Origin of the sequence: Chitinophaga lutea (genome assembly GCF_003813775.1) — a bacterium.
In the GTDB taxonomy this organism is placed as follows: Bacteria; Bacteroidota; Bacteroidia; order Chitinophagales; family Chitinophagaceae; genus Chitinophaga; species Chitinophaga lutea.
Genome location: NZ_RPDH01000001.1, coordinates 2,018,499 through 2,076,169, shown reverse-complemented (window position 1 = coordinate 2,076,169; position 57,671 = coordinate 2,018,499). Strand labels below are relative to the sequence as shown.

50 protein-coding genes and 1 tRNA gene (1 of these 51 only partly in view) are annotated in these 57,671 nt (G+C 54.1%); 35 read left to right on the top strand and 16 right to left on the bottom strand.

What is annotated here, in order from left to right; all coding sequences use genetic code 11:
- The first annotated feature begins 89 nt into the window (after nt 1-89).
- The 10 genes from EGT74_RS08285 to EGT74_RS08240 all read left to right on the top strand — a co-directional run bounded on the left by EGT74_RS08285 (nt 90) and on the right by EGT74_RS08240 (nt 18,970).
- Entirely contained in the window at nt 90-1,217 is a 1,128-nt protein-coding gene (locus EGT74_RS08285; RefSeq protein WP_123846037.1) for a FecR family protein, read from the top strand.
- 249 nt (nt 1,218-1,466) lie between these two features.
- Nucleotides 1,467-4,871, top strand: a complete 3,405-nt coding sequence (locus EGT74_RS08280; RefSeq protein ID WP_158618056.1) for a TonB-dependent receptor — start codon at nt 1,467-1,469, stop codon at nt 4,869-4,871.
- A 17-nt stretch (nt 4,872-4,888) separates the two neighbouring features.
- Complete coding sequence (locus tag EGT74_RS08275; protein WP_123846035.1) at nt 4,889-6,673, top strand: RagB/SusD family nutrient uptake outer membrane protein; 1,785 nt, start codon at nt 4,889-4,891, stop codon at nt 6,671-6,673.
- Between the two features lie 63 nt (nt 6,674-6,736).
- The gene (locus EGT74_RS08270) at nt 6,737-8,149 is read left to right on the top strand and encodes an arylsulfatase (RefSeq protein ID WP_123846034.1); all 1,413 of its coding nucleotides are present in this window, start codon (nt 6,737-6,739) and stop codon (nt 8,147-8,149) included.
- Between the two features lie 184 nt (nt 8,150-8,333).
- Nucleotides 8,334-8,918 carry an RNA polymerase sigma-70 factor gene (locus tag EGT74_RS08265; RefSeq protein WP_123846033.1) on the top strand — a complete coding sequence of 195 codons (585 nt, stop codon included), beginning with the start codon at nt 8,334-8,336 and terminating at the stop codon, nt 8,916-8,918.
- An 82-nt stretch (nt 8,919-9,000) separates the two neighbouring features.
- Nucleotides 9,001-10,101 (top strand): FecR family protein, encoded by a 1,101-nt coding sequence (locus tag EGT74_RS08260; RefSeq protein WP_123846032.1) that lies wholly within the window; start codon nt 9,001-9,003, stop codon nt 10,099-10,101.
- 299 nt (nt 10,102-10,400) lie between these two features.
- Nucleotides 10,401-13,817 carry a TonB-dependent receptor gene (locus EGT74_RS08255; protein WP_158618055.1) on the top strand — a complete coding sequence of 1,139 codons (3,417 nt, stop codon included), beginning with the start codon at nt 10,401-10,403 and terminating at the stop codon, nt 13,815-13,817.
- A gap of 19 nt (nt 13,818-13,836) precedes the next feature.
- Nucleotides 13,837-15,615, top strand: coding sequence for a RagB/SusD family nutrient uptake outer membrane protein (locus tag EGT74_RS08250; protein WP_123846030.1), 1,779 nt, complete (start codon nt 13,837-13,839; stop codon nt 15,613-15,615).
- Between the two features lie 68 nt (nt 15,616-15,683).
- Nucleotides 15,684-17,309: a DUF4091 domain-containing protein gene (locus EGT74_RS08245; RefSeq protein WP_123846029.1), complete on the top strand. Its 1,626-nt coding sequence runs from the start codon at nt 15,684-15,686 to the stop codon at nt 17,307-17,309.
- A gap of 158 nt (nt 17,310-17,467) precedes the next feature.
- On the top strand, nt 17,468-18,970 hold the full coding sequence (locus EGT74_RS08240; RefSeq protein ID WP_123846028.1) for a sulfatase: 1,503 nt from the start codon (nt 17,468-17,470) through the stop codon (nt 18,968-18,970).
- Between the two features lie 352 nt (nt 18,971-19,322).
- Here EGT74_RS08240 and EGT74_RS08235 read toward each other — a convergent pair whose 3' ends face one another.
- From EGT74_RS08235 to EGT74_RS08225, 3 genes are all read right to left on the bottom strand, one after another.
- Complete coding sequence (locus EGT74_RS08235) at nt 19,323-19,718, bottom strand: PH domain-containing protein (protein ID WP_123846027.1); 396 nt, start codon at nt 19,716-19,718, stop codon at nt 19,323-19,325.
- A gap of 99 nt (nt 19,719-19,817) precedes the next feature.
- Nucleotides 19,818-20,195: a hypothetical protein gene (locus tag EGT74_RS08230; RefSeq protein ID WP_123846026.1), complete on the bottom strand. Its 378-nt coding sequence runs from the start codon at nt 20,193-20,195 to the stop codon at nt 19,818-19,820.
- A gap of 44 nt (nt 20,196-20,239) precedes the next feature.
- A complete protein-coding gene (locus tag EGT74_RS08225) occupies nt 20,240-21,088 on the bottom strand; it encodes a hypothetical protein (RefSeq protein ID WP_123846025.1) in 849 nt (282 codons plus the stop codon).
- Nucleotides 21,089-21,516: 428 nt separating this feature from the next.
- Between EGT74_RS08225 and EGT74_RS08220 the strand changes: the two genes are divergently transcribed.
- From EGT74_RS08220 to EGT74_RS08210, 3 genes are all read left to right on the top strand, one after another.
- Nucleotides 21,517-22,260 carry a hypothetical protein gene (locus tag EGT74_RS08220; RefSeq protein WP_123846024.1) on the top strand — a complete coding sequence of 248 codons (744 nt, stop codon included), beginning with the start codon at nt 21,517-21,519 and terminating at the stop codon, nt 22,258-22,260.
- 27 nt (nt 22,261-22,287) lie between these two features.
- Nucleotides 22,288-22,497, top strand: a complete 210-nt coding sequence (locus tag EGT74_RS08215; RefSeq protein WP_123846023.1) for a hypothetical protein — start codon at nt 22,288-22,290, stop codon at nt 22,495-22,497.
- 563 nt (nt 22,498-23,060) lie between these two features.
- Entirely contained in the window at nt 23,061-23,528 is a 468-nt protein-coding gene (locus tag EGT74_RS08210; protein ID WP_123846022.1) for a macro domain-containing protein, read from the top strand.
- 141 nt (nt 23,529-23,669) lie between these two features.
- On the opposite strand, the gene EGT74_RS08205 is transcribed toward EGT74_RS08210, so the two are convergent.
- Nucleotides 23,670-23,743: transfer RNA gene (locus tag EGT74_RS08205), tRNA-Ile, on the bottom strand.
- Nucleotides 23,744-23,856: 113 nt separating this feature from the next.
- Between EGT74_RS08205 and EGT74_RS08200 the strand changes: the two genes are divergently transcribed.
- On the top strand, nt 23,857-24,477 hold the full coding sequence (locus EGT74_RS08200; RefSeq protein WP_123846021.1) for an HAD family hydrolase: 621 nt from the start codon (nt 23,857-23,859) through the stop codon (nt 24,475-24,477).
- On the opposite strand, the gene EGT74_RS08195 is transcribed toward EGT74_RS08200, so the two are convergent.
- The 3 genes from EGT74_RS08195 to EGT74_RS08185 all read right to left on the bottom strand — a co-directional run bounded on the left by EGT74_RS08195 (nt 24,478) and on the right by EGT74_RS08185 (nt 25,492).
- Nucleotides 24,478-24,726 (bottom strand): DUF4834 family protein, encoded by a 249-nt coding sequence (locus EGT74_RS08195; RefSeq protein WP_123846020.1) that lies wholly within the window; start codon nt 24,724-24,726, stop codon nt 24,478-24,480.
- 144 nt (nt 24,727-24,870) lie between these two features.
- Nucleotides 24,871-25,224, bottom strand: a complete 354-nt coding sequence (locus tag EGT74_RS08190) for a TM2 domain-containing protein (RefSeq protein ID WP_123846019.1) — start codon at nt 25,222-25,224, stop codon at nt 24,871-24,873.
- Entirely contained in the window at nt 25,217-25,492 is a 276-nt protein-coding gene (locus EGT74_RS08185; RefSeq protein WP_123846018.1) for a DUF2752 domain-containing protein, read from the bottom strand. The genes EGT74_RS08190 and EGT74_RS08185 overlap by 8 nt, the downstream gene beginning before the upstream one ends.
- Before the next feature lie 190 nt (nt 25,493-25,682).
- Here EGT74_RS08185 and EGT74_RS08180 point away from each other — a divergent pair, with 190 nt between their 5' ends.
- The 7 genes from EGT74_RS08180 (at nt 25,683) to EGT74_RS08150 (ending at nt 36,468) form a co-directional block, all read left to right on the top strand.
- Nucleotides 25,683-26,147, top strand: a complete 465-nt coding sequence (locus EGT74_RS08180; RefSeq protein ID WP_123846017.1) for a ribosome maturation factor RimP — start codon at nt 25,683-25,685, stop codon at nt 26,145-26,147.
- 16 nt (nt 26,148-26,163) lie between these two features.
- The gene (gene nusA, locus EGT74_RS08175) at nt 26,164-27,411 is read left to right on the top strand and encodes a transcription termination factor NusA (protein WP_123846016.1); all 1,248 of its coding nucleotides are present in this window, start codon (nt 26,164-26,166) and stop codon (nt 27,409-27,411) included.
- A gap of 128 nt (nt 27,412-27,539) precedes the next feature.
- Nucleotides 27,540-30,869 (top strand): translation initiation factor IF-2, encoded by a 3,330-nt coding sequence (gene infB / locus EGT74_RS08170; protein WP_123846015.1) that lies wholly within the window; start codon nt 27,540-27,542, stop codon nt 30,867-30,869.
- Nucleotides 30,870-31,007: 138 nt separating this feature from the next.
- A complete protein-coding gene (locus EGT74_RS08165) occupies nt 31,008-32,399 on the top strand; it encodes a peptidylprolyl isomerase (RefSeq protein WP_123846014.1) in 1,392 nt (463 codons plus the stop codon).
- Nucleotides 32,400-32,758: 359 nt separating this feature from the next.
- Nucleotides 32,759-34,486 (top strand): amidophosphoribosyltransferase, encoded by a 1,728-nt coding sequence (locus EGT74_RS08160; protein WP_246008151.1) that lies wholly within the window; start codon nt 32,759-32,761, stop codon nt 34,484-34,486.
- 110 nt (nt 34,487-34,596) lie between these two features.
- The gene (locus EGT74_RS08155) at nt 34,597-35,097 is read left to right on the top strand and encodes a SixA phosphatase family protein (protein WP_123846012.1); all 501 of its coding nucleotides are present in this window, start codon (nt 34,597-34,599) and stop codon (nt 35,095-35,097) included.
- Between the two features lie 87 nt (nt 35,098-35,184).
- Nucleotides 35,185-36,468: an alpha/beta fold hydrolase gene (locus EGT74_RS08150; protein ID WP_123846011.1), complete on the top strand. Its 1,284-nt coding sequence runs from the start codon at nt 35,185-35,187 to the stop codon at nt 36,466-36,468.
- A gap of 2 nt (nt 36,469-36,470) precedes the next feature.
- Here EGT74_RS08150 and EGT74_RS08145 read toward each other — a convergent pair whose 3' ends face one another.
- The gene (locus EGT74_RS08145; RefSeq protein ID WP_123846010.1) at nt 36,471-36,857 is read right to left on the bottom strand and encodes an acyl-CoA thioesterase; all 387 of its coding nucleotides are present in this window, start codon (nt 36,855-36,857) and stop codon (nt 36,471-36,473) included.
- A complete protein-coding gene (locus EGT74_RS08140) occupies nt 36,854-37,750 on the bottom strand; it encodes an SAM hydrolase/SAM-dependent halogenase family protein (protein ID WP_123846009.1) in 897 nt (298 codons plus the stop codon). The genes EGT74_RS08145 and EGT74_RS08140 overlap by 4 nt, the downstream gene beginning before the upstream one ends.
- 362 nt (nt 37,751-38,112) lie before the next feature.
- Here EGT74_RS08140 and EGT74_RS08135 point away from each other — a divergent pair, with 362 nt between their 5' ends.
- The 6 genes from EGT74_RS08135 to EGT74_RS08110 all read left to right on the top strand — a co-directional run bounded on the left by EGT74_RS08135 (nt 38,113) and on the right by EGT74_RS08110 (nt 44,452).
- Complete coding sequence (locus EGT74_RS08135) at nt 38,113-38,595, top strand: hypothetical protein (RefSeq protein ID WP_123846008.1); 483 nt, start codon at nt 38,113-38,115, stop codon at nt 38,593-38,595.
- A gap of 161 nt (nt 38,596-38,756) precedes the next feature.
- Entirely contained in the window at nt 38,757-40,163 is a 1,407-nt protein-coding gene (gene aspA, locus EGT74_RS08130) for an aspartate ammonia-lyase (RefSeq protein ID WP_181954734.1), read from the top strand.
- 75 nt (nt 40,164-40,238) lie between these two features.
- Nucleotides 40,239-41,285: a type II asparaginase gene (locus tag EGT74_RS08125; protein ID WP_123846007.1), complete on the top strand. Its 1,047-nt coding sequence runs from the start codon at nt 40,239-40,241 to the stop codon at nt 41,283-41,285.
- Between the two features lie 48 nt (nt 41,286-41,333).
- On the top strand, nt 41,334-42,674 hold the full coding sequence (locus EGT74_RS08120; protein WP_123846006.1) for an anaerobic C4-dicarboxylate transporter family protein: 1,341 nt from the start codon (nt 41,334-41,336) through the stop codon (nt 42,672-42,674).
- A gap of 22 nt (nt 42,675-42,696) precedes the next feature.
- On the top strand, nt 42,697-43,863 hold the full coding sequence (locus EGT74_RS08115; protein ID WP_123846005.1) for a porin: 1,167 nt from the start codon (nt 42,697-42,699) through the stop codon (nt 43,861-43,863).
- Between the two features lie 100 nt (nt 43,864-43,963).
- On the top strand, nt 43,964-44,452 hold the full coding sequence (locus tag EGT74_RS08110) for a VOC family protein (protein WP_123846004.1): 489 nt from the start codon (nt 43,964-43,966) through the stop codon (nt 44,450-44,452).
- Between the two features lie 5 nt (nt 44,453-44,457).
- Here EGT74_RS08110 and EGT74_RS08105 read toward each other — a convergent pair whose 3' ends face one another.
- From EGT74_RS08105 to EGT74_RS08095, 3 genes are all read right to left on the bottom strand, one after another.
- Nucleotides 44,458-44,907 (bottom strand): low affinity iron permease family protein, encoded by a 450-nt coding sequence (locus EGT74_RS08105; protein ID WP_123846003.1) that lies wholly within the window; start codon nt 44,905-44,907, stop codon nt 44,458-44,460.
- A gap of 12 nt (nt 44,908-44,919) precedes the next feature.
- Entirely contained in the window at nt 44,920-46,362 is a 1,443-nt protein-coding gene (locus EGT74_RS08100) for a sigma-54-dependent transcriptional regulator (protein ID WP_123846002.1), read from the bottom strand.
- A 65-nt stretch (nt 46,363-46,427) separates the two neighbouring features.
- Nucleotides 46,428-46,859, bottom strand: coding sequence for a response regulator transcription factor (locus EGT74_RS08095; protein WP_246008149.1), 432 nt, complete (start codon nt 46,857-46,859; stop codon nt 46,428-46,430).
- A gap of 263 nt (nt 46,860-47,122) precedes the next feature.
- On the opposite strand from EGT74_RS08095, the gene EGT74_RS08090 reads away from it, so the two are divergent.
- Nucleotides 47,123-47,308, top strand: a complete 186-nt coding sequence (locus tag EGT74_RS08090; protein WP_123846001.1) for a CsbD family protein — start codon at nt 47,123-47,125, stop codon at nt 47,306-47,308.
- 257 nt (nt 47,309-47,565) lie between these two features.
- On the opposite strand, the gene EGT74_RS08085 is transcribed toward EGT74_RS08090, so the two are convergent.
- On the bottom strand, nt 47,566-48,021 hold the full coding sequence (locus EGT74_RS08085; RefSeq protein ID WP_123846000.1) for a ferritin-like domain-containing protein: 456 nt from the start codon (nt 48,019-48,021) through the stop codon (nt 47,566-47,568).
- A gap of 220 nt (nt 48,022-48,241) precedes the next feature.
- Between EGT74_RS08085 and EGT74_RS08080 the strand changes: the two genes are divergently transcribed.
- A complete protein-coding gene (locus EGT74_RS08080; RefSeq protein WP_123845999.1) occupies nt 48,242-48,394 on the top strand; it encodes a lmo0937 family membrane protein in 153 nt (50 codons plus the stop codon).
- Between the two features lie 72 nt (nt 48,395-48,466).
- On the opposite strand, the gene EGT74_RS08075 is transcribed toward EGT74_RS08080, so the two are convergent.
- Both EGT74_RS08075 and EGT74_RS08070 read right to left on the bottom strand, forming a co-directional pair.
- Nucleotides 48,467-49,906 carry a hybrid sensor histidine kinase/response regulator gene (locus EGT74_RS08075; RefSeq protein WP_123845998.1) on the bottom strand — a complete coding sequence of 480 codons (1,440 nt, stop codon included), beginning with the start codon at nt 49,904-49,906 and terminating at the stop codon, nt 48,467-48,469.
- 67 nt (nt 49,907-49,973) lie between these two features.
- Entirely contained in the window at nt 49,974-51,392 is a 1,419-nt protein-coding gene (locus EGT74_RS08070) for a sensor histidine kinase (RefSeq protein WP_123845997.1), read from the bottom strand.
- 320 nt (nt 51,393-51,712) lie between these two features.
- On the opposite strand from EGT74_RS08070, the gene EGT74_RS08065 reads away from it, so the two are divergent.
- The 4 genes from EGT74_RS08065 (at nt 51,713) to EGT74_RS08050 (ending at nt 54,715) form a co-directional block, all read left to right on the top strand.
- Nucleotides 51,713-52,075: a hypothetical protein gene (locus EGT74_RS08065; RefSeq protein ID WP_123845996.1), complete on the top strand. Its 363-nt coding sequence runs from the start codon at nt 51,713-51,715 to the stop codon at nt 52,073-52,075.
- Between the two features lie 33 nt (nt 52,076-52,108).
- Nucleotides 52,109-52,738, top strand: coding sequence for a YciE/YciF ferroxidase family protein (locus EGT74_RS08060; protein WP_123845995.1), 630 nt, complete (start codon nt 52,109-52,111; stop codon nt 52,736-52,738).
- 83 nt (nt 52,739-52,821) lie between these two features.
- Nucleotides 52,822-53,691 (top strand): SDR family oxidoreductase, encoded by an 870-nt coding sequence (locus EGT74_RS08055; RefSeq protein WP_123845994.1) that lies wholly within the window; start codon nt 52,822-52,824, stop codon nt 53,689-53,691.
- Entirely contained in the window at nt 53,666-54,715 is a 1,050-nt protein-coding gene (locus tag EGT74_RS08050; RefSeq protein ID WP_123845993.1) for a DNA topoisomerase IB, read from the top strand. The genes EGT74_RS08055 and EGT74_RS08050 overlap by 26 nt, the downstream gene beginning before the upstream one ends.
- Before the next feature lie 24 nt (nt 54,716-54,739).
- Here EGT74_RS08050 and EGT74_RS08045 read toward each other — a convergent pair whose 3' ends face one another.
- Nucleotides 54,740-55,108 carry a hypothetical protein gene (locus EGT74_RS08045; protein ID WP_123845992.1) on the bottom strand — a complete coding sequence of 123 codons (369 nt, stop codon included), beginning with the start codon at nt 55,106-55,108 and terminating at the stop codon, nt 54,740-54,742.
- A 214-nt stretch (nt 55,109-55,322) separates the two neighbouring features.
- Between EGT74_RS08045 and ku the strand changes: the two genes are divergently transcribed.
- On the top strand, nt 55,323-56,099 hold the full coding sequence (gene ku, locus EGT74_RS08040) for a non-homologous end joining protein Ku (RefSeq protein ID WP_123845991.1): 777 nt from the start codon (nt 55,323-55,325) through the stop codon (nt 56,097-56,099).
- On the top strand, nt 56,096-57,671 hold the 5' portion of the coding sequence (gene ligD, locus EGT74_RS08035; RefSeq protein ID WP_123845990.1) for a non-homologous end-joining DNA ligase. The gene runs 1,403 nt beyond the window's last position; 1,576 of the gene's 2,979 nt are visible here — the first part of the coding sequence; it begins with the start codon at nt 56,096-56,098; the stop codon falls past the right edge of the window. Before ku ends, ligD begins: the two co-directional genes overlap by 4 nt.

Genomic DNA, 57,671 nt, shown 5'->3' with positions numbered 1-57,671 from the left:
CCCTGTGAGGAAGACCGCTGAAAAATATTTTCCTGCCCTTTGGGGGAACCCACCGTCCCGCGTGCCTATTACTATACAAGCATGTATTTATGCGCAAAGAAGAATTTATCGCCCTGTCAGCCAAAATCAGTGATGGTAGTGCCACCGAACAGGAAATCGCCCTGTACAACGCGTACTACGACGAACTGATGAAAAACAACCACCCGGATGCCGCCGCGTACCCGGACGACCGTGTTTTGCTCGACAGGATACATGCGTCCATCGATGAGCGAAAAGGGAAAGTGAGGCCCATGGGCCGCTGGATTAAAGTGGCCGCAGCCGTGGTGTTGGTCGCCTCACTGGGCGGCTGGCTGCTCTCCAACCGGCAGACCGCGAAACAGCCTGCGGTTCAGGCGGTTAAAGTGCAGGACGCCCCTCCCGGCGGTAATAAAGCATATCTCACCCTGGCCGACGGCAGCAAAATTGCCGTAGACGACGCCTCACAGGGGCAACTAGCCACTCAGGGAAAAATCAAAGTCTCCAAGTCCGCCACCGGCGAACTGATATACGAAGCGGATACCACGGCATCACCGGATGCTACTCTTTCTTACAATACGCTGACCACCCCGCGGGGCGGACAATTCCGCCTCCTGCTGCCCGACGGCAGCCGGGTGTGGCTGAATGCAGAATCTTCGCTGCGGTTTCCCACGTCGTTTGCAGGCCATGAAAGGCTCGTGGAGCTGACGGGCGAAGGATACTTCGAAGTGGCGAAAAACGCGAAACAGCCCTTTGTGGTGGCTACTGCCGCGCAACGGGTAACGGTGCTGGGCACCCATTTCAATGTGCAGGCATATGGAGACCAGTCCCATACCAGCACCACGCTGCTGGAAGGGAGTGTGCAGGTAAGCGGCAAAGCCGGCCGGAGCCTGCTGGCGCCCGGAGAACAATGCCGCCTCAATGGACAAACGGGCAGCATGCAAAAGCTGCAGGTCGATACCGAAGAAGCGGTGGCCTGGAAAAACGGGTACTTCATTTTCAATGAAACCTACCTGGTGGACGTGCTCCGCCAGCTGGGCCGCTGGTACAATGTGGAAGCGGATTTCGCGCATTTGCCTGCCATCCGGTACAACGGCACCATCCCGCGGAACGTACCGCTGTCCAAAGCCATTGAGATGCTGGAAATCACGGGTAACCTGCGGTTCGAAACAGATGGAAAAACAATCAGGATCAAAAAATAAAAATGTCGCCTATGTAACAACGACAACCAGCATACAAACAACCAGAATCATAAGAAAAGGTAACCGGCTACGCGGCCACGTAACCGGTTGTGCCAGGTAAGCGTCAATTACCAAAGAGCTTTCAGTAATTCAATCACCAGTACCTAACACAACAAATGTATGAATTTGAACATTCATCACAGGGGGATCTTTTGCCCGGCCACGTACCGGCGCCCCCGTTCCCGCCACGCGTTAAAACTGTTATTAACAATGAAGCTGACCATCCTGTTGCTGACGGTGGTCTTTATGCAGGCAGCCAATGCCGCATTTTCGCAACAGATCACCATCCATGTGGAAAATGCATCGCTCAAGTCGGTACTGTCCACTATCAAAAAACAATCGGGTTACCGCGTGCTGTACAGCACGGAGGTATTGGAGAAATCCTTACCGGTTTCCCTGCAACTGAAGAATGCCACGCTCGAGCAGGTGCTGGCGCAGGCTTTCCGCTTGCAGCCGCTGACCTATAAGGTGGAGAACGGCACTATCCTCATCGGGGTGAAACCACAGACCCCGGTATTCACCGAAATGCCCGTGCTGAAAGAGATCACCGTAAAAGGCACGGTGACCAGCGAAAAAGGGGAGCCCATTCCCGGCGCGGCCATCATCGAAAAAGGTACACAAAACGGCACTGTCACGGATGCAACAGGCCAATACACCATCCGCCTGAAAAGTGACACAGCCACGTTGATTGTCCGGTCGATGGGGTTTGCCACACAGGAAATCAAAGTGACCGGCCCGGTGCTGAACATCTCCCTGAAAGACGATAACGCCGCGCTCAGCGAGGTGGTAGTAGTGGGTTTCGGCATGCAGAAAAAAGCCAACCTCACCGGCGCCGTGAGCTCGGTGAATATGGAAGACGTGCTGGGCAACCGGCCGGTGAGCGGAACGGCGCAGGCGCTCCAGGGCGTGGTGCCGGGTTTGCAGATCACCTATGGGTCCGGCCAGCCGGGCGCGGCCACCTCGGTCAACATCCGGGGCATCAACTCCCTCAACGGCGGGTCACCGCTGGTATTGGTGGATAACGTACCCATGAACATCGACGACGTGAACCCCCGCGATATCGAAAACATCTCCGTGCTGAAAGATGCGGCCGCAGCCTCCATCTATGGGGCACGGGCCGCCTTCGGCGTGATACTCATCACCACCAAAAAAGGCAAAAAGAACCAGCCCACCCGCTTCAACTATGCCAATAACTTCACCTGGAGCAAACCGATTTCTTTGCCGGAGAAGGCTTCCCCGCTGGAGTTTGTACGGGCGTTGAAAGATTTCGGCTCGGCAACCTACTGGTCCGGCCAGAACGTCAACACCTGGCTCGGGCTGATGGAAGAATATCAGCAGAACCCGGGGAAATATCCGGAGGGTGCGGCTGTGGTGAACGGCCTGCGGTACCCGCTGGCGGAGCGCGATCTGTACAGCACCCTCTTTACAGGCGGGTTTGAACAGATGCACAACTTCGCTTTCTACGGCGGTTCGGAAAAAACGACGTACCGCGTGTCTGGCGGCTATACGGGGGAAGACGGTATTATGGTCACCAACAAAGACCGGTATGCCCGCTATAACGTGAACGCCTTGCTGAGCACCGAGTTGGCTAAAAACCTCAACGCCAGCGTGAACGTGTTTTATAAAAACGATGTGCGGTATACGCCTTCCACGTTAGCCGGGCTCTTTTATAACGCCATCACTTATCCTTCGTATGTTGAAACCGGCTATGGCACCACACCCAATGGCGTCAGGCTCCCTTACAACACGCCTAACAACGTAGTGAGAACGGAGCCCGCCAACAAGGACTTCCGCGATAACCTCCGCCTCTTCGGCAAGCTGGAATACAGTCCCCTCAAGGATTTGAAAATTACCGGGGAATATACCTTCACGAAAAACAACGGCAACAGCCAGAACATCCTGGATAAAAACGAGTACATCAACGCGGTGACGTTCGACCGGCAGTTCCTCAATAACAGCACCAGCTATACGCGGGCAAACGGGCAGCTGAACTACCACGCGCTGAACCTGTACCTTAACTATGCCAAGGACTTCGGTGATCACCACTTCAAATTACTGGTGGGCACCAACCAGGAAAGCAGCAAAGCGGATACATTCAATCTCTCCCGCCTCGACCTGCTCAGCTCACAGGTGCCCTCGTTTGTGACGAGCACCGGTACGGCAGGTGGCTACGACGGGTTTTCGGAATTCGCCATTTCCGGTTATTTCGGGCGGCTGAACTATGACTATAAGGGCAAATACCTGCTGGAGGTCAACGGCCGCTTCGACGGTTCTTCGCGTTTCCCGCCCGGCAACCGCTTCGGGTTTTTCCCCTCCGTATCGGCTGGCTGGAACGTTGCCGAAGAGCCCTTTATGCGGAGCATCAATAAGACGCTGTCGCAATTAAAACTCAGGGGATCGTTCGGTGAAATCGGTAACCAGGTGGTGGCTTTTGAAGGCATCAGCAGTTTTTACCCGTACATTCCGGGGCTTTCTCCTTACAACGCCTCATGGGTAAATCCCGCCACCAACATCCGCTACCTGACGCTCACGCCGCCTGCGCTGGTGAGCACCAGCTTTACATGGGAAACCGTGCAGTCGCTTAACGTGGGCGTTGATGTAGGCCTGTTTAAAAACAAACTCTTCCTCACTTTCGACTGGTACAAACGCAATACGCTCGACATGCTGGCGCCCGGTGCGGCCCTGCCTGATGTACTCGGTGCGGAGGCGCCCCTGCAGAACGTGGCCGACCTGCAGACAAAAGGCTGGGAGCTGGAGGTGAGCTATAAGGACAATGCCGGCGACTTTTCTTACGGCGTGGGCTTCAACCTGTCAGACAACCGCACGTTCATCACCAAATTCGACAACCCCGCCGGCCTGCTTTCCCAGCATTACGTGGGCAAGGAAATGGGTGAGATATGGGGCTATGTGACGAAAGGATATTTTACGGTGGATGATTTCGCCGCCGGTTCGCTCAATCCCAATTTGCAGGGAGGCACGCTGAAGTCCGGCGTTGCGCCGTACAAAGGTGTTCCGCAGAACCCGGGTGATATCCGCTACGAAGACCTCAATGGCGACGGCGTGATTTTTTCCGGGAACAATACCCTGACCGACCCCGGCGACCGCCGTATCATCGGCAACAGCAACCGCCGGTACCAGTTCGGGATGTTCGGGAATGCATCTTGGAAGAATTTTGATCTGTCGTTTTTCCTGCAGGGCGTGGGCAAGCGCGACCTCTGGCTGAGCAACCAGTTGTACTGGCCTTACCAGAACCAGTTCGGCACTGTGTACAAACACAACCTCGATTACTGGACGGCCGCTAACCCCAACGGGTTTTATCCGCGCGTATATCCCGATGCCGGCGGCAATACCGGCACCAGCCGCATGCAGCAGACGAAGTACCTGTCCAACGGCGCATACCTCCGCGTGAAAAATATCACCATCGGGTATAACCTGCCGAAAGCACGGCTGCAGCGCATCCGGGTAGACAATGTGCGTTTCTTCGCCAGCGGCGAAAATATGTTCACCTTCACCAGCCTGCCGAAAGGAATGGAGTCCGACGCCACTAACTACGGCGAAGGCGGTATTTACCCGTTCCTGAAAAAATTCAGTCTCGGTGCAAACATTTCTTTCTAAATCCAAACAGCCGCAACATGAAATTTGCCAAACATATCATTACCTACTGCAGCTGCCTGATGCTGCTGCAAAGCTGCAGCCAGAAAGAGTTTCTGGATCTCCAGCCGAAAGACAAGCTGACCGTGGGGACTACCTTCACGAAATACGACAACATAAAAACGTACGCCTGGCAGTTCTATGAAGCATTCCCCGGGTATAACGAAGCCGTGCCGAACCAGGAATTTAACAGCGATCTGTTCCTGAACGCGAACCCTAACGCGGAGTCGCTCTGGATATGGCAGCGCATGACCATTCCCAGCAGCAGCGATGATTACAAAGCGCCTTACGCCAATATCCGCGCCGTGAATATCATGCTCGACAATCTCGATAACGCCACCATCACCCAGGAAGAAAAAGACCACTGGCGCAGTGTGGGGTATTTTTTCAGGGCGTTCAACTTTTATAACCTGGTGAACAAATACGGCGATGTGATCTGGGTGGAGAAGGCGCTTGCGGACGCGGACAAGGAGGTGCTGTACGGCAAAAGAACGCCCCGCAACGAAGTAACTTCCAAGCTCCTCGAACAGCTGCAATGGGCGGAAGCGCATATCAAACCCGCCGGTGACGGCGCCAACACCATCAACGTGCATGTGGTGCGTGCGTTCCTGGCGCGGTTCGGCCTGATGGAAGGCACCTGGCGCAAATATCACAACCTCGGCGATCCGCAGCCGTTCCTGCGCGCGAGCGCCGATGCCGCCGCGAAGCTGGTAGCGGCTTTCCCCACGCTCCACCCCAATTACGACGAAGAGTTCAACAGCGAGTCGCTCGCCAATGTGCCCGGCATTTTGCTGTACAAACAATACGAACTGAACCAGGTGACGCACGTACTGGCCAGTCGTGGTCGTAACTCGGCCGGCAGATGGGATTTGACGAAGAAGGCGGCGGACATGTACCTGCTGAAAGACGGGCAGACCCGCTGGACGAGCCCGCAGTTTGCCGGCGACAAATCCCCCTACACCGAATACCGCAACCGCGACAAACGCCTCTATTTCACGACGCCGCCGCCGTTCAGGGTGACGGTGAACCATCCCAGCCAGACGTTTACCTACACCGGCAACGCGGCCGACAGGGAGTACATCGACGTAATGGCCGGTATTTCCAACGACAAGCTGAAAACCTTGCCAACGCTGAACTGGCAGGGCCTGGTGGTGCGGGAGGAGCCGCATTACGTGGATTATAACCAGGGCCAGCCGTTCAACGTAACGTATACCGGTTACCGTTTTTACAAGTTCAGTAACAAGATCCTCCGCGTGCAGAACACGGATATCAACGACGCACCCATTTTCCGGATGGCCGAAGTGCTGGTGAATTATGCCGAAGCGAAATACGAACTGGGCGAATTCAACCAGGTGATTGCCGACCAGACGATCAATAAACTTCGTGCCAGGGGCGGTGTGGCGCCGCTGAACCTCGCGGCCATCCCGGCAGACCCGACGCGTGATGCGGCGGTTGCACCCCAGCTTTGGGAAATCAGGCGTGAAAGGGCCATCGAACTGATGGGCGAAGGCTTCCGCTTCGACGATCTCCGCCGCTGGAAGAAAATGGAATACGCCGTGCAGCGCAAGCTGGGCAGATGGATCAAAAAAGGAACGGACGTACCGGCCAACAGCATCATTCCCATCGAGAACGGCGCTGCGGAAGGGTACATCGCTTATGAAGGCGTGCCCCCCGGTCCCTTCCCTGAATATTATTACCTGCACCCGCTTCCTTCCAACCAGACGGTGATGAACCCGAACCTCGGGCAGAACCCCGGCTGGAAATAACATGATTCTCAAACCGGCCGGCTGTAATTAGGAATAGCCGGCCTTTTTTATATTTTTATCCGTATGAAAAAACAATGGCTACTCGCCGGGATGTTGTTGATCTCATCTTTCGGCATGGCGCAGCAAAAGCCCAACATTGTACTGATACTGGCAGACGACCTGGGTTATGGCGACCTCGGGGCATACGGCCAGCAGAAGATCAAAACACCCAACATCGACCGCCTGGCCCGTAACGGCATGCGGTTCACGTCTTTTTACGCGGGCACCTCCGTATGCGCGCCTTCGCGCTCGTCGCTGATGACGGGGCAGCATACCGGCCATACTTATGTACGCGGCAATAAAGAAATACAGCCCGAAGGGCAGGAGCCGCTGGCCGACTCCGTGCAAACGCTGGCGCAGCTGCTGAAGGCGGCGGGTTATGCCACCGGCGCTTTCGGTAAGTGGGGCCTCGGCATGGTGGGCACTTCCGGTGCGCCCGATAGGAAAGGATTCGATACGTTTTTCGGCTACAATTGCCAGCGGCAGTCGCACCGGTATTACCCTACGCACCTGTGGAGCAACGAACAGAAAATCATCCTCGAAGGCAACGACCTCACGCACAAAGCGGAGTATGCACCGGAGCTGATACAGGAACAGGCGCTGGCTTTTATCGATAAAAACAAAAACAAACCATTTTTCCTGTTCATTCCCACCGTGCTTCCCCACGCAGAATTGCAGGGCCCTGAAGATGAGTTTTACCGGCAGTATGAAAACAGTTTTGAAGAAAAACCACACCGCGGTAATGGTTATGGCCCGGGCGCAACGGTAGGCGGTTATGCTTCCGTGGAGAAACCGCGCGCCACGTTCGCGGCCATGGTAGCCAGGATGGACGCACAGGTGGGCCAGATCATCGACCGGCTGACGAAGCTCGGCCTCATGGATAACACGCTGATTATTTTTACCAGCGATAACGGCCCGCATAAAGAAGGCGGCGCCGACCCGGCGTTCTTCAACAGCTCCGGTGGCTTCCGCGGTGTGAAGCGCGACCTGTATGAAGGCGGCATCAGAACGCCGTTCATCGTACAATGGAAAGGAAAAGTAAAAGCAGGAACTACGTCGGCATTCGCCGGCGCTTTCTGGGACATTCTGCCCACCCTCACCGACATTACCGGTGCAGAGAAAGCAAGATATACCGATGGGGTTTCTTTCCTGCCCACGCTCACCGGCAAAGGCAAACAGCTGCAGCACGATTACCTGTACTGGGAATTCCATGAAGACGGCGGCCGCCAGGCCGTCAGGATGGGGAATTGGAAGGGTGTGCGCCAGCAGGTGAAAAAGAATGCAGACGGGCCGGTTGAATTGTATAACCTGGCCAAAGACCCGAAAGAACAACAGAACGTGGCCGCCGCGAATCCCGCGATCGTAAAAAAGATGCAGCAATACATGGCCGAAGCGCATGTGGAATCGCCCATATTCCCGTTAACGGGCGCCCGGTAATTATAACACCGGTTCCGGCGGAAATGGCGGAGCCGGTGTTATGCCATCGTTTGCAAGGTAATATAGATGTAGAATTGGTGAAAATATGATCACCGGCCAATGGCTTTTTATTACTAATATTACGAGTCTGTATGTAGGTAGCAACGCATTATTATTCTGAAAAACAGTGGCAGTGGAGGCAAACATGTTATGGAACGATCACGAGCAGGTGCTGTTGCAGCACGTTGCGGCAGGGGATGAGAGCGCCTTTACCGCACTGTACCACCGTTATGAAGCGCATATTCTCCAGGTCGCTTCATTGTACATCAAGGACCACGACGCTTCCCGCGAAATCGTACAGGAAGTATTCCGCAAACTTTGGGAAAACAGGGAAAAGCTGGCCGCCGTACGCGACGCCCGCAATTATCTTTTTATCATCGCCCGCAACTGTATCTTCAACCAGTTCAAAAAAGCCGCTTACGAACAGGCGGCGCAGAAAGATCTGCAATATGCCGCGGAAGCGGCCAACGATACCGACTACCGCGTGCGGAACCGGGAATGTGAGCGGATGCTCCATACCGCCGTTAACAGCCTTCCACCCCAACGGAAGAAGATTTACCAGCTGGCCCGCGAAAAGGGCATGAGCTACGAGGAAATCGCCCGGGAACTGAGCATTTCCCGCTTCACCGTGAAAAACCATATGGTGCAGGCCCTGCAATCCATCCGGTTGTACCTGCTCCAGCATTTACATACCACCGTAGCGCTGGTTTGCCTGCTGGCCGGGCTCTGAAAAAATATTTTCCCGCGCACTAGTCCTCCCCCATTTGTCAAATGTCTTTATCACCGGTAGCACAAATTGTCAATCAACCGACATGACTGAACAGGAGTTTTTACAATTACTTTCCCGGTTTAAGCAAAACCGTCTTTCCAGGAGCGAAGCAACGAAGTTTACCGAGGCGGTTACGTCGGGCCGGTTTGACGAGCTGGTGCAGGACGATGTGCTGCAATCAATGCAAAAACCTGCCCGGCAGCAAAGCGGGTTGCTCCGTGTACTGGGTTCCGCGCGGTACAGGGCGGCGGCCGCTGCCATCCTCATCGGCGGTCTTTCATCATTGTTTGTTTTCAGGGCTGCCCGGAATGGCGGCGACAAAGAAAATGCGCCGGCTGCTACCGCTGCTATCCAGCCCGGGGGTCAGAAGGCCCTGCTCACGCTGGCCGACGGTTCCGTAGTGGAGCTCGACAGTACCGGGGCCATGACCATCCCCGGCCAGGGCAATGCCAATGTGCAGGCCGCAGGCGGGCAGCTCACGTATAATGATGCCGGCAGCGAAAGCAATGCGCCGATCTTCAACACCCTGCGCACGCCGCGCGGCGGCCAGTTCAAGATCGTTCTGGCAGATGGCACCAAGGTATGGATGAATGCCGGTTCGGCCTTAACCTACCCTACTGCGTTCAGCAGCACGGAGCGCCTGGTGGAACTGAGCGGCGAGGCCTATTTTGAAGTGGAAAAAGATGCCGCCAAACCTTTCCGCGTGAAGGTAAAGGAGATGACGGTGGACGTGCTGGGCACTGATTTTAACATCATGGCCTACGAAGAAGAAGCGGCGGTGAACACCACCCTGGTGGACGGTGCGGTAAAAGTCAGCGGCAACGGCGTGTCTGAATTGCTGAAGCCCGGCCAGCAGGCTTCCCTCTCCCGAAGCGGCGGCCTGACCGTGAAAGAAGCCGACGTGGAGGAGGCAGTAGCCTGGAAAAACGGGCTGTTCATTTTCCAGGATGCGGACCTGCAGACCGTTATGCGCCAGCTCGCCCGCTGGTACGATATCGAAATCGAGTACGAAGGCCGCCCGGCAGACATGAAACTTAACGGGGCGGTTTTCAGGAATTATAGTTTATCACAGGTATTGACCGTGTTAAAAGCAACCGGGCTACAGTTTAAAATGGAGGCGAATAAACTGATCATCATCTCTTAACAGGAACAAAATTAGACAGTGAGTGAACAATCCGCTGCGGCACCGATGGCCGCGGACTGGCGGGCTATTTCCTAAACAAAAAACAAATCCTTATGGTAACGTAACTGTAAACAGGATGCCGGAAAATAAAAACCGGAGGTGCTGGTAACACCGCCGGCTGTAGTTGCCTGGGTATCCCCTAACTAGTCATTGCTGCGATTAATTAAACAACACCCAAACATTGCAAAACTATGCATTTGAAATTTAATGGAAGTACTCCGTTAAGACCGGGGTATGTAACAGCCAAAATCTGGACGGTTATGAAAATGACCTCTTTATTGTTATTGATCGGTTTTTTACATGTCAGCGGTAAAGCTTTGCCGCAAACCATCACCCTTTCCATGAAACAGGCACCTGTCAAAAAGGTGTTCAAAGAGATCCGGAAACAGAGCGGGCATCTGTTCCTGTACGACGAAAAACTGATCAGCCCTTTAAAGAACGTTGACGTTCAGCTCAACAGCGTACCGCTGAAGCAGGCGCTGGAACAGGTGCTGAAAGGCAGCGGCCTCGAATTCGAGATCGTTGAAAAGAACATCGTGCTTCGCCGGGAGCCGCTGGCGTTGCCGCGTTTCTTCGCGGTGGATACGACCATCGTACCGGAAGTGAGCGGCAAGGTGCTCGATGAAACCGGCGCCGCCCTGATCGGGGCCACCGTGCTGATTAAAGGAACCACCATCGGTGTGGCGGCCGATGTGAACGGGGCCTTCAAACTGAAGAATGTATCGAAAAACGCCGTGCTGATCGTGCGTTTCACCGGTTACACCACCCGTGAGATCAACCTGGATGGCCGCGCCAGCCTGCAGGTGTCTATGGTGATCGATAACAGCAAGCTGGATGAAGTAGTGGTAGTGGGATACGGTGCACAGAAAAAAGCCAACCTCACCGGGGCGGTAGACCAGGTGAGCGGCCAGGATATGGAAGACCGGCCCGTTACCCGCATTTCGCAGGCCCTGCAGGGCATGGTGGGGAACCTCAATATTACCACCACCAGCGCAGGCGGTGCGCCCAATGCCACACAGAACATCAACGTACGCGGCTACACCGGCCTTGGCACCGCAGGCGCCCCGCTCGTTGTGGTAGACGGAGTGCCCGGCGGCGATCTCAACGCCATCAACCCCAGCGACATCGAAAGCATTTCCATTATCAAAGACGCCGCTTCCGCCGCCATTTACGGCTCCAGCGCGCCTTACGGAGCATTGCTCATCACCACCAAACAGGGTAAGAAAGGCAAGGCCCCCAGTATTTCGTACAATAACAACCTGAGCTGGGCCACACCGATCAATATGCCCAAAATGCTGAACTCCCTCGAGTTCGCCGAATTCTATAACGAAGCGTTCGTCAATGCGGCCCGCGCCAAGGTATACGACGACGCCACCATTCAGCGTATCAAGGATTATCAGGCCGGCACCATGAAGGATGAGACCATAAAGAGCCCTACCGCCAATTCCTGGCAGTCATGGGGTGCGGGCAACGCCAATAACGACTGGTTCGATATTTATTTCAAAGACGTGGCATTCAGCCAGCAGCATAACGTGGGCGTTACAGGCGGCGGCAGCAACTCCACGTATTATATCGGCCTGGGGTACAACGACCGTCAGGGGATGTATAACTTCGGAGACGACAAGTATAAAAGGTTCAACGTGCGCGCCAACATGAGCAGCGACCTCACCAGCTGGATGACCATCAACCTCAGAAGTTCACTCACCCGCGAGGTCTTCAACTCGCCCAATACCTACGGCGGCCGCACCGGCGGTAACTACATGCACCAGATTGCACGTAAGTTTCCCACTGTGCCGCTTTTCAACCCGGACGGCCACTACTCCGAAACGAGCGATGTGCTGCTGCACGGCCTCGGCGGACGCCTCAACCGCGTGAAAGACGGTATTTTCCTCACCGGCGAATTCGTGTTCAAGCTGGCCAAAGGCTGGAACTTTACCACCAACTATACTTTTGACGGCTTCCGCCAGGGTGAGACCAACCACACCAAAACCGTGGTGCATTACCTGCCCGACGGCACCACCGCCAACATCAGCGGTACTTTCCCGAACGGTTTCTCCCGGTCAGACATCAACAGCGAGCACCATGTGATCAACGCGTTCACATCGTACGAAAATAAATTCGGCAACCACGAGTTCAAAGTGCTCGGCGGTTACATCAAGGAACTGACTTCCTATACTTCGTTCAGCGCCAGCAACAGCCAGCTGTATTCAGACAACGTGCCCTCCCTGAGCCTTGCTTACGGCACCAGCCCCGGCATTTCCGACTTTATCAGGAAACTGGCGGTGGAAGGTTTTTTCGGCAGGATCAACTACGCCTTTAAAGACAAATACCTGCTGGAGCTCAATGGCCGTTACGATGGTACTTCGCGCTTCCTGAAAGACGTGCGCTGGAAATTCTATCCCGGTGTGTCTGCCGGTTGGAACCTGCATCGCGAGGAATTCTGGCAGCCTATCGCCAAAGTGGTGACCTCCTTCAAGGTAAGAGGTTCGTATGGTGCGCTGGGCGACCAGTCGTTCATCGACCCGGATGCTTCCAACCCTAATTATTATCCTTTTTATCCCAGCCTCGGCACTACCCGTCCGACCAGCACCAACTGGCTCTTTGGCGGCGCGCAGCAGGCCATGGTGACGATGCCCGGTCTCGTGAACAACGACCTGACCTGGGTAACCACCAGCACCCTCAACCTCGGAGCCGACGCATCGTTTTTCAACAACCGCCTTACCGCTTCGTTCGATTGGTATGTGCGTAAAGCAAACAACTTCGCCGGTCCTTCGCAGGTGCTGCCAACAGTACTGGGTACAGGTGTGCCCACCGCCAACAACGCCGATATCGAAACGCGCGGTCTTGAACTGATGCTGAACTGGGCAGACCGTGTGGGTAACGTGAACTACCGCGTACGCGGTGTATTGAGCGACTACCGTGGGAAGATCCTGAAATATCCCAACCCCACCGGGCTGAATACCACCTGGTATACCGGCCAGGGCATGGGCGACATCTGGGGATATACGACCGTGGGGTATTTCACCGCCAACGATGAGGAACCGAAAGGGCCCCGCCAGACGAAGATATCATCCTCCAACTGGACCGCGGGAGACATCAAATACGCAGACCTTGACGGGAACAATATCATCGACTGGGGGAACAACACCCTGGCCAACCCCGGTGACCGCCGTGTGATCGGCAACAGCACACCCCGCTACTCGTACAGCTTTATCGGCGAGGCGAACTGGAAAGGGTTTGATTTTTATGTGTTCCTGCAGGGCGTTGCCAAACGCGAAGCGTGGGTAGGCTCCAACTACTTCTGGGGCGTGATCGGCGACGAATGGCAGAGCTCTCCTTTCACCGTGCACCGCGACCGTTGGTCTCCCACCAATCCGAACGGCTATTTCCCGAAATTCTATATGAGCGGCGAAAACGGCAAGAATACGCAGGTACAGACGAAGTACCTACAGAATGCGGCATACATGCGCATCAAGAACGTGCAGGTGGGTTATACCCTGCCTTCATCGCTCATCAGCCGCATCAAGGCACAGAAAGTACGCATGTACGTGAGCCTCGAGAACCTGGCCACTTTCACCAGGCTCGTGAAAACGATGGACCCGGAATTGTCTATCGGCGACGCCAAGATCTATCCGCTGCAGCGTACTTATTCCCTTGGCCTGAATGTTACTTTTTAACGCACGAAAAATGTAGACTATGCAACTGAAAAAAATATTCGGGGTGTTGACCGTTGCGCTGGCTGCGCTTACAACCTCCTGTACCAAAGACTTTCTGGAACGGGTGCCCGAAACCAGTATCAGCGAAGCGGAGTTCTGGAAGAGCACCAACGACATGAAGCTGTACGTCAATAACTTCTATAATAACACCACGCTGCTGCCCCACTATGGCCTCGGCGCGTTTGGCACCATCGGCATTTACGGGCTCGATGCGGACCAGGGCAGCGACAATATGATCAACATGGGCGTGAACGGCATGCTGAATGGAGAGCGTACCGTACCGGCCACCAGCGGCGATTGGAGCTGGGGCATCATCCGTAACGCCAACTATTTCCTCGCCAATTACGGCAAGGTGCAGGACAGCTGGGACAATGTGAAACCTTATGTGGGTGAAGCCCTGTTCTTCCGCGCCATGATGTATTCCATGCTGATGAAAAACTTCGGGGCGGTGCCCTGGATCAATCAGCCGCTTTCGCTGACAGATACCACCATTCTGTTCGGGCCGCGCCTGGCCCGCAATGTGATCGCCGATTCTATCCTGAATGATCTGGACAAGGCGATCGAATACCTGCCCACCAAAGCTTCCGCGCAGGCTTCCCGCATCAATAAGGAAGTGGCGCTGGCATTCCAGTCGAGGATAGCGCTTTATGAAGGCACGTGGGAAAAGTATCATGCCGGCACCCCCTTCGGCGTAGCAGGCTCAGATGGCAGCAAGTACCTGCAGAAAGCGGCCGCCGCCGCCCAAACCCTGATCAGCAGCGGTGTTTTCTCGCTGGATAATGTGGGTGTGCAGAACGGGTACTGGCGCCTGTTTAACCAGGCTGATCATTCAGGCAGCAAGGAAGTGATGCTCTGGCGTAAGTTCGATGTGGCATTGGGCCTTCATCATAACTGGCACCGTTATACCAATAGCGGCGCTGGTCGCGGCCTCACCAAAGCGCTGGTGGACGCATACCTCTGCACGGACGGTAACCCGATTTCCGTAAGCCCGCTGTACCGCGGCGACGATTCGATTATCAGGGTAGTGGCCAACCGCGACCCGCGCCTGTCGCAAACCATGTATGTGCCCGACGGACAGCATGTCGTTACCAACAACCAGCCCCAGGGCGCGGCAGACCGCCTCTTCACCATCCCGTCGTTCGACCAGGCCAATGAAGGGAAACCGGCCACCGGCTACCAGGTGTATAAAGGGCACACACCGGATTATTTCCAGCAGTACGCCGCCAGTGTAGGCATTACCGCCGTGATTTATTTCCGCTATGCGGAAGTGCTGCTGAACTATGCCGAAGCCAAAGCGGAGCTGGGCACCATTACCCAGGGCGACCTGGATATGACGGTAAACAAACTGCGCGCCCGCGTAGGCATGCCGAACCTGGTGATGGCCGGTATCGTCGCCGATCCGAAATGGGACTTCCCCGCGCTTAGCCCCATCATCAACGAGGTACGCCGCGAAAGAAGGGTGGAACTGGCCGCCGAAGGTTTCCGCAGGGATGATATTTTCCGCTGGGCCGCCGCGGACGAACTGATCGTGGGCAAGAAGCCGCTGGGCGCCAAAAAAGCGCAGTGGACCACGCTGGTGGCTGCCAATCTGTTGAACTCCTACCCGGTAGACGCCCAGGGCTACATCGAGCTGTTCAAAAACATCGCCACGATGGCAGCCGGCTACAAGTTCCGCACAGACCGGGATTACCTCATGCCGTTGCCCACCAATGAATTGACACTAAATCCGAAGCTGGGGCCGCAAAACCCCGGCTGGTAAAACCCGCCATATAGCAGCTGTGTTCCTTCGGGGGCGCAGCTGCTTTTTTTGGAACGAAACGGAGATCTATGAAACCAATAAAAATGCTGCTGCTGGCCGCCTGCTTTTTTCACCCGGCGCTCGCCCAGCAGAAACTTTTCCTGGCAGACCCGCTGGAGCCGCTTTACCCGGATTCGAACGCAGTCGCCGGCTACTCCGCAGAATATACCCTCGATTTCCCGACAGGCGCTGCGGCAGACGTACACCTGCTGCTGGAAGCCTCGCAGGGAAGCACATTCCGGGTGCAGGCCTCCATGAATGGAAAGATGTTGCCGCAATCGTGCTGGAGCCTGCTCACCGATGTGCCGGTGGAGCAGAATACCGGGCTGGACAGCCGGACGGAACAATACAAAGGCCGCCCCAATCCCTTCGTGATTCGTCGCGCCCCTTTCCGCATCTACGAGGTGATCAGCCCGCTGTCTTCGCCTGTTGTGCAGGCCGCCGCGCCCTATACGGCGTTACGCCTCAGCATACCGCCCGCTTTTTTCAGGAAACCGGGAACATACAATATCCAGGTAACGGCAGGCCATCTGAAAGGGGCATTCACGGCCCGCATACATCCGGCCAGGTTACCCGCGCTGAAAGACAGCCGGTTTTTCTACACCAACTGGTTCAGCCTGCCCCGCATGGAGCAATGGCACCACGTAGAACGCTGGAGCAGCGAGTGGTTCGCGATGCTGGATAAATATGCCGCCGCCATGGCCGCCGGTCGGCAGAATTGTATCCTCGTTCCCGCCGAACTGATTTACCTGAAAAATGGGAAAATCACGCTGGAAGAAGATAAAATGCTGCGTTTCATCAACGTGTTCCGGCGGTATGGCTTTCAGTATTTTGAATCGCCGCATCTCATGTACCGGGGTGAAAAAGACGACTGGGGCAATCCCGAATTACAGGTGCAGCTGACGCAGCGCGGTTACAACACCGCTGCCGCCAAACGCGACATCGATACCATCATGACGCTGGTAGCCAGGTTCACCCGCGCCAACGGCCTCACCCACAGCTGGCTGCAGCATATTTCGGATGAGCCTACCCGCACGCAGGCGCAAAGCTACAGCGACGTGGTGAAGCAGGTAAAAGCCATTTATCCCGAAGTGCGCATCATGGAAGCTACCAACGACCGCGACGGTCTGATCGGCGCAGTGGATATCTGGTGCCCGCTCATCAACGACTTCCAGGAAAACGAAAGTTTTTTCCGCGCACGCGAAAAGGCCGGCGAAAAGGTGCTGGTATACACCTGCCTCATCCCCGGCGGTAACTGGCTGAACCGCCTGCTCGACCAGGAGAAGCTGCGCCAGGTGTACTTCGGCTGGGGCGCCGTGCGGTACGGCACCTTCGGTTACCTGCACTGGGGACTGAACCAGTACAACGCCGATCCCTTTCAAAACAGCGTGATCCATCACCCCGCTCCCGGCGCAGGCGCCAACAACTTTCTGCCGGCCGGCGACACGCATATTTTTTATCCCGGCAAGCACGGACCGCTTTCTTCCCTGCGCTTTGAGGCCCACCGCCTCGGCATAGAAGATTACGAGCTGCTCGCGCGCCTGGAGCAGCGGGACGCGCTGGTGGCCAAGGTATTCAGAAGCTACACCGATTATGATAAGAACGTAAAGGCTTACAGGGCCGCGCGCGCCGCCCTGCTGCAAGCCAGCCGTTAGATGCATTCTTTTACCTGTTGCGGCTATGCCCTACCTGAACCGGGGCGCCACGCAGGGTTTACCGAAATGGCGCCGCATGGCGCCGTTTCTTTTTCCCGTTCGGCCCGGTAACAGGATTGTAAGCCGAACATCCTATTTTAGCAAAAGAATTTACCCGTATGAAAAAGCTGCTCTTATTGATACTGACAGGCATCGCCGTCACCGCGCAGGCCCAACAGAAACCGAACATCGTATTGTTCGTGGTGGACGACATGGGCTGGCAGGATTGTTCGCTGCCGTTCCATAAATCGCTTACAAAACAGAACCGCCAGTTCCGTACGCCCAACATGGAAAGGCTGGCGGCGAAGGGCATGAAGTTTACCAACGCATACGCGAACCAGAACTGCACGCCGTCGCGCGTGAGCCTGATGACGGGCATGAGCCCGCTGAACCACGGTGTTTCGTCCTGGACCTTCCACAAGGATAAAACCGCCGGCGAAGGCGGCGATCAAAACTTCGATTCCCCCGCCTGGAACATGAACGGCCTGAGCGCTTCGCCCGGCATTCCCAATACGGTATATGCGTCGCCGTTACCGCAGCTGCTGCGGAAGCGGGGCTATAAAACCATTCATGCCGGTAAAGCCCACTTCGGCGCATTCGGTACGCCCGGCGAAGACCCGCTCACACTGGGCTTCGATGTGAACATCGGCGGCGGCGGAGCAGGGCAGCCCGGTTCCTACCTCGGCCTTAAAAACTTCGGCAACAACAAAGCGCATTCAAATCCGCGTGCCGTGCCCGGCCTGGAGCAGTATTGGGGGAAAGATATTTTCGTGACCGAAGCCATCACGCAGGAAGCGCTCAAACAACTCGACAGTACCGGCAACCGGCCGTTTTTCCTCCATATGGCGCAGTTCGCGGTACATACGCCGCTGGAGGCGGACAACCGCTTCGTGCAACGCTACTATGATGCCGGGCTGGACAGCACCGAAGCGAAATACGCCGCGCTGGTGGAAGGCATGGATAAGAGCCTTGGCGACATCATGGATTACCTCGAGCGTAAAAAGCTCGACAACAATACCCTCATCATTTTTGTGTCGGACAACGGCGGCCTCACCGACGTAGCCCGCGGCCAGCCCAGGAACCAGCACAACGCCCCCTTGCGCAGCGGTAAAACATCGGGTTACGAAGGCGGCCTGCGCGTGCCCATGATCGTATACTGGCCCGGCGTAACCAAACCCGCCACGGTATCCGGCGAGAACCTGATCATCGAAGACATCTTCACCACCGCGCTCACTGCGGCCGGCGGTAGCAGCAAGGGCCTCGTGCAAAAGGTAGACGGTATTTCCATCGCCCCGCTGCTCAAAGGCGGCAAACAATCGCCTGACCGCACATTCGCCTGGCACTTCCCCCACCAGCGCGCCGCAGGGTCGCCGGACGTGCAGCCCTTCAGCGCCATCCGCAAAGGTCCGTGGAAACTCATCTACCTGCATAAATCACAGGCGTTCGAGCTGTACAATACCGACCGGGATATTTCAGAAGTCCACAACCTCGCCGCCGCCGAGCCCGCGCGGGTAAAGGCGATGGCCGCAGAGCTGGGGAAATTGCTGAAGGCCGGCAAATCCAATATGCTGGTAGACAAACAGCGCGGAAAGAGCATTCCTTATCCGGACGAAGTGTTGTAAGTGTAAATATTGTTGCCTGTGATGGCTCCGGAAAGAGGCACTGAAGGTTGATTGATGTGGATGTTTTACTTGCCGTCAGGGATTCGGCCGGATGTGCGTTTGGATGGAAGTATGTTGTCGATTGTTGAGGAGGATGGGTTTGGAAGGATGCTTTTAGCTTTGGATGGCATTACCCGCATGTGCATTTTAAATGTTGACGGGAGGGCTCAGCCGGTTGTGGCAGATGGCAAAATGTTGGATGAATGATTTAGTTGCCAACGGAAGGGATTCACCACATTCGCGCTTTAAATATTGATGAAATGGTTTGGCCGACTGGGGATTACCGACGGATGGAGTTACCTGCATGTTCGTCTTAAATATTGATGGAAGGGTTCAGCCGTTTGATCTCCAGCAGAAAATCTTCCTGGTCCTCCGGTGAGATCATCACCTGCTGCCGGTCGAAAAATATCAGGAGTTTATCTATCGACAGTGCAGGGGAGGCCAGTGCGCTTTTGGTGCGCATGATTTTGCGGACGGTATGCAGCGGGATGGTTTTTTTATACAGCCAGCCGCAGGTGATCTGCAAAGTACCTGCGGACAGCACGTAATAGGTATTGAGATACAGCTGTCCGATGAAAATGAGCACCAGCAAAACGATGAGTGCCGCCGGCCAGGCTTTCATGAGCACTAAAAGGACCGTCAACACCGTCAGGAAAGGGAGGAGCAGGAAGGTAAGCCATTTGTCTACTTTGGAACGGTAGGTTTTCATGGTAATGCGATTTGTCCTGGTAGGGATAAGCCAAATATAACGATAAAGGGCCTCAATAGCAATCGCTGTCGAGGCCCTGTTGCTTTTATATAGCCGCTGCTATTTTACCGCGTTATATTTGGTATAACACCCTTCGATGCACATCGGCTCGATGGGCGTAAGCATCAGTGTGGTACCGGTGATGGTGAACTGCAAAGTGACCGAGGTGGCGCCCGGCCCTGTCAGTTTTATCCGGTTGCCGTCGGCGGAATATTGTGTGTATTTGCTGTCGGCGCTATTGGTATAAGTACCGTCTTTTTTAAACTCGACGATCACCGGTTTGGCGGGGTCTGCCGCGTGTTCCTGGATGGGCCCGCCGATGGAATAGGCGTTGATTGACAACTGCCATTTTCCGAGCAGGGGTTCGTTGATGTGCGCTTTGTTTTTGCTGCACGAGAGCAGCAGGGTGAATATAGTTATGTAAAGCATGTGTTTCATAAGTCCCGGAGTTTGATTGTAAAACGGGCCCGGGGCGGGGAATGTTACAATCCCGCCGCCGACACCTTTTCGTTCAGCCGTTTCATGTCGGATTCGAGGACTTTGTTCTTTTTTTCCATTTCAATGAGGTGCAGCGTAAGCTCCTCAATTTTTTGCAGCAGTTTTTTATTCATCTCCCCTACATCCAATCCTTCCTTTTCCACTTTTTCGGCCGGCGGCATATCCGGCAGGTGGCCATTACGCTGGATGAATGATTCGATTTCAGCTAATGCCGGCAACCTGTAGCCCGGCTTGAATACATAATCCGGCCAGTTATTTAAAGTGACGGTCATTTTACGGGCGCGGATAGTGCCATTCACAGCCAGTTTTTCCGTAGGGTTGTCGGTACCGATGCCCACGTTGCCGTTCGGCATTATTTTCATGTCGATGCCGTTGACGTCGCCGCCGAGCAGCAGTCCTTCCGCGGTTTGCCCGAACACCTGTGCGTTGCCGGCACGGGTGTAGCCGATGCAATATGCCTCGCCACCGCTAGCGCCGGTTACGCCGAGTTTGAAGGTGCCGGTAACATCCAGCTGGGCGGCGGGGTACATTGTACCGATGCCCACGTTGCCGGATTCCCTGATCACCATGCGGTACGCCGCTGCGGCCTCGGTATTTTCAGCGGATGTGCTGAAGAAATACAGCCCATAAGGTTCGCTGGCGCCGATCCCGAATTGATGTCCACCGCCGCTTAGCTGGATGGCCTGGCCGTTGCCAAGCCGCATGGCCTTATTCCAGTGATTACTCGTCCAGGTGGTGCTGCTGGTGATGGTGACAGGTCCGGTCAGTTGGGCTTTGAGGGTGAAGGTGGCGAGAAGGGATGCCAATGCGGTAAGAGAAATGTGTTTTTTCACGGGTTAAAGGGTTTTAGGGGCTGAAAATAGGGAATTCGGCGGAATGAATGCACTACAACCCTAATCCGTTGATAATCAATGGCAGGATGTCATCTGTTCCGGAGCCTCTCCGGGGATGCGCCGTAGATGAAGCATAGCCTCAGTATAGATGAAGCGTAGATACCCTGAGTTTTTCCCGGTTGCAGGGGTGGCCAAATCGGCCAAATCGGCCAAAATGACCAAAAACGGCCAGAACGGCCAGAACGGCCAAAATGATCATTTTTGGCCAAATCGGCCAAATCGGCCAAATCGGCCAAAATGACCAGACGTTATTTTCCGGCGATCTAGTTTCGTGTTATCGGTACCGGTTACACGGGATACTGGTAAGACGTCGCCATTATTCCGTGTATGAATTTTCATTATTTAATCACTTTTAAAATTTAAAAATTATGGCACGACAAATAGGGTTGATGCAGTTGGAAGGAACAATCGGAAACATGACCTTCTACAAAAGCAAAGATGGTTACTTTGCCAGGCAGAAAGCTGCATCCAAAACCAATAACAGCGACCGCACCCGGGAAAACATGAATGAGTTCGCCCGGGCTGTGAAGGCCGGTAAAATGATCCGTACGGCGTTTGCGACCATTATCAGGGACGTGAAGGATTCGTACATCACCCGCCGGCTCAACCAATCGTTAAACCAGGTCGTGAAAACAGACACTTTGAGCGCCCGCGGCATGCGTAATATCATCGAAGGCGATATTTCACTGCTCCAGGGCTTCGAGTTCAATTCCGACATGGCGCTTAGCTCCGCGTTGCTGGCTCCTTACACGACAGAGATCAACCGAACTACCGGCACATTAAAAGTGGGCATTGCACCATTTGTTCCGGCCAAGCTGATCTCCGCTCCGGAAGGCGCTACGCACTACAGGTTTACCATTGCCGGCGCGATGGTGAATTTTCTCAACGGCGATCAGGTAACGGCGATGAAAGCCTCTGACGTGTTGCCGCTTGCCAATCAGGAAGCAGCACCCCTGTCGCTCGAAGTACAGGTTCCCGCGGCCAGTACAGGCGCGCTGATGCTGGCGTTAGGCCTCAGCTTTTTCCAGGAAGTGAACGGGGTGCATTATCCCGTCGGAGAATTGCTGAACAACGCCCTTGCATTGGTAGCGGTTGCAGGCCCGGAGAAGTAAGATCAACTCATCTTTAAACGGATTTTTATGGGAATCAAAGACCGCATCTTGTCAAAGACGCCCCCATTCTTCCGTAAACTTCGCACCGTCGGGCTCTCGCTCATTGCCGTGGGAACTACCATGGCCGCATCGGTGGAATTGCTGCCCGTGGAACTTTCCCGGGTAGGCGGATACCTGATCGTAGCCGGTAGCGCGGCAGTAGCGGTTTGCCAGGTGGTGGTGAAGGATAAGAAATAGCGTTGGCGAACAATGCCCCGAAGGACGCTTCGGGGCATTGTTTATTGTTTTTTGTCGAAACCTTTGCTGAAGAACTCGTTTGGGGAGATGCCGGGAGGTGGAGGGTTTTGAGGAAGCTTTATTTCCCGTCTACCTTTTGTGATATAATTAAATCATACATTCGAGGACTTCTCTTTTAGATGCAGTATGTCTTAATTACTTCAATGCGTCATAAACCACACATTGCGACACAAAACGCTTCTTTACGACATAAATCAACTCTTTGGACATATAAATTGGAAATTCGCCTGAATTGGGGAAAACTGTTGATGAAAGTATAGGATGACTTCCACTTGCGCAAACTTGGCAGAAGACGGTATTCTTTGGAAGTGGAAGCATGGGATCTGGTGGGAGACTATGGGGGAGGGTAATTTTAAGGAGTGAAGAATTACCTGTCGCGGCAGGAGTCTGTTTATCTTCCCCGAGGCATCTATTTGTACCTCGAGCAAATTCAGCACCCCAATGAAATTTACCGAAGTATTTTAGTTTTCCGGAAGGGATAAAATTTCCACCTTTACAGAACTATGAGCATAACATATGTAAAAGGAGACGCCACGCGTCCGACAGGAACCGGCAACAAGATCATCGTTCACATCTGCAATGACATCGGCGGATGGGGGAAAGGTTTTGTGATGGCCATTTCGAAGCGCTGGCCGCAGCCGGAAGCCCAGTATCGTGCATGGTATAAAAGCGGGGAGAATTTTACCCTGGGTAAAGTGCAGTTTGTGCAGGTGGAGGCGGATACCTGGGTGGCCAATATGCTTGGTCAGCATAAGATCAATAAAGACGAACAAGGCAACCCGCCGATCAGGTACGATGCTGTACGTGAGGTGCTGATGTCAGTGAGTGCTTTCGCTATGGAAGCTCAGGCAAGTGTACATATGCCCCGGATTGGCTGCGGACTGGCGGGCGGAACCTGGGATATGATGGAGCCGGTTATTGTTGAAGAATTGGTGGAAAGGGGGGTGGAGGTGACGGTGTATGATTTTTGAAACACTTCTCCGCAGATCGTCCCGATTCTTGCATGAGTTAGGCAAGTAGCAGAAATCGATTTGTCGTTTGTGTGATCCTGATGAGTGAGGTGAGGCAAAATAAAAAAGAGGTAACTCAGGATGATTTACCTCTTTCTTCCGTGGTCCCACCTGGGCTTGAACCAGGGACCCTCTGATTATGAGTCAGATGCTCTAACCAACTGAGCTATAGGACCGGTCCTTGCGGACAAAAATATATAACAAACTTTTTGGGCCCCGTTTCTCAGGGGACGGCAAAAGTAAATATTTTTTCCACAAATTGCCAGTTTTTTTTCAATTTACGGCCACCATGCAAGGAATCAAAAACATCATTTTCGACCTCGGAGGAGTGCTCCTCAACATAGACTACCAGCTGACCAATAAAGCGTTTACGGACCTGGGGGTGCGGAATTTCACGGAGCTTTATTCGCAGTTCCATGCCAACACCCTGTTCGAGGATCTCGAAACCGGGAAGGTGAGCGAGGAAGATTTCATCGCGCAGCTCAAACCCCACATTCCCGGGCATGTCACCGGCGACCAGATCATCGCCGCGTGGAACGCCATGTTGCTCGATTACCCCGTAGCGAGGCTGCAGTTGCTGCAGCAGCTGCGGCAGCATTACAACCTGTATCTGCTCAGCAATACGAACGCTATCCACCTCAAAGAGGTCAACAACATACTCGGGCGCAGCCGCGGCATCCCGTCTCTAGCCGCGTTCTTCGACAAAAGTTATTATTCCCACCTCATCGGCTTGCGTAAACCGGAGAAGGAAGCGTACCAGCTGATCCTCGATGAAAATAACCTCCGTCCGGAGGAAACCCTCTTCATCGACGACACCCTGCCGAACGTGGAGGCCGCCAAAGCGCTGGGCATACAGACGATTCATCTGCAGCCGCCGCGGACCATTCTGGATGTGTTCAGGAAATCGTGATTATTTCACCTCTTCAAAGTCGATGTAATCGCCTTTGTCGCGCTGGCGCACGGGCTCAGCCTGGCGGGGAGGCGCCTGTGGCTGCTGCTGTTGTTGCTGTTGCTGGCGGATTTGTTCCTGCATATGCTGCTGCATATCACGCACCTGGCGGCGCACGTGTTTGGTGGACCTGTATACCGGAATGATAAAGTCAAATACCAGTTTGTACAGTATCCATCCTATGAAAATGTAGAATATTAACCTTAACATAATCGCACAAAGATAACGCTATCTCTATTTTCCGGGGCTATTTTAGGCTTTCTTTAACGAAGGGGCGGGCTAATGGCGGCAATGCTTTCGGGAAAGCATCAGCCTCGGTAGCTATGCAACGGCGAAGCGCCGGTATTTCGCCGGTCAGAACTTGCCGAGCATGGCGGCAATGTCCATCGACGCCTGTTTGTTATACTCCCAGGCCAGCTTGCGGTAATTGATCGCGTCGATCACGGTGCCCACGAGGCAGAGGCCGCCGGTGAAGAGGAACAGGATGCCCATCAGGATTTCGTCCATCAGGAAGCGGTGGATGCCGTTGACGCCTACAAAACCCAGCAGGCAGGTGATCAGGATGGTCTGCGGGTCTTTCCGCCGGTTCTGGTACAGCATCACGAAACGTTTCCGGGTTTCGGGATCGTATTTTTTGGTGAGCTCTTCCAGCCAGACCAGTTCTTCATGGTCCATTCCCGGCAACATGGCGAAATAAAAGTCATTCATATCTGAACTGAATTTTTGCGAGTTGAACGATTCGTGCGCACAAAATCACCAGGGTTGGCAGTCCTAACCAGTGATGGTGGAGGCTTTCGCGCAGTTCCCCGTGCAGCAGCAGGCTCACCGAGGTGCCCAGCCCGCAGCCAGGGCAGCCGCTGAAACCGGCCAGTTTGAACAGGCAGAAGCTGGGCAGGCCGGCATGCGGATCGATCGCCGCCAGGTACACCAGGCCCGCCACCCAGGCGGCCAGTTCCATATTTATCCTGGGAAACATGCTGCTCTAAGTTAAACTAATCTCCGCGCATTCCAGATTCATTATGAATAAAAATAATGTGACTTGGCGGGGGCTTCCGCGGTGTTATATTTAGAAGAAATAGTTTTTAAAATGAAAATAAATGCTAATTTTGTAGTGGAAAAATGATTCAAATGAAGGGGACGCGAGCTGTCCCCTTCTTCTTTTTGGTATGGCAAACGAACAAGTGATAGCAAGCATCCGGGATATGCTGGAAGCGCTCCTGGCAGACAAACCGGAGTATTTTTTGGTGGATATCAGGATTAAACCCACAAACAATGTGAAGGTCTTTGTGGATGCAGATAACGGGGCGTCGATCGACAAGCTGGTATCGCTGAACAGGCAATTATACCCGCAGCTGGAAGCCGCCGGGCTGTTCCCCGACAATGATTTCTCCCTGGAAGTTTCCTCTCCCGGACTGGATGAACCCTTGAAAACACCGCGGCAGTTTGTGAAAAACATCGGCCGCAAGGTAGAGGTGACCCGTCTCGACGGCACCGTCACCGAAGGCAAGCTGCTGAGCGCCACCGACACGGAGCTGCAGCTGGAGGAAACCATCGGCAAGAAAAAAGAAATAAAACTTACAAATATCAATTTATCCGAAATAAAGCACACCAAAGTGTGTATCGTGTTTTAAAAAACTATAACAGAACATGGCTAGTATTAACCTGATTGAGTCATTCACCGAGTTTAAGGAGGCGGAAAATATTGACCGTCCTACGTTGATGAAGGTGTTGGAAGATGTGTTCAAGACGCTGTTGCGTAAGAAATATGGCTCAGATGAGAACTTTGACGTGATTGTAAATACCGAGAAAGGTGACCTGGAAATCCTCCGCCGCCGTACCATCGTGGAAGATGGCACCGTGGAAGACGAGAACGCCCAGATCGCCTATTCCGAAGCTATACTGGTGGAACCCGATTACCAGGTAGGGGAAGACCTCTACGAAGAAGTGGAGATCATGGATTTCGGCCGCCGTGCCATCCTGGCAGCCAAACAGACCCTGACCGCCCGTATCGGCGACCTGAAAAAGAACATCCTGGTGAAAAAATATGGCGACCGTGTAGGCGAGATCGTAACCGGCGAAGTGTACCAGGTATGGAAAAAGGAAGTTTTATTATTGGATGATGAAGGGAATGAGTTAATATTGCCTAAATCCGAGCAGATTCCGACGGATTATTTCAAAAAAGGCGAAAACGTGAGGGCGGTAGTGAAGAAAGTGGAAATGAAGAACAACTCCCCGCTGATTATCCTTTCCAGAACGCATCCCTCCTTCCTGGCGAAACTCCTTGAAATTGAGGTGCCGGAAATCTTCGACGGGCTGATCGTCATCAAGAAGATCGTACGCGAGCCCGGCGAAAGGGCCAAAGTGGCCGTAGAGTCGTACGACGACCGGATAGACCCCGTAGGCGCCTGTGTGGGCATGAAAGGTTCCCGCATACACGGCATCGTTCGTGAGTTGCGCAACGAAAACATCGACATTATCAACTATACCGCCAACATCCAGCTGCTGATACAACGCGCGCTCACGCCCGCCCGCATCAGCCGTATGGACGTTGATAACGACAACAAATACGCCTCCGTTTACCTCAAACCGGACCAGGTATCACTGGCCATCGGTAAAAAAGGCGTGAACATAAAACTGGCCTGCGAACTGACCGGGTACGAAATTGACGTATTCCGCGACGAAGAGCAGGAACAAACCGAATTCGATATCGATCTGGAAGAATTTGCAGACGAAATCGAAGCGTGGGTGATCGACGAACTGAAACGTATCGGTTGCGACACCGCCCGCAGTGTGCTGGATCTGACCACAGAAGAGCTTGTACGCCGTTCAGACCTCGAAGAGGAGACCGTACAGGACGTGAGAAGGATCCTGCAGGAAGAATTTGAAAAAGAATAAAGCCGGCCGCTACACCTTCCCATGGGGTAGGCTTTTTTGATTGCAGAGATATTTGAGTTATTGTTAAAATGTTAAAAGAATTACTCCGCCGCTTGGTGGGGATTAAACGGGAAGGACGAGAATACGATATGCCTGAAGTAACAAACAACACACCGCGATTGCTGGCTGCGGCCAAGGAATTCAATATTGGAAAGGAAACGCTCATCGATTTCCTGTCCAATAAGGGCTTCGACATGGGTGAATTCGGTTCTCCTAACGCCCGTCTAACAGCCCAGATGTACAGTTCCTTGCAGCAGGAATTCCAACAGGATAAGGCCAACAAGAAGAAAAGTGACCAGATTGCCCTGCCCAAAGGAACGGTGTTAGACGCAGCTAAAAAGAAGGAGAAAGAAGAGGCAGAAGCGGCGGCAAAGAAGAAAGAGAAAGACGACGCTGATGCAGCTGCCGCCAAAAAGAAAGAGGAAGCCGCTCCCGCAAAACCCGAGCCGCAACCGGAACCGGAGGCCCCCAAGCCTGCGCCCCAGCCGGAAGTGAAAGCGGAAAAGCCGGAACCGAAACCCGAGCCTAAACCGGAACCAGCCCCGGCCCCCAAGCCGGAGCCTGTAGCGGAAGTAAAACCCGCGCCAGCACCGGAAGCGCCGAAAACGGAAACCCCGGCCGCCAAAGCGGAAGAAGTGGTGAAACCGGACGCTCCCCGCATCAATGGCCCCAAAATCATGGGCACCATCGACCTGGAAGCGCTCAACGCCGCCAACCGCAACAAAAAAGCAGCGCCTAAAAAAGAAGAGGAGAAACCGGAACCCGCTCCGGCTCCAACTCCCGCTGCCAGCGAACCCACGCCTGCACCCGTTGCTGAAAAAGCACCTGAAAAAGAAGAAAAAGCAGCCCCCGCTCCTGTTGCCAAAACAGAAGAAAAAGCTGCCGAGCCCGCTCCTCAGCCCGCCAGGGAAGTGAAAGCGCCCGCACAGGAAGAAAAGCCGGCCGCGAAGGTGGAAACACCCCGCCCCGCCCCAACCCCTGCTCCGGAGGCCAACGAAGCATCAGACGATTCAGGAGACGACAACAGCAACGCAGTGATCGAAAACATCCAGGCCACCAAGCTGACCGGCCCCAAAGTTATCGGCAAGATAGACCTGCCGGTTTCCCAGGACCGCCGCGACAACAAAGGGTTTAACAATAGCAAAGACGAAAAGCGCAAACGCAAGCGCATCGTAATAGAAAAGAAACCGGAGCCCATCAAACCGGGCGAGTTCGCCAAAGAAGGCGGACAAGGCGGCCCGGGCAACCGCACCCAGGGCCAGCACCCCGGCAACCGCGATAACCGCGGCCCCGGCGGCGGCAACCGTGGTCCCGGAGGCGGGCAACACCCCGGCGGTAACCGTGGCCCCGGCGGCGGACATCAGGGCGGCAACCGCGGCCCGGGTGGTCACCAGGGCAACCGCGGCCCCGGCGGCGCACCGGGAGGTGGCCCCAGCCGTCCGCATCAGCGCCGCGACCAGCGGCCGGGCCAGGGCGGGTACGGTCAGAACGCACCCCGCAAACCGGAGGATAAAGAAATCGATAAAAACGAGATCCAGAATAAGATCAAGGAAACCATGGCCAAACTGGGCGGTAACTCCCGCGGCGGCCGTAGTACCAAAGCCAGCCGCAGAAGGGATAAACGCCACGAAGCAGCTGAACGCGAAGCAGCACGCGAAGGTTCGGACAACAAGCTCCAGGTAACGGAATTCGTTTCCGTGAGCGAGCTGGCCAACCTGATGGACGTCAGCTTCGCGGAAGTGATCTCGAAATGTATGGGCCTCGGCATCATGGTGTCTATCAACCAGCGCCTCGATGCGGAAGTAATAGAACTGGTAGCCGGCGAATTCGGCTACGAAGTGGAATTCATCGGTATCGACGACGCTACGGAAGACGACGAGGAAGAAATCGTGGACGACCCGGCGGATCTGGTGCCCCGCGCACCCATCGTTACCATCATGGGCCACGTAGACCATGGTAAAACCTCCCTGCTCGACTATATCCGCAGCGCCAACGTGGTTGCGGGCGAAGCAGGCGGTATCACCCAGCACATCGGTGCCTACCAGGTAACCACCGCCAGCGGTAAAAAACTGACCTTCCTCGATACCCCCGGTCACGAAGCGTTTACCGCGATGCGTGCCCGTGGTGCCAAGGTGGCAGACATTGCCGTGATCGTGGTAGCTGCGGACGATGCCATCATGCCCCAGACGCGTGAGGCCATCTCCCACTCCCAGGCGGCAGGCCTTCCCATGGTGTTCGCCATCAACAAGATAGATAAAGACGGCGCCAACCCCGAGAAGATCAAGGAACAGCTGGCCGGCATGAACCTCCTGGTGGAAGACTGGGGCGGTAAATACCAGAGCCAGGAAATTTCCGCCAAAAGCGGCCTGAACATCGACGTATTACTTGAAAAAATACTGCTGGAAGCCGAACTGCTCGAGCTGAAAGCCAACCCGGACCGCGAAGCCACCGGCTCCGTGATCGAGGCTACCCTCGACAAGGGCCGCGGTTACGTGACCACCGTACTGGTACAGAACGGTACGCTCCAACAGGGCGACACCATCGTATCCGGCCAGCACTTCGGCAAGATCAAAGCCATGTTCAACGAACGCGGCCAGCGGGTGGAGAAGGCCGGTCCTTCCGCCCCCGTACAGCTGCTCGGCCTGAACGGCGCTCCGCAGGCGGGTGAGAAGTTCCGGATGTATGAAGATGAGTCCGAAGCGAAAGAAATCGCCAACCGCAGGGCACAGATCGTGCGCGAACAGGGTATCCGGACCAAAAAGCACATCACCCTCGACGAGATCGGCCGCCGTCTGGCACTGGGCAACTTCAAACAGCTCAACCTGATCATCAAGGGCGACGTGGACGGTTCTGTGGAAGCGCTGAGCGACTCCCTGCAGAAACTTTCTACCGAAGAGATCGTGGTGAGCGTGGTGCTGAAAGGCGTAGGTCAGATCACCGAATCGGACGTATTGCTGGCAACCGCCTCCGACGCACTCGTGATCGGCTTCCAGGTACGCCCGTCCATGAACGCGGCACGCCTGGCAGAGAAAGAGAACATCGAGATTCGTACCTACTCCATCATCTACGACGCCATCGACGAACTGAAAAGCGCCATGGAAGGGATGCTGGAACCGAAAATCGAGAAGAAAGTGGTGTGCAACGTGGAAATCCGCGAAACCTACAAGTTCGACAAAGCCACAGTGGCCGGTTGTTACGTGCTCGACGGGAAACTTACCCGGAACACACGCATCAATCTCGTACGCGATGGCATCGTAGTACACACCGGCGAACTGCAGTCGCTCAAACGTTATAAAGATGACGTGAAAGAGGTCGTATCCGGCATGGAATGCGGTCTGAGCATCAAAAACTACAGCGACCTGAAAGTCGGCGATATCGTGGAAGGCTTCGAGGAAGTGGAAGTAAAAAGAACACTCTAAAATCCTGAAGGGCAGCCCGGAACCCTTGCCAACCAAGGTCCCGGGCCCGCCCGATATCCGAAATTTTTGTTAAATAGATTAGCCGACTTTGTGCGGCTAATTTTTTATTGGTTATTTTGGGTTCTCAGTAACGTTACTATGAAAAAATTTCTCATATCCTCTTTTGGCGCCGTGCTCCTGTTCCAGGCGGCAACCGCCCAACAGGGTCAGAAAATGGTGGCCGACAAGATTGTTGCCAAAGTAGGGGATAAGATCGTCCTGAAATCGGACATTGAATCCGCACTGGTGGATATGCAGCAGCAGGCCCTGCAAGGCCAGCCCCTGCCGCCTAACGCCACCTGCTCCGCCATCGAACAGATCATTGCCCAGAAAATACTGGTACTGCAGGCCGAGCGCGACTCCCTGCCCATCAGCGAATCGGACGTGGACGGCCGTATTGAAAGCCAGATCCGCTGGGCCGAACAACGCTACGGCAGCCGCGAGAAAATGACGGAAGTGACCGGCTATACCATTTATCAGCTCCGTGAGCGTTTCCGCGATGCCATCCGCGAAAGCATGCTCGCGAAAGCCATGCGCGATAAAATCGTGAACTCGGTAAAAGTGACACCCACGGAAGTAAAATCCAACTTCGAAAAAATCCCGAAAGACAGTCTCCCGTTCTATGAGTCCGAACTGGAAATCGGCCAGCTCATCCTGCTGCCGAAAGCCAGCCGCGAAATGGACAAATATGCGATCGACCGCCTGCTCGACCTGAAAAAGAAAGTGGAAAATAAAGAAGGCGACTTCAGCACTTACGCCAGCCTCTACTCGGAAGACCCGGGCGTGAAGGAAAACGGCGGCGTATATACCCTCAACCGTAACGACAAAAACTGGGACGCAGACTTCCTGTCCGCTTCGTTCCGCCTGAAAGAAGGCGAAATGTCCAGCCCGGTGAAATCACAGTTCGGCTACCACCTGATCAAAATGAACAAACGTGCGGGCGACAACGTGGTGGTGCAGCACATCCTGATCAAACCCAACGTGGTAAGCTCGGATATCGCCGCTTCCATTGCCAAACTCGACACCATCCGCACCAATATTCTCGCAGGAAAAATGAACTTCGGCGAGGCCGTGGCCAAATACAGCGACGAGCCCATGGCGAAATTCAACGGCGGTATGCTCCAGAACCCGCAGACCGGCAGCACCTTCCTGACGGTAGACCAGCTCGACGACCCGTCCACCAAAGACATCGTGATGATGCTGGATTCCCTCAAGCCGGGCGGCGTATCGAAGCCGATGCAGTTTGAAGACGAGCAGGGCCGCAAAGGGCTGCGCCTCGTGTACCTCAAAACCCGCACCGAGCCCCACCGCGAAAACCTGCAGGACGATTATTCCCGCATCCAGGCCCGTACCCTCCAGGAAAAACAGGCCGTTGCCCTGAGCAAATGGCTGGTGGACAAAATCCCCACGTTTTACGTGCATGTGGAACCGGAATACCGCGAATGCGGCAATATCTCCAAATGGATGGCCAACACGGTCGCCACACGGTAGTCAACAACGAACACGCTTACAATATTCAGGATCCCGGAGCTGCAAGCCTCCGGGATTTTTTTTGCCCTGTTGTATCCGGAGTGCCGCGCCGCGCGGAAATCACCGCGGTAATGGCGGCCGGGTTTTCCGGAATGGCGTTTTCGCTTGCAAACAGCCACCATCGCCGCTTTGTTAGAGGAATGCTAAAGCCGTGGTGATTTGAATATTTAGGCGTAACTTTGCGACTTCAATTTTACGGCATGAGTGACGCGATAAAGCATGAATGCGGTTTAGCATTCATAAGATTAAGAAAACCATTCTCTTATTATCAACAGCAATACGGATCGGTTTTCTACGGGCTTAACAAGCTGTACCTTCTCATGGAAAAACAGCATAACCGCGGTCAGGATGGCGCGGGAGTGGCCACTGTAAAATTGCACACCGAGCCCGGCGTGCCCTTCATGCACCGTATCCGGAGCAGCCAGCCCCAGCCCATCGGGGATGTATTCGGCAGGATCCGGGACGAAATCGCGGAAATCGAAAAGTACCAGCCCGAAATCACCAAGTACCCCGGTTTGATGAAAGGCCACCTGCGGTTCCTCGGCGAGCTGCTGATGGGCCACCTCCGGTACGCCACCCAGGGCAAAAACAACGTAGAGCTCTGCCATCCTTTTGTACGCTACAACACCATCCCCGCCCGCAACCTCACCATGGCCGGCAACTTCAACCTGGTGAACGTGGAAGAGCTGTTCAACTTCGTGAAAGTGCAGCCCGGGGAAACCCATAAAAACAGCGACCTGGCCGCCATGCTCGAAGTGGTGCACCACTTCCTCGCCAAGGAAGACGAACAGCGCCAGAACGGCCTCGACGTCAAAGCTATCCTCCAGCAGGCATTTTCCATGTTCGACGGCGGTTACCATGTTTGCGGCCTCATCGGCTCCGGCGACGCCTTCGTTATCCGCGACCCGCACGGCATCCGCCCGTCTTATTATTATGTCAACGAAGACGTGATCGTGGCTGCTTCCGAAAGGGCCGCCATCCGTACCGCGTTCAACGTAGGGGAAAACGAGGTGATGGAACTGATGCCCGGCACCGCCCTGATCGTGAAGGAAAACGGCGAATACAGCATCGAAGAGATCATCCCGGCCAAGGAACGCCGCGCCTGCAGCTTCGAACGTATCTACTTCTCCCGCGGCAACGACGAGAAGATCTACAAAGAACGCCACGCGCTGGGTTATCACCTCTCCGAAACCGTACTGAAAGCAATCGACAACGACCTCCGCAATACCATCTTCTCCTTTATTCCCAACACAGCCGAAGTGGCCTTCTACGGCCTCATCAAAGGGCTGGAAGACTACCTCAACAAAATAAAGGTAGAGCGCATCATGAGCTGGGGGAAAGATTTCGATGAAGAGAAACTCACCGAAATGGTGAACCGCCGCGTACGCATCGACAAAATCGCGATCAAGGACGTGAAAATGCGCACCTTCATCACGGAAGACTCCAGCCGGAACGAAATGGTACAGCACGTGTACGATATCACGTACGGTACCGTGAAACCCGGAACAGACACACTGGTAGTGATCGACGACTCCATCGTGCGGGGCACCACCCTGCGCGAAAGCATCATCAAGATGCTTGACCGCCTCGGCCCCAAACGCATCATCGTCATGAGCTCCGCCCCGCAAATCCGCTACCCGGACTGCTACGGCATCGACATGAGCAAAATGGGCGAGTTCGTGGCCTTCCAGGCGGCCATCGCGCTCATCCGCGAGCAGGGCAAGGAATACATCCTCCAGGAGGCCTACGGCCTCTGCAAGGAGCTGGAACGCACCAATACGCTCAATGCGCAGAACGTCGTGAAGAACATCTACAAACCCTTCACACCCGAAGAAATATCCGCAAAAATCGCTCAGATCATCACACCGGCAGGGATCAACGCCCAGGTGGAAGTGATTTACCAGAACATCGAAAGCCTGCACGCCAGCTGCCCGAGCAATCTCGGCGACTGGTACTTCACCGGCAATTACCCCACTCCCGGCGGTAACCGAGTGGTGAACAAGGCGTTCATGAACTATATGGAAGGCAAGAACGAAAGAGGATATTAATCCCGTTTATCATTGTTAACTTTTCCTTAATTCGGGGTGTGAATTTCACCCATGTTTTTACTTACGGTAAAATGCCGTAATTTAGGGGTAGTCAATGGTTTACGATGTGTATGAAAACATTGTTGCTCATTCGCCACGCCAAATCCAGCTGGAACGATCCCGAAATGGATGATTTCGACCGGCCGCTGAATAAGCGTGGCAAGGAAAACGCCCCCGAAATGGCCACCCGGCTGCTTTCACGGGGAACCGTCCCCGAACTCATCATATCGAGCCCCGCTAAACGCGCCCGCTCTACCGCCCGTATTATGGCCAAAGAATGGAAGTATCCCAAGGAGGCCATCCTGCTCGAAGAAGAACTTTACCTCTGTTACGCCTCTACGTTTTTGAAAGTAATCACCAAAATAGACGATGATTTTAATGCCGTAGCGATCTTTGCCCACAACCCCGGCATCACCGATTTCGCCAACTACCTCACCGAAGAGATCCGTATCGACAACGTGCCCACCGCCGGCATCTTTGCCATAGAAGCCGAAACAGACCACTGGGAAGAATTCGACCGCGCCAAAAAACGGTTCCTCTTTTTCGACTACCCTAAAAGCGAAGTTTTCTAGCCGTTCTTTTAACATTTCCGAAGCCCCCCATTTAACATATTTTTCAGGCTTGCCATCCTATTTTCAGTCCATGAAAAATTAACCCGTATGACTGCACGAATTTTACTCCTCCTTATTTTATGTCCCTTTTTTGCAACCGCCCAAACCGGCGGTAAAGGCTGGGGCGCCTTCAACCGCGTAGCTACCGTCAAAGAAGAATGGCGTGGCAAACCGTTCCGGCTCACCGCCACCGCCAAAGCGAACGGCGCTAACGAGATTTCCTGGGCCGGCATCTGGGTACGCGTGCACGACGTCACCGGCGCCGGTAATTTTTTCGACAACATGAGCGACCGCCCGGTGAAGACCGATCAGTGGACCAATTGTGAGATCAAAAGCAAATTTAAAAAGAACGACAGCCTGATTTATTTCGGGGGACTGTTTGTCGGGCCGGGCACGTACGGCTTTGACCAGTTTTCCCTGCAGATCGAAACCAGTCCGGATAAATGGGAGCCTGCCGCCTTGCCGGGAATGGAACTGGCTGCTTCGGAAGATCTAACTGCCTGGTACATGCCCAGGGACAGCACAGGCGTCAAATACGCCATTGCAGTTCAGCACCTGGAGATCGATGCCGCCAACCTGGGCGTGCCCGCCTCACCGACGGGGCGCACCTCTACTTATGGCGCGAACGACAAAGCCGGAGGTTACGCCAACGTGAACGGCATCAAAATTTATTACGAGGTTTACGGGGAAGGGGAACCGCTGGTATTGCTGCATGGCAACAGCCAGGCGATCGTCGTGTTTACGGATCTCATCCCCGAACTGGCCAAACGGTACAAGGTGATCGCTATCGATACGCGGTTGCAGGGCAAGTCCGGCGACGACGGCACCCGCCTGACGTACGAGCTGTTTGCCGAAGACGTGAAAGGTGTGCTCGACCATCTGAAACTCGAAAAAGTCAATCTCTTCGGCTGGAGCGACGGTGGTAACACGGGGCTTATTCTGGCCGGCAAATACCCCCACCGGATCAAAACCCTGATGACCATGGGCGCCAACCTGCAGCCGGATACCGCCAGCGTGAAACCGGAAATATTGAATCTGCTGGCTGCCGAAATTGCGAAACTGCCGCCGGAGAAAACCAGGGAAAAACGGTTATGGACGCTTTGCCTCGAAGAACCGCACATTTCCGTGGAACAGGTAAAGAAGATTAAATGTCCTACACTGGTCATGGCCGGCGACAACGACATGATCCAGGATGCGCACACACGCTTTATCGCATCCACGATTCCCCGGGGCGAACTGCTGATATTCGAAAACGCGACGCATTTTGCGCCTACTGAAATCCCGGTGAAGTTCCGGGAAGCCATGGAAACCTTTTTGCAGAAACATCGATAACACTATGCCTCCAGCGGCACCGGGCGTTTGTATTCGTCGATGGCTACAAAGGTGAAGGTGCCGCTGATGGCTTTATAGCGTTCGGTGGAATACATCTCCTCCACAAAAATTTCCACCAGTACTTTCAGGCTCGTATTGCCCGTATGCACCACCCGTCCGATCAGCTCCACGATGGTGCCGGCGGGAATGGGTTTGGTAAAATCGATCTTGTCGGACGACACGGTGACCATGCGTTTGCGCGCATAACGCGTGGCGGTGATGAACGCCACTTCGTCCATCAGCTGCATGGCGGTGCCGCCGAATAAAGTGTCGTAATGATTGGTGGTGTTCGGGAACACGGCTTTGAAAATCCGTGTTTCGGATTGATCTATTCTTTGTTCGTGATTCATCTTTTGCTGATTTCCACCGTCCACTCCGGGCCGCTGGCGATTTTGTGCCGCGCGGCGAAATTGTCCATGTTCAGTGCGAACGAAAGGTTCATGAGGCTGTTCTGGTAGGCGAGCGGCTGTCCCTCTTTCACGCCGGCAAACGTGGTGACGTAAGGCATTTCGCCGCTATACACCGGTTTGTTGTTATGCAGGATGCGCACCCGCAGCCTGTCGCCATAGCCGAGGCGCAGCGCTTTCAGCGTGTTTTCATCGATGTTCGTCCACACATTGCCGTACTGCACGTCGAGGATGGGAATATTGCCTTTGATGACCCCGTTCGCCGCAGTAGCCTGCTGGTACGGGATCCGCAGCACCTCCGCGGGCAGCAGCGGCCCTACCGAATCAAAGGGCATCACGCCCGCCGCCAGTCGCGCCCCAGTGTAAGCGTATACATCACGGCCGTGGAAGGTGTACGATCTGGAGGAGCCCGGCAGGCGGTTGCGCTGCTCGTCGATTTCCCGCACGGCGCTGATGCCCATGTTTTCCGCGATGAGCGTCAACGTCCCGTTGTCCGGTGTTACGAAGAAGTGGCCCGTTTTTGTTTGCGCCACCACCGATTTGCGCGCCGACCCTACGCCCGGATCCACCACGGATACGAACACCGTTCCCGCCGGCCAGTAAGCGGCGGTTTGTTGCAGCCGGTAAGCCGCTTCCCAGATGTTGTACGCAGGGATTTCGTGGGTGAGGTCGAATATCTTCAGCTCCGGCGACACACCGAAGGCCACGCCTTTCATGGCAGATACTGCGCCGTCTTTCAGCCCGAAGTCCGTTTGCAGCACAAGCGCTTTCTGCTGCGCGTTCAGCGGGGTGAAATAAAAACAAAGTATAATGAGCGGGAGCAGGAACGGCTTCATTTTTGGTGGGTTTGAGGGGTATAAAAATAAGGAATTAATCTGTCTGCTTAGGCAATATGCCCTCCATGCTTTCAGCTCCGGCATGTATAACCCATTGAAACACTATGCCTTTAGCAAATCTCCCTTTCACTCCCCGCGTTTTTGTTTACAAATGGTTTCATTTACCGGGGATAATCCTTATTTTCGTAATTATAGATAAAGATGTCCGGAAAACAGCTTTATGTTTTCCGGGCAGATCGATTAACTGGTAATGAATTGAATTTGCAAAGTGGGTGTGCTGCCATCGGCAGGCCTAACAGTTATGCGTATACCTTGTAAAAGCAGCAGTGCTCACTCAGTACCGCTATTTATCTGATTTTATTTTGTCATTGAACGTGCAGGAATACATAGACAATGGGATGGTCGAAAGCTACGTGCTTGGTATTTCAACTCCTGAAGAAAAGGAGGAGATAGAGCTGTTGCTGAAAGAATCGCCGGAACTGCGCACCGAGCTGCGGACAGTAGAGCGAACCATTCACCGCTTATGGCTGGAAGAAGCCGTACAACCTCCCGTGGAGTTACGTGCCCGCACCCTGCGCCCCTACAACTGGGCCGACACCAGCCCGCAGGATCCGCCCGGCGGCAAAAAAGCCAACTATACTTTCATCAATATTGCGCCGAATCAGAACGATTACATCACCGTGCACCGCATGTGGAAGTGGATCTTCTTTACGGCGTTCCTCCTTTTTAAATTCTGCCTTTTCCTCGCCATTTATTTTTACTTCAAATACCGCCAGGTAGAAGACCGGCAACAGGAAAGGGAGAAAGTCCGCAAAGAGCTCCAGCAGTCCACCCCGCCGCGCTGATGCCTGCGGCGGCCTCCTTTAAAACATCATGAACGTTGCAGCTGCCCCCGTGGCGGAGGTGACGATCGTATTTCATTTCGGGGCTTTCAACAAATTCCGCTTTGCCGCTGTTTAAGATGAACGAGGAAACAACAAATGCTAATCCACTCAATAATCCAATTATGACGCCAAGACGAGAACATGATTTCCTGGGCGAAAAGGAAATCCCGAAAGATGTGTACTATGGAATCCAGACGCTGCGTGCCATTGAAAATTTCCATATTACCGGCATCCCCCTGAAAGTAGAGCCCCTGTTTGTACAGTCCCTCGGCTATGTGAAAAAAGCGGCAGCCATGGCCAATGCGGATCTCGGAGCCCTGAAAAAAGACATTGCGGACTACATCGTGAAGGCCAGCGACCGGGTGATCAGCGGCGAGTTCAACGACCAGTTCATCACCGACCTGATACAGGGCGGCGCGGGCACGTCCGTGAACATGAACGCCAATGAAGTGATCGCCAACGTGGCGCTGGAAATGATGGGGAAAGAAAAAGGCGACTACGAGCATTGCCACCCCAATAACCATGTGAACTGCTCTCAGTCCACCAACGACGCCTATCCCACCGCGTTCCGCATTGCGCTCATCAACAAGCTCACACTCTATAAGGAAAGCCTGCGGGCCCTCGCTGAAGCCTTTGAAACCAAGGGTGGTGAGTTCAACCAGGTGCTCAAGATGGGCCGCACACAGCTGCAGGATGCCGTGCCGATGAGCATGGGCGACGAGTTCCGTGCCTTCGCCACCACCATCCGAGAAGAGCTGGCCAGGGTGGAAGAAAGTAAAAAACTGATCGCCGAAATCAATATGGGCGCCACCGCCATCGGTACCGGCGTGAATGCCCCGGAAGGATATGCGGACCTGGTGGTGAAACACCTGCGCGCTGTAACCGGCCTCGACCTGATACTGGCCACCGACCTGATCGAAGCCACTAACGATACCGGCGCTTATGTGCAGCTCTCCGGCGTGCTGAAACGCACCGCCGTGAAAATCTCCAAAATATGCAACGATCTGCGCCTGCTTTCGTCGGGGCCACGGTGCGGGCTCAACGAAATCAACCTGCCGCCGATGCAGCCCGGTTCTTCCATCATGCCCGGCAAAGTGAACCCGGTGATCCCGGAAGTGGTGAACCAGACAGCCTTTTACGTGATCGGCGCCGATCTTACGCTGACCCTGGCCGCAGAAGCAGGGCAGTTGCAGCTCAACGTGATGGAGCCGGTGATCGCATTCTCTCTGTTCACTTCCATCACCTATATGACCAACGCCTGCAACACGCTGCGCGAAAAATGTGTGACCGGCATCACCGCGAATGCCGACCGTACCAGGGAAATGGTGATGCAGAGCATCGGCATCGTAACCCAGCTGAACCCCATCATCGGGTACGAAAAATCCGCCGCCATCGCGCGGGAAGCGCTGGAAACGGGCAAGTCCGTGCACGACATCGCCGTCAAGGAAAAGAAACTGGTGACCCAGGAAAAATGGGATGAGATATTCACCTTCGAGAATATGATCCGCCCCAAATTCATTAACAGCTGAACCGGCGGGGGTGAAACGTCCGTTCAGTGAAGCCGGGCGTTTCATTCCCGCAACGGCTCGGCAAAATGCAACCCGATGAAAAAATTCGCGTTATGGATGGCGTTGTTAATCCCGGCATCCGCATTCGCCCAAAAACTTCCGAACGTTGTGATCCTGGCCACCGGTGGCACCATTGCCGGCGCGGGAGAATCCAGCGTGGGCAGCGCCTACACGGCTGGCAAGCTCCCGATCGACGCATTGCTCAACGCCGTGCCCGAGGCCCGGAAAATAGCGAACCTCAGCGGTGAACAGGTGGCGTCCGTGGGCAGCCAGGCCATGCACGACAGTGTGTGGCTCAAACTCGCCAAGCGCATCAACGTTCTGGCCGCCCAACCCGATGTGGACGGTATCGTGATCACACACGGCACCGATACCGAAGGCGAAACCGGCTTCTTTCTACAGCTCACCGTCAAAACCGAAAAACCCGTGGTGCTGGTAGGCGCCATGCGCTCCGCTACCGCTATTTCGGCGGACGGCCCCATGAACCTGTACAATGCGATCGTGGCGGCATCCAATCCCAAATCGCGCAACCGGGGCGTGCTGGTTTGCATGAACGACATGCTTTTTTCCGCGCGCGAAGTCACGAAAACCAACACGACCAACGTAGCTACCTTCCAGAGCCCGAACACGGGCCCGCTGGGTACGGTGTTCGACGGGAAGGTGGAATATTACCACGCCATCCTCCGCAAACACACCGTTCAGACAGAATTTGACATCAGCCAGGTGAATTCTTTGCCAAAAGTGGATATCTTGTACGGCTACGCCAATATGAACCCTGTACTGCTCGATGCGTTGGTGAAAGACAAGGCGCAGGGCATCATCATTGCAGGCGTGGGCAACGGTAACCTGTACCCTACGGTGGAACGGCAAGTGAAAAACATTACGCGTACGGGCGTGGTCGTGGTGCGTTCTTCCAGAACGGGCAGCGGCAGGGTAACACTGCATTCCGAAACGGACGACGCCGCGCTGGGCACCATCGTGGCGGATGACCTGAACCCGCAGAAAGCACGGGTGCTGTTGCAACTGGCATTGCTCAAAACCCAAAACCCGCAAAAGATACAGGAGATGTTTTTTGCGTATTGAAGCAGGGCCGGGCACTCATTCAACCAAATTGTATAAATACATCTATTCATGATCTGGCTTCAATTCGCAATCCTTCTCGCCGCTATCCTCATTGGCGCCCGCTTGAAAGGCATCGGCCTGGGCGTAATGGGCATGGTGGCCCTGGCCATCTACCTGTTCGTTTTCCGCATGCGGCCCGGCGAGCCGCCCATCGATGTGATGCTCATCATCCTCGCCGTTGTGTCTACCGCCGCCACCATGCAGGCTGCCGGCGGTATGGATTATCTCGTGCGCATCGCGGAAAAGATCCTGCGCAGCAAACCCTCGATGATCACATTGATGGGGCCGCTGGTGACCTTTTTCTTCACTGTATTTGCCGGAACCGCGCATATCACCTATTCGCTGCTGCCCATCATCGCGGAGGTGGCCACACAAAAAAGAATACGGCCGGAGCGCCCGCTGAGCATATCCGTGGTGGCCGCCCACCTGGGTATTACGGCCAGTCCCATTTCGGCGGCTACGGCGGCCATGATCACCATCCTGGCCGGGCAGATCGAGCTCGTACAGATCCTGAAAGTGTGTATTCCCGCCTGCCTTGTCGGTATCCTGGCGGGTGTGGCCGTGGTCTGGAAAAAAGGCAAGGAACTGGAAAAAGATCCCGTGTTCCTCGAAAAAATGAAAGACCCGGATTTTGCCAGGGAACTGGACGCATCGAGCGCGGATGAATCGAAACCCCTGAAACCCGGCGCTAAAACTTCAGTGATCATTTTTGGCGTTGCGGTGTTATTAATAGTATTGGTAGGCGCATTCCCCGCCATGCTCCCCCGGTTTGAGCCCGGCGCGGCCAACCTGTCGGTGAATGCGAACGGCTCCATCAAAATGGCGGCTGTGATCGAACTGGTGATGTTGTCGGCCGCGGCGCTGATGCTGCTGTTTACGAAAACCTCCACAACGGATGTAGCGAAAGCCAGCCTGTTCACGGCCGGCGCACAGGCCGTGGTGTCGATTTTCGGGGTGGTGTGGATGAGTGCGACCTTCATGGAAGCGAACTCCGCCGCCATCCAGGCAGCGCTCGGAGAAATGGTGACGGCGGCGCCCTGGACCTTCTCCATCGCCCTGTTCGTGCTCAGCATGCTGTTGTTCAGCCAGGCGGCCACCACCAAGGCGCTCATGCCGCTGGGCGTGTTGCTCGGCATTGCGCCTAACAACCTCGTGGCGATGTTCCCGGCTACCAACGGCGACTTTGTACTACCGGGCTACCCTACGCTGCTGGCCGCGATCAACTTTGACCGTACCGGCAGCACCTATATCGGGAAGTACCTGGTGAACCATAGTTTTATGATACCGGGGCTGGTGAGTGTATCGGGCGCCGTGGCGGCTGGTTTCCTGTTCGCCCACCTGTTCTGGTAGCGCCGCAACCAAAAACCTGTTTATGCGTTGTTTAATTACCCTGACCGTTTTTTTCCTGCTGGCGCCTGCGCTCACACGGGCGCAGCGCCAGGAGGATACATCCACTGTCCGTCAGCCCATCATACCGGTCGCCAAACAATCGTTATTATCCAATATCGACATGATCGCGAATATGCAGATGTCGTTTCAGAACGAATTCAACGAGGGCACCTACACGCGGTCCCGCTTTGTGCTGAACCAGTTCCGCCTCGAGATCAAAGGAAAGGTGCATGAAAAGGTCTATTTCCGTTTCCGCGACCGGTACACCAGAACGGTGGTGCCGCAGAGCATCGATAACATCAGCCGCTCCACAGATATGGCTTACCTGCGCTTCGACCCCAGCCCCCGCTGGAAAATCTACGCCGGTAAAATGAGCGCAGACTGGGGAGGATATGAGTTCGACGCCAACCCGGTGAACATTTACGAGTACTCCGACATCATCGAATATGCAGACAATTTTCTGACCGGCGCAGGCGTTGGATATGTACTGCCGGGCAACAAACAGGAGTTTACCCTGCAGCTGCTGAACACCCGTACCGCTTCGTTTTATGAGTTGTACGACACCATTCCCGGCATCCAGGAAGCACGTTTCCCCTTTGCCGCCGTGGTGAACTGGCGCGGCTCTTTTTTCGGCGGGAAGTTCAATACCATCTGGTCTTATTCGCTGTTCAGGGAAGCGGAGTACGAATACATGAATTATTTCGCCCTCGGCAACCAGCTGAACCTGAAAAAATTCCGGCTGGCGTATGATTTCAAATGGAGCAACGAACAGCTCGACCGGAAAGGCATCGTATCCTCGTTCACGGATAATGTGGGATTGAAAACGGCGCAGAACGTACGCTACGTCAGTCACTGGACGCAGGTCGACTACCGGGTGTCCGAAAAAGTGAACCTGTTTTTTGTAGGTATGCTCGACGATGCGCTGTGGAAGGCACCCGGGAAAAATGACCGAACCAGGCTGCGGACGGCCTGGGGATATATACCGGGCATTGAAGTATATCCTTTTGACAATTTTAACCTGAAAGTATTCGGGGCGTTCATAGGCAGGAAATATACCTATACGGATGAAGCCAGACAGGTACTGGGTATGAAGGACTCGGACAATTACCGGGTTTCGGTAGGCATCATCAGCCCCCTCGTGATATTGTAGTGTAAAACACACAATGCGGATCCCGAACGCAGCTGCACAATTCAGCGGACAATCGCAGTTACCGGAGGGATCCGCTTATCTTTGTACCTAAAAATCTCCCATGAGTTATACTGTTCCCGCCCAAACGCGCATCGGCCATGTGCACCTGAAGGTATCCGACCTGCAGCGGTCGCTCGATTTCTATTGCGGACTACTCGGTTTTGAACTGATGGTGAAATACGGGGAACAGGCTGCGTTCATTTCCGCCGGCGGATATCACCACCACCTGGGCCTCAATACCTGGCACAGCAAAGGCATGCCGCCCGCACCGGAAAACGCCGCGGGCCTCTATCATACCGCCATCTTATATCCTGAAAGGAAAGACCTGGCCGCTATCTATAAACGGCTCGCCGAAGCCGGCGTCCGGTTCACCGGTTTTGCGGACCATGGCGTCAGCGAGGCGCTATACCTCAACGACCCCGATGAAAACGGTGTGGAGTTGTATTGGGACCGCCCGCGGGAGCAATGGCCCGTAGATGAAGAAGGAAACCTGACCATGTACACCCACCGCCTCGACCTTGCGGGGCTGCTGCGGGAACTGGACAAATAACCGTTCTACTTTCTACTCAGTTTAATTTTGTCTGCCGTGTTTTCCATGGCCTCTTCGATGGAATGCGAATGTTTGAGATCGAGGTTCTGTTTGGTGGAAGCCGCCAGTTTGGTGTAGAAGTTATGCAGGATGTTCAGCTCTTCCTCGGACAGTGATTCCACATCGATGAGGCGGTTGCTGGCCGGTTTGGTAGCGGCTATCAGCTCATTCAGCTTCAGCTGGATGGATTTGGAATCTTTATTCTGGGTTTTCTGGATGATGAACACCATCAGGAATGTGATGATGGTGGTGCCCGTATTGATCACCAGCTGCCAGGTATCCGAGAAATGGAATATGGGGCCGGTGATGGCCCATACGAGGATTGTCAGGAACGCGATAGCGAAGGCCCAGGGACTGCCGGTAGCTGCGGTGACACTGCCGGCGAGCCGTTCGAACAAGGGTATTTTCTTGGCCATATGCCTTAAGTATTAGTAGTTGATGTTGAGCAGCCGCAGTTTGTTATAAAGGGTTTTCCTGTCGATGTTAAGCAGCTGGGCTGCTTTGGTTTTATTATACTTCACTGCTTTCAGCACGTTGATGATTTTGTTGTATTCCGCTTTCAGGGCCACCGACTTCAGGTCGTTGGAATCCAGCATGGGCATGTCGGGTATTTCCTCCTCGGCGGATTCGCCGTTGGTATGGGTGGATTTTGCAAAGGTGTGACCCGACTTCATCTCGAGCGGCAGCGCGGCCATGGTGATTTCCTTCCCGGCCGGCGTGAGCAGGCTGGCGCGGCGGATAACGTTTTTCAGCTCGCGGACGTTGCCCGGCCAGTCGTACCGCCGGAAACATTCCCACACTTCCTCGCTCATCTTCACTTCCCCTTTGTTCAGTTCCTTGCTCACCTGCGAAAGGAAAGCGTCCACGAAAAGCGGGAGGTCTTCCACGCGTTCGCGCAGCGGGGGAATATGAATGGTGAATTCGTTGAAACGGTGGAACAGGTCTTCCCTGAATTTCCCTTTCTGCACGGACTCGAACAGGTTTTCGTTGGAGGCCACGATCAGCCGTACGTCTATTGCAATTTCTTTCATGCTGCCTACGCGGCGTATCTGTTTTTCCTGGATAACGCGGAGCAGCGCCACCTGGATGTCGTAGGACAGGTTGGAGATTTCGTCGAGGAAGAGGGTACCGCCCTGGGCCTGTTCGAATGCGCCTATTTTGGTGCCGATGGCCCCGGTAAAGGCGCCTTTTTCATGGCCGAACAGTTCGCTGGCCGCCAGCTCGCGGGAGAGGCTGCCGCAATCGAGCGCCACAAAGGGCTGGCCTTTACGGCTGCTGTGCTCGTGTATAAGATGGGCCACAGATTCCTTGCCGGTACCTGTTTCGCCGAAAATGATCACGCTGTAATCCGTGGGCGCTACCAGCGTCAGTTCCCGGAACAGTTCGCGGGAAGGCTCGCTTTCCCCGTACACGTAACGGCTGCCGTTTTTCTGTTGCTCGGATACGGGCATGGGTCTTTCCTCATGCGCGTGGGGCTCCACTGCGTTTACCTGGGTAGCCGGCGCAGGTACCGGTTGTGAAAGGGCTTTATTGACGAGGCTGAGGATCTCGTCCGGGTAGAGCGGTTTGGAGATATAATCGTAGGCGCCGTTTTTCACCATTTCCACGGCAATCCGTACATCGGAATACCCGGTGATGATGATCATCACCGTATGCGGATGCTGCTGGCGGATATCGCCCAGCAATTTGGCACCATCGGTATCTTTAAGGCGATAATCGCACAACACAAGATCATACCGGTTCTCGGTCATCATTTTCATGGCCTGTGCGCCTGTCATTGTACTATCTACCTTAAAACCATGTTTGCCCAGGAATTTACTGAGCAACGTGCATATGTTTATTTCATCATCTATAATGAGGATATTCTTCATAGTAAAATCGGCTATTGGACGGATTCTAAATTTACAACTTATTATGCATTTGACGGGCTGAACGGCTAGCTTTTCACCTCATAAATGATATCTTGCAACTCCCCCACATTAAAAGGTTTCGGCAAAAAACGGGCCGCTCCTGCTGTTAGCGCCTTTTGTTTTTCCATGCCGTTATCGTAAGCGCTGATTGTAATTACCGGTAAATCAGGGTATTGTGATTTTATCACAGGCAGGGCTTCCAATCCGGAACCGTCCGGCAGGTGAATGTCCAGGAACAGGATATCGGGTTGTTGGCGTTTCAGGAACAACATTCCCTCTTTGAGCGCATGCACATACTTCACCTTGTAGCCATACTTGCTAAGGCTCAATTGCAGCAGGTGGCAGATGTCCGGTTCGTCGTCGATGATCAGAATTAACGCTCCCATTGGCTTCTTTTGATGCTCACCGGTGCCGGGGTTAATGGCGTTTCCGGGAGCCGCGCTGTCCGCGTTAAACAATTTGTTCCATAATTTATTTGAATGACTCATATAAAAAACTATCCCACGTCAGTAAATATTTCCTGATTCCTTTATTGCAAACACTTTGCCGGGCTTTTTAACTGTTTAAACAACCATTTCTGTGGAACCATTTCTACATTTTTCGCACCGGCATTTCCCCATACTGCGAAACGGCCCCCCGGAAATTACCTGTTCCCCCTTGGGTTGGCACGATGGTACAGAAATTGTCCTTACTTAATCAGAAACACCAAAAACAATATCTTATGGATTCACTACAATTAAAAGGAGCCTGGAATGAAATCAAAGGCAAATTGAAGCAGCAATACGCAGATCTTACAGATGACGATCTGCTTTACGTAGAAGGCAAGGAAGACGAACTGTACGGAAGGTTACAGAAAAAACTGGGAAAGTCGAAAGACGAAGTAAAAAAACTAATTGACGATTTGTAACCGTTTTAACCGGTTATACTTTTATCATAGCTGTTGTTTTAGTTATTGGCTGCTTTATAGGGTTTTAAAATGCAAGCAGCATTACAACATTTATCAAAACAGATAAAATGTTCAGTGTTAAGCAAAACATATTTAAAATCTGAAAGCTTGCCAGCGCTGTCCTGCACAATTGTGCAGGACAGTTTTTTTCTGCTCATAAAAAAGACCGGCCGGGCATTGTTGCCTGACCGGTCTTTTTTCAGCAGGTGCATGTTGTTTTATCTGTTCACTGTTTCCACGTCGCGCAGGTGCCTGATTTCGTCGTGTGCGGCTTTCAGGGCAACCTGTTGTGCTGCGATCACCTGCCGGATGTCGTCAGGAAGATTTTGCTGAAGCGCTTCGCGGTAAGAGCGTTGGGCGGCATCTTCACCGAACTCGCACGATGCCAGTATGGAATGCCGGTCGTTACCACCGAAACTCACTTTCACGTCCATCCAGGTGCGGTAGATCTTGCCGGCCAAAGTGGAGTCGCGTTCTCTTTCTTCACCCAGGCTGCGCAGGTGTTTGTTCAGCTCTACGGTGTATTGCTTGCTGTCGGCCAGCATTCTTTCAAACAGGCTTTTAAGGTCACTGTCGTCCGTCTGTTTGATGGCTTTCTGATATCCCTCAATACGGTCGTTATTAATTTTAACCAGGTCTTCCAGCACTTCAGCTGTTCTGTGTTGGTGTTCCATAATCTGCTAGTTTAAAAGTGATGTAATAGGGTGAAGGGTCCAAAAATGCTGCCACGGTCAGCCGCTGCCGGTTAGCGGCCCGAACGGCGCGCAATTGCCACTAAGGGGGGAAGCACTTCCACATCGTTATGCCCCAAAAGCCGCCGCAGTGCTGTTTTTTAGCCTTTTGTGAATTGGCACAATATTTTAATTACAACAAATAGAACAAACACTTTAAGCCATGAGTAATCTATTGTATCTGATCGCAGTGATCCTTATCATCGGATGGTTATTGGGGTTCTTTGTATATTCTGCAGGCGGCCTCATCCATGCATTACTGGTACTGGCAATTATTGCCATCCTTGTGAACATTATTCGTGGACGCGCAGTTTAGTTCGGAAGAACAGGGGTGAAAATTCAATCCATACAGAACGGGGAGGGAAACTTGTGTTTCCTTCCCCGTTTTTTATGCTTTGGGTAAGGTGATGGTGAACTGGGTGCCCACACCTACGGTGCTTTCCACGTCAATGCTGCCGCGGTGATTGATGATGATATTCTGCGTGGAGGTGAGGCCGAGGCCGGTGCCTTTTGTTTTACTGGTAAAGAAGGGGTCGAACAGGCGGGCCTTGTTTTCTTCGGGGATGCCCATCCCGTTATCGGTGATGAGGATATTGATCTTTCCTTTATCTTCTTCGGTTTTGACGGTGAGCACGCCGTAGCCGGGCGTCATCGCTTCCACCGCATTGATGAAAATATTCAGCAGGGCGATGTTCATCTTTTCCTCATCGGCGTGTACGGCCACACCATCCGCCGCAAATTCGGTAACCAGCCGCACGCCAGCCAGCTGCAGGCGGTCGTCGGCCAGCGCCAGTGCTTTTTGCACGAGCGTTGACACCGGCACTTCCTGGAGATGCAGTTCCATCATGCGGGTAGACTGCAGCAATTCGGTCACCAGCATGTTGATACGGGTACAGTTCCTTTCGATGATATCCAGGTACACCTGGCTGTCTTCCGCTTCTTTGAGCACATCCTCCGTCCTGAACTGGCCCACCGCCAGCAGGATGTTGGTCAGCGGGTTGCGCACCTCATGGGCGATCACCCGCGCAATGCGCCCGCTGATCACGAACTTTTCCTGTTGCCGTTTTTCCTGCTCTTCGCGTTTCTTGTCCGTGATGTCTTCCGCCACGCAGAGGAAGGTGCCCAGCTGCTCGTCCAGTTTGCTGGCGTTTACCAGCACGTCGATCTTCTGGCCGGCCTGGTTCCTGAAGGCGTATTCCTTTTGCACGATGGCATCGTCCTCGCAGATCTCCAGCAGGAACCGGAGTGCCTGTACCTCGTGCAGGAACAGGTCTTTCAGGTTCATGGACAGCAGCTGATCGTGCGAATAGCTGAGTTTTCTAACGGCGATGGGGTTGGCGTCGATGATGTTTTTATCGCAGTCGGCGAGTATGATGAGGTCGTGACTTTTTTCGAAAATGCCGAAGTATTTTTTCCTGTTCTCGGCAATGGCGCGCAGATGCGCGAACTCCATGATGCCGTAACGGATGGCCCTTTCCAGCTCCGGCCCGGTGATTTCGCCTTTCACCAGGTAGTCGGACGCACCGGCCATCATGGCCTCGTTATCGATGGCGTAATCTCCCTTGCCGGTGAGCATGATCACGGGCGCTTCGTAGTCGATTTCCTTGAAATGGCGCAGGATGTCGAGGCCGGTGTGTTTGCCCAGCCGGTAGTCTACCAGGTACAGTTCGTGCTGTTTCTTTTCGATGGCCTCAATGGCCATGTCGTAGTTGGAAGCCCATTCAATGTGATACTGTCCGGGCGCTACGTCCTGTAAGAGCGAGTTGACGAGGAAAAAGTCGTCTTCGTCATCGTCGATCATTAAAATTTGCTTATATGTCTCTTTCATCCGGTAAGTTTTCCCCTTGTTGGGCAAGGATGTACAAGAATTGTGCAGTCTTTCTAAAAAAACGCGATTATTCCTCCCGGAATTGTTTCACGGGCAGCACGATGATGAATTTGGCGCCTTTGCCTGGATACCCTTCGGCGCTGATATGACCATGATGGGAATCCACGATCTTTTTACAGATGGCCAGCCCGATGCCGGTGCCTTTGTATTCGCTGACGCCGTGCAGGCGCTGGAAAATGAGGAATATACGTTCGGCATAGGCCTGGTCGAAGCCGATACCGTTGTCTTCGAGCGTAATGCGGCAGAAACTTTCGTCCCACTTGTTTTCTTTCACTACGCCGGTTTCGCGGCCGCTCAGCAGTTCTCGCAGGAGCCGGATTTCGAGCGGGCGGTCGGGCGACGCGAATTTGATGGAGTTGGAGAGCAGGTTCTGGAACAGCTGGTGCAGGGCGGTATCGCTGCCTTCGATCACGGGCAGCTGGTCGCAGATCACCGTGCCGTTTTTCTCCTGGAGGGCCACTTCGAGGTCGCCCAGCACATCCTGGATGAGGGCGTTCATGTCTACCGGCACGATGGTTTCGGATATGATGCGGCCGGCGCGGGAGAAGATCAGCAGGTCGTTGATGAGCACCCGCATGCGCGACACGGCGGCCACCATGCGGTCGATCAGCTGGCCGGCCTCATCGGGCAGCGCATCGCGGTATTTCATCTGCAGGCGGTCCGAGAAGGTGGAGATTTTCCGGAGCGGCTCCTGCAGGTCGTGCGACGCCACGTAGGCGAACTGCTCCAGTTCCTGGTTGGTTTTGTTGAGCAGGGCGATGTTCTCCTGCAGCTCGCGCTGGTAATTTTTCATCCGGTGCTCGATGTGCAGCTGCAGCCGGAATTCTTTGGTAAGCGTCACATAGGAATATACCCCGATCAGGATGGCGATGAGCGAAATGATGAACACCACCGGTATCCATAAACTCGAAAAAAACTGGAACAGCCGCGACTTTTCATCAAGCTGCGCCTGTTCTATGGCAATCATCGCATCTACTTTTTTGTCGATGAGGTCCATCGACACTTCGCCTTCTCCCACGGAAATGCTGCTGCCGATGAGCCCCGCTTCCTCGCCACCGGAGAGCTGTTTATATTTTACGTCCAGCAGCAGCTTCAGCGTATCGAGGTTCCGGAGCTGCTCCGGCTCGTCGGTGATCTTGCGCAGGGCGCGGTATTCCTTTTCGATGCCGATGCTGCGTGCGCTCATGCTGGGCTCGAGGAATTTTCTTTCTTTGGTGAGATTGTATCCCCGGATGGCCGCTTCCGCATCTTTGAGCTGTTTGGTGATCTGTTCGAGGCGCTTGGACACTTCCACCGCATGGTTGAGGCGGGCCGCATTGAGCATCAGGTTTTTGGCTATCAGGTACGAGAGAACGGAGGCGCCTACAATCACGGTGAAAGCAATAAAAAATCCTATCCTGATCTTCTTGTGTACGCTGATGTGCATCGTTTCAAATTGTTATATAAACAGATACGAAAAACCCGCCAACCCTTGCTGGGCAAGATTTTCTACAGTGTGAAAACCTATTTCTACAGGAAAAATCCCGCTGTTGACGGGAGATTCCCCGCACCAGCGATTTCCCCCGTTCCATGAAAATACTAAAATGCAAATTAACAGCCATTGGAACGGCGACCCATAGCCGTTGATATTGTTGTTGCTCCCATAGCAGCAAAAGTAGTACCGGGCTTGTGGAATGTTGTTTGAACTACAGAAAATGTATTGCTGCGCCAGACATTACGATTTTTTTACCCTTAAAACCGAGAGTCATGAAAAGCCAAGCTGATCAGAAGAATATGCAGTCCCCACAACCGCCCGGAAGGAAGGAAGAACCTCAACCGGACCGGGGACAGGGTGGCGGGCAACCCAAGCCCGGGAACGATCAGGATTATGAGACGCCAGACATTCCCGAAGAATTGCCCAAACGCGAAATAGACCGCAAGCCCAGCGATCCGCAATCCGTGCCGGACAAAGAACCCGATAAGGAACCGAAACAGGACATCCCCGACCCCACCGGCAGCGAGGAGAACAACGACGTACAGGAAAAGTCGCCCGACCTGATGGTGGAAGACGACCGGGATACGGAAAGCCTTGTGGATAAACGGGACCGGTTCCCATTTCCAAACAAATAGTCATCATTAATTAACCTGAAAAATATATGCATTATGGCAACGCGTAAAACAGCCACAAAAAGCAATGGCAAAAACGGCACAACAAGCCGTAAATCCACTACCGCAGCCGCGTCAGGCCGCAGCCGTGCAGGCAATTCCGGTTCCCGCAGCAAAAGCAACGGCGGGGACATGGAAAATTCCAAATTCCACCAACTGTTCATGGATGAACTGAAAGACATTTACTGGGCAGAAAAACACCTGGTGAAAGCTTTGCCCAAAATGCAGAAAGCCGCTACTACGACCGAGCTGGTGAATGCCTTCGCAGATCACCTGGCGGCTACCAAACAACACGTGAGCCGCGTTGAAGAAATCTTCGAAATGATGGGCATGCGCCCGGTCGCTAAAAAATGCGAAGCCATGGAAGGCCTGGTATCTGAAGCACAAGAGCTCATCGAGGAAGAAGAAGAATCCGCCGTACTGGATGCCGGCCTGATCATCGCCGCGCAGAAAGTAGAGCATTATGAAATTGCCGCCTACGGCAGCCTGCGGACGCTCGCTACCCGTATGGGCCACACGGATGCAGCCAACCTGCTGGAGCAGACGCTCGATGAAGAAAAAGAAACCGATGTGCTGCTGACGCAGATTGCAGAGACTTCCGTGAACGAAGAAGCCTTAGCTGAATAGATCCATATCAACACAAGGGACCGGTTGGGAATGCCTGAAAGGGGCGTTACTACCCGGTCCTTTTGTTTATGTAAACAGACGCCATGCAAAAATCGCAACCCAAAAAAGACATCCGCCCGGCCCAGCATCAGAACCGCCAGCCGGGCATAGAATCGCGTATGCAGCCATTGCCGGTGGCCCGGAAAACCAGCACCCTGGCCGGCGGCCGCCTCCAGGAAAAGATAGCCGTCATTACCGGCGGCGACAGCGGCATCGGTCGCGCCGTAGCGCTGGCATTCGCCGCGGAAGGCGCGCATATCGTGATCGCTTACCTCGACGAGCATGATGACGCCGCTGAAACCGCGGAACAGGTGAAAGCCTTCGGCCGGGACGTATTACTGATTGCCGGTGATATAGCGCGTGAGAAACATTGTGAAAAGATCATCCGCCAGACCGTGAAGAAATTCGGGCGGGTGGATGTGCTGGTGAACAACGCCGCCGTGCAGTACCCGCAAAAGAAATTTGAAGACATCACGCCGGAGCAGCTTCTGAAAACCTTTTCGGTGAACATCTTCGCGCATTTTTACATGGTGCGCCATGCGCTGCCGCACATGCGCAAAGGGAGCAGCATTATTAACACCACGTCTGTCACCGCATACCGTGGCAGCGCGCACCTGGTGGACTATGCCGCCACCAAAGGCGCCATCGTGGGGTTCACCCGCTCGCTGTCGTCGATGTTGTCCGACAAAGGCATCCGGGTCAACGGTGTTGCGCCGGGTCCTATCTGGACGCCCCTGATACCCGCTACTTTTCCGGCCAATCACGTCGCCGAATTCGGGTCCGACGTGCCCCTCAAACGCGCGGGGCAGCCGGCGGAAGTGGCGCCCTGTTATGTGTTCCTGGCATCGGACGATGCAAGTTATATGACCGGTCAAATATTGCACCCCAATGGAGGAGAAATCGTTAACGGATAAATCGGTACTGACAGATCCCGCCGCCATGGCCCAAGCCGTGAAGCTTCGTTATGTGTCGCCGTCGATGCCCGGCTTTACACGCATGACCAACGGTCACGGCGTGTATTACATGGATGCCGCGGGAAAAAAGATCGAAGACGAACAGGTGCTGGCGCGCATCCGGGGGCTGGTGCTGCCGCCCGCCTGGAAAGACGTGTGGATTTGCCCCTATGCCAACGGCCACCTTCAGGCTACCGGCGTGGATGCCCTGGGCCGCCGGCAGTACCGGTACCACACGCGATGGGCCGCCGCCCGTAACGAAACCAAATATTCCCGGCTGCTGCGCTTCGGTAAATTGCTGCCCCGCATCCGTCGCCAGATCGCCAAAGACCTGCGCCGCCGGCAGCTCGACAAACCCCGCGTGATCGCCATCGCCCTGCGGGTGATGGAAGAAACGCTCATGCGCATCGGCAACGCCGAATATGAAAAGAAATATAATTCCCACGGCCTCACTACCCTGCACAACAAACACGTCAAAATAAACGGGAACGAAGCCTTCTTTCGTTTCAAGGGCAAAAAAGGCGTGGAGCACCAGATCAGGCTCCGCCATGCCTCGCTGGCCCGCCTGCTGAAAAAGGTACGGGACATTCCCGGCCAGGAGTTGTTTCAGTACTACGAGAACGGCGACATCAAGAGCCTCGACTCCGGCGAAGTGAACGATTACCTGAAAGCCTGTACCAACGAAGAATTCACCTGCAAGGATTTCCGTACCTGGGCCGGTACGGTGCAGGCGCTGCACCTGCTCGCGAATTGTGGAACTTATGAAACGCAGGCGCAATGCAAAAAAAATATCGTGGAAGTGATCGATGCCGTGGCGAAAAAACTGGGGAATACCCGCGCAGTGTGTAAAAAATACTACATCCATCCCAGGTTGTTCAGTCTGTACGAAAGCGGGGAATTGGGGAATTTTACGAGTACCGGTGCTGACGAAAAGATATTGATGAAGATCCTGGCTGCCCGTGAAAACAAACAGGAACGCCGGTAATACCGTACGTTCCTGCTCTTTTCATCACAAACCTCCGAAAATAATCTGCTCTTCCCGGTCTTCTACGGGAATCTTCTTGAGGAATTCGTCGAACCCGCCCTCATCATGCGATGAGTACATGCCGTAAGCATCAATGATGTAGCCTTTACGGCCATCCTTGTCTTCCAGCAGGTACAGCACCGAACTGTCCGACGGGTCTGATTCGCCCTCGAAGCGGTAGGTTTTGATGATCTTTAGATCTTCCGGATCATATATCTGCTCTCCTTCCGCGGGCTGCATTCTCCCGTGGTCGCTCATCTTTAATTCATTGTCGTAGCCCTTCGAATGCAGTTTAGCCATCACCTGCGACAGGGTATTCATTTGGCCGGGTTTATCAGGAACGTGTTCAGTCATAAAATTGATTTTGTTTCTGCTGTTAAAATTTCAAAAGGTATGCCACACAAAATGGCCTGATTATTGGCTCATGCCTGTTGGAATGACCCCATTCAGAAGAATGTATTCCCCCATAGTTATGCATATTTATAGAATGACTTACCGTCCTGTTCCCGGGGCGGTTTTTCTTTTGTGATGGTATAATCATTGTTGTATACCACCTAAATCTTGCACTATGAGAGCAATATGGAGCGGGAGCATCGGTTTCGGGCTGGTGAACATCCCCGTCAAACTATACAGCGCCACGCAGGAAAGCCGGCTCGACCTCGATATGCTGGACAAAAAAGACCATTCACATATCCGCTTCCAGCGCGTGAATGAGAAAACGGGCAAGGAGGTGGCCTGGGGAAATATCGTAAAAGCCTACAACTATAATGACGAATACGTGGTGCTGGATGATGAGGACTTCGCCGCCGCCAGCCCCAAAAAGAGCAAGGTGATCGAGATATCGTCCTTTGTGGATGCCGCGGAGATCGACGACATGTATTTCGAAACGCCGTATTTCATCGAGCCCGATAAAAGCGGCACCAAGGCTTACGAACTGTTGTTGCAAACCCTCAACAAAACGCAGAAGGTAGGCATCAGCCTGTTCGTATTGCGCTCGCAGGAACACTTATCCATCGTGCGGCCTAAGGAGGATTACCTCGTGCTGCACCGCCTCCGGTTTGCGGAAGAGATACGCGATCCGAAAGACCTCTCCCTGCCCTCAAACGTCAAGATCGCCAAGAAGGAGCTCGACATGGCCATCAAACTGGTGGAACAATACACCGAACCGTTCGATATCACGCAGTATAAGGACGAATACCGCAAGGAGCTGCTGAAGATCATCAAAGCCAAAGCGTCCGGCAAACGCCCGGCTGTGAAGAAACTGCGGGTGGTTCATACCAAGGGCACCGACCTGTTCGATCAGCTCAAAGCCAGTTTGGGCGGTAACAAAAAACGGGTATCATGAGCCTGACCACGTATAAAAAGAAGCGGGACTTCAAACAGACGGCAGAGCCCGCCGCCGGTAAAGCGCGCGGGGGCGATCAACATATCTTCGTGGTGCAGCGCCACCATGCCACCCGGCTGCACTACGATTTCCGGCTCGAAATGGACGGCGTGCTGAAAAGCTGGGCCGTTCCCAAAGGCCCCTCCCTCGACCCGGCGGACAAGCGCCTGGCCATGGAAGTGGAAGATCATCCATACGACTATAAAGATTTCCAGGGTGAAATACCCGCCGGCAATTACGGCGCGGGATATGTCTACCTCTGGGACAAAGGCACTTACGAACTGCTGGAAAGCAACGGCAAACCCTTCGATAAGGCCGCGTTGCATGAATGGCACGAAGGCAACATCAAAGTGGTGCTGCGCGGCAAAAAACTGAAAGGGGAATTCGCGCTGGTGAAAATGAAAGGCGGCAGGGACGCAAACGCCTGGCTGCTGATCAAACACAAAGACAAATACGCCGTTACCGGCGGTTACAACAGTGAAGACTTCACCCCGCAGCGGGTGATCGATAAACAGCGGGGCAGCGGCGGCGAGAAGAAAACGGCTGCATCGGGAAAGGCGGCGCCGAAGAAAGCCGCTTCCGCTACGAAAAAATCCGCGGCTGCAACAACGAAGAAAACCACATCAAAGAAAGCAGCCTCTTCTGCTAAGAAAAAACCGGTGAAGAAATCTGCATCGGCTACGAAGGCCGTTAAGAAAGCAGCAAGCTCGAAAAAGGCTGTCGCTACCGGTAAAAAAAAAGCCGCGACTGAAAAGGCCGAGCGGCTGACGCGGATGAAGGAATTTTATAAACCGATGCTCACCACCCTCGTAGATGAGCCGTTCGACCGCGAGGGCTGGGTGTTCGAAACCAAATGGGACGGATACCGCGCCATTGCCAACGTCCGTGAAGGGGAAGCCAATTTATATTCCCGTCACCAGATTTCTTTCAACGATCAATATGCTGTTATTAAAACAGCCGTAGAGAATATTCCCCACAATGTGGTGCTGGACGGCGAAGTGATTGTTTTGGGGAGAAACAGCCGTTCCGATTTCCAGGCATTGCAGAATTATAAAACCACCCGTAAAGGCAACCTCGTATACGAAGTATTCGACCTCCTGCACCTCAACGGCCATGATCTGGAAGATCTGACGCTGCTGGAGCGCAAAACGCTGCTGGAAGAGATTATTAACCAGCTAAACGACCCCAAAGTGCAGTATTCCGGCCATGTGGCCACCAAGGGCCTGAACCTCTTTAAAAAGGCCGCAAAAGCGGGTTGGGAGGGCATCATCGCCAAGAACGGCAGTAGCAATTATACGGAAGGCAACCGCAGCCTTAACTGGCTGAAAATTAAAATCCTGAACCGGCAGGAGGCCGTGATCTGCGGTTTTACGGAACCGCGCGGTAGCCGTAAAAAGATGGGCGCACTGTTGTTGGGCGTATATGAAGACGGCCGCCTCGAATATATCGGCCACTGCGGCGGCGGGTTCAACGAAAAACTGCTGAATGATGTGCACGACCGGCTGTTGCCCTACGTGCAAACAAAATCTCCGT

Excerpts from the sequence above, each read along its gene's own strand:
- EGT74_RS08270 (WP_123846034.1), top strand. The coding sequence starts at position 6,737 with ATGAAAAAACAATGGCTACTCGCCGGGATGTTGTTGATCTCATCTTTC.
- EGT74_RS08070 (WP_123845997.1), bottom strand. The coding sequence starts at position 51,392 with ATGCACATCAGCGTACACAAGAAGATCAGGATAGGATTTTTTATTGCT.
- EGT74_RS08090 (WP_123846001.1), top strand. The coding sequence starts at position 47,123 with ATGGATTCACTACAATTAAAAGGAGCCTGGAATGAAATCAAAGGCAAA.
- EGT74_RS08120 (WP_123846006.1), top strand. The coding sequence starts at position 41,334 with ATGATCTGGCTTCAATTCGCAATCCTTCTCGCCGCTATCCTCATTGGC.
- nusA (WP_123846016.1), top strand. The coding sequence starts at position 26,164 with ATGGCTAGTATTAACCTGATTGAGTCATTCACCGAGTTTAAGGAGGCG.
- EGT74_RS08150 (WP_123846011.1), top strand. The coding sequence starts at position 35,185 with ATGACTGCACGAATTTTACTCCTCCTTATTTTATGTCCCTTTTTTGCA.
- EGT74_RS08280 (WP_158618056.1), top strand. The coding sequence starts at position 1,467 with ATGAAGCTGACCATCCTGTTGCTGACGGTGGTCTTTATGCAGGCAGCC.
- EGT74_RS08100 (WP_123846002.1), bottom strand. The coding sequence starts at position 46,362 with ATGAAGAATATCCTCATTATAGATGATGAAATAAACATATGCACGTTG.
- EGT74_RS08145 (WP_123846010.1), bottom strand. The coding sequence starts at position 36,857 with ATGAATCACGAACAAAGAATAGATCAATCCGAAACACGGATTTTCAAA.
- ku (WP_123845991.1), top strand. The coding sequence starts at position 55,323 with ATGAGAGCAATATGGAGCGGGAGCATCGGTTTCGGGCTGGTGAACATC.
- EGT74_RS08250 (WP_123846030.1), top strand. The coding sequence starts at position 13,837 with ATGCAACTGAAAAAAATATTCGGGGTGTTGACCGTTGCGCTGGCTGCG.
- EGT74_RS08045 (WP_123845992.1), bottom strand. The coding sequence starts at position 55,108 with ATGACTGAACACGTTCCTGATAAACCCGGCCAAATGAATACCCTGTCG.
- EGT74_RS08060 (WP_123845995.1), top strand. The coding sequence starts at position 52,109 with ATGGCAACGCGTAAAACAGCCACAAAAAGCAATGGCAAAAACGGCACA.
- EGT74_RS08265 (WP_123846033.1), top strand. The coding sequence starts at position 8,334 with ATGTTATGGAACGATCACGAGCAGGTGCTGTTGCAGCACGTTGCGGCA.
- EGT74_RS08190 (WP_123846019.1), bottom strand. The coding sequence starts at position 25,224 with ATGAATGACTTTTATTTCGCCATGTTGCCGGGAATGGACCATGAAGAA.
- EGT74_RS08165 (WP_123846014.1), top strand. The coding sequence starts at position 31,008 with ATGAAAAAATTTCTCATATCCTCTTTTGGCGCCGTGCTCCTGTTCCAG.
- EGT74_RS08275 (WP_123846035.1), top strand. The coding sequence starts at position 4,889 with ATGAAATTTGCCAAACATATCATTACCTACTGCAGCTGCCTGATGCTG.
- EGT74_RS08055 (WP_123845994.1), top strand. The coding sequence starts at position 52,822 with ATGCAAAAATCGCAACCCAAAAAAGACATCCGCCCGGCCCAGCATCAG.
- EGT74_RS08155 (WP_123846012.1), top strand. The coding sequence starts at position 34,597 with ATGAAAACATTGTTGCTCATTCGCCACGCCAAATCCAGCTGGAACGAT.
- EGT74_RS08195 (WP_123846020.1), bottom strand. The coding sequence starts at position 24,726 with ATGTTAAGGTTAATATTCTACATTTTCATAGGATGGATACTGTACAAA.
- EGT74_RS08125 (WP_123846007.1), top strand. The coding sequence starts at position 40,239 with ATGAAAAAATTCGCGTTATGGATGGCGTTGTTAATCCCGGCATCCGCA.
- EGT74_RS08050 (WP_123845993.1), top strand. The coding sequence starts at position 53,666 with ATGGAGGAGAAATCGTTAACGGATAAATCGGTACTGACAGATCCCGCC.
- EGT74_RS08240 (WP_123846028.1), top strand. The coding sequence starts at position 17,468 with ATGAAAAAGCTGCTCTTATTGATACTGACAGGCATCGCCGTCACCGCG.
- EGT74_RS08200 (WP_123846021.1), top strand. The coding sequence starts at position 23,857 with ATGCAAGGAATCAAAAACATCATTTTCGACCTCGGAGGAGTGCTCCTC.
- infB (WP_123846015.1), top strand. The coding sequence starts at position 27,540 with ATGCCTGAAGTAACAAACAACACACCGCGATTGCTGGCTGCGGCCAAG.
- EGT74_RS08220 (WP_123846024.1), top strand. The coding sequence starts at position 21,517 with ATGGCACGACAAATAGGGTTGATGCAGTTGGAAGGAACAATCGGAAAC.
- EGT74_RS08065 (WP_123845996.1), top strand. The coding sequence starts at position 51,713 with ATGAAAAGCCAAGCTGATCAGAAGAATATGCAGTCCCCACAACCGCCC.
- EGT74_RS08245 (WP_123846029.1), top strand. The coding sequence starts at position 15,684 with ATGAAACCAATAAAAATGCTGCTGCTGGCCGCCTGCTTTTTTCACCCG.
- EGT74_RS08255 (WP_158618055.1), top strand. The coding sequence starts at position 10,401 with ATGAAAATGACCTCTTTATTGTTATTGATCGGTTTTTTACATGTCAGC.
- aspA (WP_181954734.1), top strand. The coding sequence starts at position 38,757 with ATGACGCCAAGACGAGAACATGATTTCCTGGGCGAAAAGGAAATCCCG.
- EGT74_RS08140 (WP_123846009.1), bottom strand. The coding sequence starts at position 37,750 with ATGAAGCCGTTCCTGCTCCCGCTCATTATACTTTGTTTTTATTTCACC.
- EGT74_RS08260 (WP_123846032.1), top strand. The coding sequence starts at position 9,001 with ATGACTGAACAGGAGTTTTTACAATTACTTTCCCGGTTTAAGCAAAAC.
- EGT74_RS08230 (WP_123846026.1), bottom strand. The coding sequence starts at position 20,195 with ATGAAACACATGCTTTACATAACTATATTCACCCTGCTGCTCTCGTGC.
- EGT74_RS08215 (WP_123846023.1), top strand. The coding sequence starts at position 22,288 with ATGGGAATCAAAGACCGCATCTTGTCAAAGACGCCCCCATTCTTCCGT.
- EGT74_RS08210 (WP_123846022.1), top strand. The coding sequence starts at position 23,061 with ATGAGCATAACATATGTAAAAGGAGACGCCACGCGTCCGACAGGAACC.
- EGT74_RS08185 (WP_123846018.1), bottom strand. The coding sequence starts at position 25,492 with ATGTTTCCCAGGATAAATATGGAACTGGCCGCCTGGGTGGCGGGCCTG.
- EGT74_RS08105 (WP_123846003.1), bottom strand. The coding sequence starts at position 44,907 with ATGGCCAAGAAAATACCCTTGTTCGAACGGCTCGCCGGCAGTGTCACC.
- EGT74_RS08180 (WP_123846017.1), top strand. The coding sequence starts at position 25,683 with ATGGCAAACGAACAAGTGATAGCAAGCATCCGGGATATGCTGGAAGCG.
- EGT74_RS08115 (WP_123846005.1), top strand. The coding sequence starts at position 42,697 with ATGCGTTGTTTAATTACCCTGACCGTTTTTTTCCTGCTGGCGCCTGCG.
- EGT74_RS08110 (WP_123846004.1), top strand. The coding sequence starts at position 43,964 with ATGAGTTATACTGTTCCCGCCCAAACGCGCATCGGCCATGTGCACCTG.
- EGT74_RS08285 (WP_123846037.1), top strand. The coding sequence starts at position 90 with ATGCGCAAAGAAGAATTTATCGCCCTGTCAGCCAAAATCAGTGATGGT.
- EGT74_RS08085 (WP_123846000.1), bottom strand. The coding sequence starts at position 48,021 with ATGGAACACCAACACAGAACAGCTGAAGTGCTGGAAGACCTGGTTAAA.
- EGT74_RS08080 (WP_123845999.1), top strand. The coding sequence starts at position 48,242 with ATGAGTAATCTATTGTATCTGATCGCAGTGATCCTTATCATCGGATGG.
- EGT74_RS08235 (WP_123846027.1), bottom strand. The coding sequence starts at position 19,718 with ATGAAAACCTACCGTTCCAAAGTAGACAAATGGCTTACCTTCCTGCTC.
- EGT74_RS08160 (WP_246008151.1), top strand. The coding sequence starts at position 32,759 with ATGGAAAAACAGCATAACCGCGGTCAGGATGGCGCGGGAGTGGCCACT.
- EGT74_RS08075 (WP_123845998.1), bottom strand. The coding sequence starts at position 49,906 with ATGAAAGAGACATATAAGCAAATTTTAATGATCGACGATGACGAAGAC.